The sequence below is a fragment of the Desulfovibrio desulfuricans DSM 642 genome (genome assembly GCF_000420465.1).
Classification (GTDB): domain Bacteria; phylum Desulfobacterota; class Desulfovibrionia; order Desulfovibrionales; family Desulfovibrionaceae; genus Desulfovibrio; species Desulfovibrio desulfuricans.
The window spans coordinates 340,454-398,124 of record NZ_ATUZ01000011.1 but is presented as its reverse complement, the minus strand read 5'-3'; the positions used below and the strand labels follow the sequence as shown (position 1 = coordinate 398,124).

The 57,671-nt window shown below is 59.4% G+C and carries 46 protein-coding genes (2 of these 46 running past the window's edge); 20 read left to right on the top strand and 26 right to left on the bottom strand.

Going from position 1 to position 57,671, the window contains the following annotated elements:
* The 8 genes from G449_RS0103445 to mobA all read right to left on the bottom strand — a co-directional run.
* Positions 1–25 carry the beginning of a cytochrome c3 family protein gene (locus tag G449_RS0103445; protein WP_022657913.1) on the bottom strand. Its footprint begins 407 nt before the window's first position, so 25 of the gene's 432 nt are visible here — the first part of the coding sequence; it begins with the start codon at positions 23–25; its stop codon lies off the left edge, out of view.
* Between the two features lie 269 nt (positions 26–294).
* Entirely contained in the window at positions 295–1,245 is a 951-nt protein-coding gene (locus G449_RS0103440; protein WP_022657912.1) for a formate dehydrogenase accessory protein FdhE, read from the bottom strand.
* Between the two features lie 405 nt (positions 1,246–1,650).
* Positions 1,651–2,310 (bottom strand): 4Fe-4S dicluster domain-containing protein, encoded by a 660-nt coding sequence (locus G449_RS0103430; protein ID WP_022657910.1) that lies wholly within the window; start codon positions 2,308–2,310, stop codon positions 1,651–1,653.
* 49 nt (positions 2,311–2,359) lie between these two features.
* Positions 2,360–5,398 carry a formate dehydrogenase-N subunit alpha gene (gene fdnG / locus G449_RS0103425; protein WP_159060422.1) on the bottom strand — a complete coding sequence of 1,013 codons (3,039 nt, stop codon included), beginning with the start codon at positions 5,396–5,398 and terminating at the stop codon, positions 2,360–2,362.
* 398 nt (positions 5,399–5,796) lie between these two features.
* Complete coding sequence (locus G449_RS15820; protein WP_281166532.1) at positions 5,797–6,480, bottom strand: nucleotidyltransferase domain-containing protein; 684 nt, start codon at positions 6,478–6,480, stop codon at positions 5,797–5,799.
* Between the two features lie 7 nt (positions 6,481–6,487).
* Complete coding sequence (locus tag G449_RS0103410; RefSeq protein ID WP_022657908.1) at positions 6,488–7,138, bottom strand: TetR/AcrR family transcriptional regulator; 651 nt, start codon at positions 7,136–7,138, stop codon at positions 6,488–6,490.
* A 190-nt stretch (positions 7,139–7,328) separates the two neighbouring features.
* Positions 7,329–9,023, bottom strand: coding sequence for an FmdE family protein (locus tag G449_RS0103405; RefSeq protein ID WP_022657907.1), 1,695 nt, complete (start codon positions 9,021–9,023; stop codon positions 7,329–7,331).
* A gap of 185 nt (positions 9,024–9,208) precedes the next feature.
* Positions 9,209–9,832, bottom strand: coding sequence for a molybdenum cofactor guanylyltransferase (gene mobA / locus G449_RS0103400; protein ID WP_022657906.1), 624 nt, complete (start codon positions 9,830–9,832; stop codon positions 9,209–9,211).
* Between the two features lie 171 nt (positions 9,833–10,003).
* Between mobA and G449_RS0103395 the strand changes: the two genes are divergently transcribed.
* From G449_RS0103395 to G449_RS15815, 5 genes are all read left to right on the top strand, one after another.
* On the top strand, positions 10,004–10,585 hold the full coding sequence (locus G449_RS0103395) for a transglutaminase domain-containing protein (RefSeq protein ID WP_022657905.1): 582 nt from the start codon (positions 10,004–10,006) through the stop codon (positions 10,583–10,585).
* A 224-nt stretch (positions 10,586–10,809) separates the two neighbouring features.
* A complete protein-coding gene (locus G449_RS0103390; protein ID WP_027180666.1) occupies positions 10,810–11,298 on the top strand; it encodes a CvpA family protein in 489 nt (162 codons plus the stop codon).
* Positions 11,299–11,328: 30 nt separating this feature from the next.
* Positions 11,329–12,129, top strand: coding sequence for a nucleoside triphosphate pyrophosphohydrolase (mazG, locus tag G449_RS0103385; protein ID WP_022657903.1), 801 nt, complete (start codon positions 11,329–11,331; stop codon positions 12,127–12,129).
* Positions 12,130–12,140: 11 nt separating this feature from the next.
* A complete protein-coding gene (locus G449_RS0103380; protein ID WP_022657902.1) occupies positions 12,141–14,300 on the top strand; it encodes a hypothetical protein in 2,160 nt (719 codons plus the stop codon).
* Positions 14,297–16,435 (top strand): ArnT family glycosyltransferase, encoded by a 2,139-nt coding sequence (locus tag G449_RS15815; protein WP_022657901.1) that lies wholly within the window; start codon positions 14,297–14,299, stop codon positions 16,433–16,435. The genes G449_RS0103380 and G449_RS15815 overlap by 4 nt, the downstream gene beginning before the upstream one ends.
* A 296-nt stretch (positions 16,436–16,731) precedes the next feature.
* On the opposite strand, the gene G449_RS15810 is transcribed toward G449_RS15815, so the two are convergent.
* From G449_RS15810 to G449_RS15805, 5 genes are all read right to left on the bottom strand, one after another.
* Positions 16,732–17,259, bottom strand: coding sequence for a hypothetical protein (locus G449_RS15810; RefSeq protein ID WP_022657900.1), 528 nt, complete (start codon positions 17,257–17,259; stop codon positions 16,732–16,734).
* Positions 17,260–18,243, bottom strand: coding sequence for a class II fructose-bisphosphatase (gene glpX / locus G449_RS0103365; protein ID WP_022657899.1), 984 nt, complete (start codon positions 18,241–18,243; stop codon positions 17,260–17,262).
* Positions 18,244–18,391: 148 nt separating this feature from the next.
* On the bottom strand, positions 18,392–20,071 hold the full coding sequence (locus G449_RS0103360; protein ID WP_022657898.1) for an NAD+ synthase: 1,680 nt from the start codon (positions 20,069–20,071) through the stop codon (positions 18,392–18,394).
* An 18-nt stretch (positions 20,072–20,089) separates the two neighbouring features.
* A complete protein-coding gene (locus G449_RS0103355) occupies positions 20,090–21,964 on the bottom strand; it encodes a UbiD family decarboxylase (RefSeq protein WP_022657897.1) in 1,875 nt (624 codons plus the stop codon).
* Entirely contained in the window at positions 21,961–22,491 is a 531-nt protein-coding gene (locus G449_RS15805; protein ID WP_022657896.1) for an NUDIX domain-containing protein, read from the bottom strand. Before G449_RS15805 ends, G449_RS0103355 begins: the two co-directional genes overlap by 4 nt.
* A gap of 155 nt (positions 22,492–22,646) precedes the next feature.
* Here G449_RS15805 and G449_RS15800 point away from each other — a divergent pair, with 155 nt between their 5' ends.
* Together G449_RS15800 and G449_RS0103340 are read left to right on the top strand one after the other, a co-directional pair.
* The gene (locus G449_RS15800) at positions 22,647–23,186 is read left to right on the top strand and encodes a MarR family winged helix-turn-helix transcriptional regulator (RefSeq protein WP_022657895.1); all 540 of its coding nucleotides are present in this window, start codon (positions 22,647–22,649) and stop codon (positions 23,184–23,186) included.
* A 74-nt stretch (positions 23,187–23,260) separates the two neighbouring features.
* The gene (locus tag G449_RS0103340) at positions 23,261–23,908 is read left to right on the top strand and encodes a class I SAM-dependent methyltransferase (RefSeq protein ID WP_022657894.1); all 648 of its coding nucleotides are present in this window, start codon (positions 23,261–23,263) and stop codon (positions 23,906–23,908) included.
* A 12-nt stretch (positions 23,909–23,920) separates the two neighbouring features.
* Here G449_RS0103340 and G449_RS0103335 read toward each other — a convergent pair whose 3' ends face one another.
* Positions 23,921–24,673, bottom strand: coding sequence for an L-threonylcarbamoyladenylate synthase (locus tag G449_RS0103335; RefSeq protein ID WP_245559810.1), 753 nt, complete (start codon positions 24,671–24,673; stop codon positions 23,921–23,923).
* Here G449_RS0103335 and G449_RS0103330 point away from each other — a divergent pair.
* Positions 24,672–25,145, top strand: coding sequence for a 23S rRNA (pseudouridine(1915)-N(3))-methyltransferase RlmH (locus tag G449_RS0103330; RefSeq protein WP_022657893.1), 474 nt, complete (start codon positions 24,672–24,674; stop codon positions 25,143–25,145). The genes G449_RS0103335 and G449_RS0103330 overlap by 2 nt on opposite strands.
* Positions 25,146–25,326: 181 nt before the next feature.
* Here the strand turns inward: G449_RS0103330 and G449_RS0103325 are convergent, their stop codons facing one another.
* Complete coding sequence (locus tag G449_RS0103325; RefSeq protein WP_245170826.1) at positions 25,327–27,816, bottom strand: STT3 domain-containing protein; 2,490 nt, start codon at positions 27,814–27,816, stop codon at positions 25,327–25,329.
* Between the two features lie 143 nt (positions 27,817–27,959).
* The gene (locus tag G449_RS15795; protein WP_425340166.1) at positions 27,960–28,655 is read right to left on the bottom strand and encodes a 16S rRNA (guanine(527)-N(7))-methyltransferase RsmG; all 696 of its coding nucleotides are present in this window, start codon (positions 28,653–28,655) and stop codon (positions 27,960–27,962) included.
* A gap of 205 nt (positions 28,656–28,860) precedes the next feature.
* On the opposite strand from G449_RS15795, the gene G449_RS0103315 reads away from it, so the two are divergent.
* From G449_RS0103315 to ruvC, 5 genes are all read left to right on the top strand, one after another.
* Positions 28,861–29,802 carry an ACP S-malonyltransferase gene (locus tag G449_RS0103315; protein ID WP_022657889.1) on the top strand — a complete coding sequence of 314 codons (942 nt, stop codon included), beginning with the start codon at positions 28,861–28,863 and terminating at the stop codon, positions 29,800–29,802.
* A 194-nt stretch (positions 29,803–29,996) separates the two neighbouring features.
* Entirely contained in the window at positions 29,997–31,652 is a 1,656-nt protein-coding gene (gene argS, locus G449_RS0103305; protein ID WP_022657887.1) for an arginine--tRNA ligase, read from the top strand.
* Between the two features lie 271 nt (positions 31,653–31,923).
* The gene (locus G449_RS0103300) at positions 31,924–32,787 is read left to right on the top strand and encodes an SPOR domain-containing protein (RefSeq protein ID WP_022657886.1); all 864 of its coding nucleotides are present in this window, start codon (positions 31,924–31,926) and stop codon (positions 32,785–32,787) included.
* 8 nt (positions 32,788–32,795) lie between these two features.
* A complete protein-coding gene (locus G449_RS0103295) occupies positions 32,796–33,599 on the top strand; it encodes an MlaE family ABC transporter permease (RefSeq protein WP_022657885.1) in 804 nt (267 codons plus the stop codon).
* Between the two features lie 6 nt (positions 33,600–33,605).
* Positions 33,606–34,109 (top strand): crossover junction endodeoxyribonuclease RuvC, encoded by a 504-nt coding sequence (gene ruvC, locus G449_RS0103290; RefSeq protein ID WP_022657884.1) that lies wholly within the window; start codon positions 33,606–33,608, stop codon positions 34,107–34,109.
* 76 nt (positions 34,110–34,185) lie between these two features.
* Here ruvC and G449_RS0103285 read toward each other — a convergent pair whose 3' ends face one another.
* On the bottom strand, positions 34,186–34,785 hold the full coding sequence (locus tag G449_RS0103285; protein WP_022657883.1) for a flavodoxin family protein: 600 nt from the start codon (positions 34,783–34,785) through the stop codon (positions 34,186–34,188).
* A 134-nt stretch (positions 34,786–34,919) separates the two neighbouring features.
* On the opposite strand from G449_RS0103285, the gene G449_RS0103280 reads away from it, so the two are divergent.
* Positions 34,920–35,315 (top strand): winged helix-turn-helix transcriptional regulator, encoded by a 396-nt coding sequence (locus G449_RS0103280; RefSeq protein WP_022657882.1) that lies wholly within the window; start codon positions 34,920–34,922, stop codon positions 35,313–35,315.
* A gap of 73 nt (positions 35,316–35,388) precedes the next feature.
* Here G449_RS0103280 and G449_RS0103275 read toward each other — a convergent pair whose 3' ends face one another.
* Positions 35,389–35,985, bottom strand: coding sequence for a peptidylprolyl isomerase (locus tag G449_RS0103275; protein WP_022657881.1), 597 nt, complete (start codon positions 35,983–35,985; stop codon positions 35,389–35,391).
* 305 nt (positions 35,986–36,290) lie between these two features.
* On the opposite strand from G449_RS0103275, the gene G449_RS0103270 reads away from it, so the two are divergent.
* The 3 genes from G449_RS0103270 to murJ all read left to right on the top strand — a co-directional run bounded on the left by G449_RS0103270 (position 36,291) and on the right by murJ (position 41,248).
* A complete protein-coding gene (locus tag G449_RS0103270; protein WP_022657880.1) occupies positions 36,291–36,995 on the top strand; it encodes a Bax inhibitor-1/YccA family protein in 705 nt (234 codons plus the stop codon).
* A 90-nt stretch (positions 36,996–37,085) separates the two neighbouring features.
* Entirely contained in the window at positions 37,086–39,632 is a 2,547-nt protein-coding gene (gene rnr / locus G449_RS15790; RefSeq protein ID WP_022657879.1) for a ribonuclease R, read from the top strand.
* On the top strand, positions 39,632–41,248 hold the full coding sequence (murJ, locus tag G449_RS0103260; RefSeq protein ID WP_022657878.1) for a murein biosynthesis integral membrane protein MurJ: 1,617 nt from the start codon (positions 39,632–39,634) through the stop codon (positions 41,246–41,248). Before rnr ends, murJ begins: the two co-directional genes overlap by 1 nt.
* 143 nt (positions 41,249–41,391) lie before the next feature.
* Here murJ and G449_RS0103255 read toward each other — a convergent pair whose 3' ends face one another.
* The 5 genes from G449_RS0103255 to G449_RS0103235 form a co-directional block, all read right to left on the bottom strand.
* The gene (locus tag G449_RS0103255) at positions 41,392–42,189 is read right to left on the bottom strand and encodes a hypothetical protein (protein ID WP_022657877.1); all 798 of its coding nucleotides are present in this window, start codon (positions 42,187–42,189) and stop codon (positions 41,392–41,394) included.
* 50 nt (positions 42,190–42,239) lie between these two features.
* Complete coding sequence (locus G449_RS0103250) at positions 42,240–42,746, bottom strand: metal-dependent hydrolase (RefSeq protein ID WP_022657876.1); 507 nt, start codon at positions 42,744–42,746, stop codon at positions 42,240–42,242.
* Positions 42,747–42,948: 202 nt separating this feature from the next.
* On the bottom strand, positions 42,949–45,234 hold the full coding sequence (locus G449_RS0103245; protein WP_022657875.1) for a vitamin B12-dependent ribonucleotide reductase: 2,286 nt from the start codon (positions 45,232–45,234) through the stop codon (positions 42,949–42,951).
* Positions 45,235–45,739: 505 nt separating this feature from the next.
* On the bottom strand, positions 45,740–48,199 hold the full coding sequence (locus G449_RS17670; RefSeq protein ID WP_022657874.1) for a small ribosomal subunit Rsm22 family protein: 2,460 nt from the start codon (positions 48,197–48,199) through the stop codon (positions 45,740–45,742).
* Entirely contained in the window at positions 48,200–50,140 is a 1,941-nt protein-coding gene (locus tag G449_RS0103235; protein WP_022657873.1) for an ASKHA domain-containing protein, read from the bottom strand. It abuts the gene before it with no gap.
* A gap of 71 nt (positions 50,141–50,211) precedes the next feature.
* Between G449_RS0103235 and fliM the strand changes: the two genes are divergently transcribed.
* Entirely contained in the window at positions 50,212–51,192 is a 981-nt protein-coding gene (gene fliM, locus G449_RS0103230) for a flagellar motor switch protein FliM (protein ID WP_022657872.1), read from the top strand.
* Between the two features lie 188 nt (positions 51,193–51,380).
* On the opposite strand, the gene gmhB is transcribed toward fliM, so the two are convergent.
* Together gmhB and G449_RS0103220 are read right to left on the bottom strand one after the other, a co-directional pair.
* Positions 51,381–52,070, bottom strand: a complete 690-nt coding sequence (gene gmhB / locus G449_RS15775) for a D-glycero-beta-D-manno-heptose 1,7-bisphosphate 7-phosphatase (RefSeq protein WP_022657871.1) — start codon at positions 52,068–52,070, stop codon at positions 51,381–51,383.
* A gap of 210 nt (positions 52,071–52,280) precedes the next feature.
* Positions 52,281–52,682 carry a Ros/MucR family transcriptional regulator gene (locus G449_RS0103220; protein WP_022657869.1) on the bottom strand — a complete coding sequence of 134 codons (402 nt, stop codon included), beginning with the start codon at positions 52,680–52,682 and terminating at the stop codon, positions 52,281–52,283.
* A 994-nt stretch (positions 52,683–53,676) separates the two neighbouring features.
* Here G449_RS0103220 and G449_RS0103210 point away from each other — a divergent pair.
* Complete coding sequence (locus G449_RS0103210; RefSeq protein WP_022657867.1) at positions 53,677–54,708, top strand: potassium channel family protein; 1,032 nt, start codon at positions 53,677–53,679, stop codon at positions 54,706–54,708.
* Positions 54,709–54,774: 66 nt separating this feature from the next.
* Here the strand turns inward: G449_RS0103210 and G449_RS0103205 are convergent, their stop codons facing one another.
* Complete coding sequence (locus G449_RS0103205; RefSeq protein WP_022657866.1) at positions 54,775–56,526, bottom strand: methyl-accepting chemotaxis protein; 1,752 nt, start codon at positions 56,524–56,526, stop codon at positions 54,775–54,777.
* 726 nt (positions 56,527–57,252) lie between these two features.
* Between G449_RS0103205 and G449_RS0103200 the strand changes: the two genes are divergently transcribed.
* A protein-coding gene (locus G449_RS0103200) for an RICIN domain-containing protein (protein WP_022657865.1) crosses the window boundary here: on the top strand, positions 57,253–57,671 show its 5' portion. The gene runs 196 nt beyond the window's last position; 419 of the gene's 615 nt are visible here — the first part of the coding sequence; the start codon lies at positions 57,253–57,255; the stop codon falls past the right edge of the window.

Below are 57,671 nucleotides of genomic sequence, written 5' to 3'. Positions count from 1 at the left end.
GCAGCAACAAGGTCACATATTTCATCAGCTATTCCTCCTAGGGTTCGTAAAGCGCAGGAGCAGGCCCCGGCGCACCACTGGCGGCTGAAAAGCCGCCATCAACACCACTCTCCGCAGCGGTTGTTCTACCCTAATAATGCCTGCTTGTGCAATAATTAAAGACTGCTACATCAGGAGCATTTAAACGGTTCAACAAACCGACTCAGCAATCCGCTGCCAGCCAGACTGCCAGCAATAAATTTTGCAGTAAAGGCAGCTTCAAAAAACGCCTTTGGCGCTTGCCGCAAGCTGCCGCTAAAACATATTCCAGAATGACGGCCTGACTGGTTTCAGCTTTTTACGTGCAGCCACCATATCCAGATGCATCATGCCAAGCGCCAGGGCATCCAGATTGGGAACAAACTCGCGTTCGCGCAGATCCACCGCCGGGCAGTAAGACTTGCACTTGGTGCACCAGTCCAGCCGCTCACCGTGCGCAGTGCCGCTTTCGCGCAGCAGTTCCATAACTCCGCTGCCTTCCTCGCCGCATGCCGGGCATGCGCCACGCCGGAATTTCCAGTCTGCCCCGCACACGCCGCAGTGCAGATGTTTTTTACCGCCGCCACCCGCAAGAAAAGCATTTTTTTCATCAATGCTGGGTTTGTCCATCCAGCCAATGGTGGGCAGTGCGCCGCACACAGGGCAATAGCCCTGCCGCCATACATCGCCGGCTTCCCAGGGGGTGTCGCCCTCAGCGGCCACGGCCTGCGCGGTCATGCCACGCAATATCGGCGCAACGATGAACCCCGTCACAAAGTCCAGCACCAGGGGGTCAATGCCAATTTTTTCTGCCAGAGCCGCCAGGGCATCCCTGTCGCCCGAGGCAGCGGCGCAAACCAACTCTTCCGCTCGCCGGGCTTCAGCTCCGTCAGATTTCAGAAAAAAATCCGTAAGCTTGGCCTTGTGGGGAACCACGGCGTCCATGCGGCACAACATGGGCAGCAGCTTTTCTGCGCAAATGCGCACTGCTGGGGCCACGCCTGAAAAGGAAGCCCCGGCAAGCATTGAAACACCCTGCTCCATCCGCTGCGGCTGGGCCTGCGGCAGTAACACTCCCTCTTTTTTCAAGCTTTCGGCCACAGCATCGCCGAGCTCTTCCTGGGCGGTGAGCAGCGGTTCAAACGACCGAAGCACAGGGGCCAGCACCGGACGCCAAGTGATAACTTCTTCAAGGGTTTGGGCAACGGTTTGCCTTTTATCAGCCATTGATACTCCGTATGCCGGGGGATACCCCGGCTGCTTTCCCAAACTATACAACACTGAGGATGTCTGCTCTCAATGTTATCAGAATGCTCATTCCGGCATTTTGCAACGCAGATACAAGCGGTGCTGCATTTCCGCATGCCGATCAGGCACCGGGCTGGCAGACCATTACGCAGCCTTGGCAAACACCTGCTCTTGGAGCCGCCCGCGCATTTCAAAGCGAGCCTGCGTCAACCGGTTGAGGCAAAAAACCAGGGGCCGCTCCAGCAAAGTTCGCGCCGCAACACGGCAAACGTGCTTGCTGGTATTGTACCCTGATGGTGAACCAAAGCGAAGGATTTGCCAAGCCCCCGCAGTGCTTTTCTACCCCCGCAGCCGAGCGACTGCGGGGGTAGAGGGGATAAGGCCTTACATGAAGGCCGCGTATTCGTAGTAGTGTTCTTTTTCTTCTGCCAGCAGGTAGATGACGCTCACATCCTCTACATCTGCCAGAAAAGCCTTGGGGAAGGTCTTTTTGACAATCTCAAGCCGCTTTTTGGCCATGGGCAGGATTTCTTCCCTTTCGCCAAAAGCCATGGTGCCAGTGGGGCACGTCTTGACGCAGATGGGCAGCATGCCCGCGGTGACGCGGTCAATGCACATGTCGCACTTGGTCAGACACTTGGTCTTGGGATCCAGCCGGGGGATGTTGTAGGGGCAGGCATCAATAACAGCCTGCGCATCCTCGGGACTCAGCTTGGCGCTTTTGTCCGTGGCTATCACCATACCCGTTTTGGGATCCTTGATGATGGCCCCGGGCACAGCCATGTCGGCCACTTCCTTGCAAATGGGAGTGATGCAGTGGCGGCACTGGTCGGGAAAGAAGTTCCACACAACGGTGCCGTCAGGCTTCATACGCTCGCGAAAACGAACAATCTTGAGGTTGTTGGGGTTCAGATCCGGCGGATTCTGATGAGTGCCGCGCTGCTTGGTCTCATTGGCAGGCAGGTCATGCCATTCCTTACAGGCCAACTGGCAGCCCCGGCATGCCGTGCACCGAGTGGTGTCGATCAAAAAAGTCTTCGGCATAACAATGCTCCTTGGCGGGCGCGCTCCATCAAGGAGCGCGCCCGGCTCGTTAGCCTATTTCGGTCAGCTTGTCGGCCTTACGCAGATTGACGCAGCAGGCCTTGGATTCAGGAATAGTGGTGTTGGGGTCAAACGCACTAACAGTCAGCCTGTTGGTGGAATCGCCGCACTTGGGCGTTGTCCAGCCAAAGGCAAAGGGCATACCCACAAGGTGGATCGTTCTGCCCATAACCGTGAAGGGACGAATGCGCACCGTCACCATGGCGATGGCCTCGCAGGTACCGCGAATGCTTTCAAGAAGGACGCCGTCGCCATTCTTGATGCCCTTTTCCTTGGCCAGCTCTGGGCTCATTTCCACATAGAGCTGTGGCTCGGTTTCGAGCAGGTTGGGCACATTGCGCGTTTCGCCGCCGCCGCACCAGTGTTCGGTGAGGCTGTAGGTGGTCAGCACATAGGGGTAGTTGGGGTCAGCGGGAGCGGCGATCTTGTCCATATCGGAGGTATGGAACTTGTACACCGGGCTGCTCAACTGCCTTGAGAACGGATGGCTGGCCAGAGGCGTTTCCGCGGGTTCGTAGTGTTCGGGGAAGGGGCCGTCGGCGGGGCCGGGGCCAAAGAACTGGGAATGCCCGTCCTTCACCATGATGAAGGGCAGCTTGCCGCCCTCATTGGCCATGGGCGGCCAGGGGCCGTCGGGCACGTCGCCCACCCACTTGGTGCCGTCCCATTCAATAACAGCGCGCTTGGGATTGAACGGCTTGCCGTTCACATCCACAGAAGCTCGGTTGTAGAGAATGCGGCGGTTCACCGGCCAGCACCACGACCAGTTGGGGAACAGGCCAATGTTGGCCTGCATGGGCGTCTGGCTGGTATTGCGGCGTTTGGACTTGTTGCCTTCTTCTTCTGTCCAGCTGCCGGTGTATATCCAGTTGAGCGATGAGGTGGAACCGTCGTCTTTCAGCGCGCCAAATGTCGGAACAAGTTGACCGCGCTTGTACTGCTTGTCGCCTACCTTGGCATCAGCCCAGAAGAAGCCGTTGATGCGCCGCGCCCACTCGGCGGCGTCATACTTGTCTGTCCAGTGCATCTTGAGGATGGGCTCGGGCAGCACACCGCCTTCGGTCTTGTAGAGATCGCGGATCTGGTTGAACAGGGGCACAACGATGTCCGCAAAGTTGCGTGCTTCGCCGCCGGGCTTTACGCCCTGATCGAACCACTGCAACCAGCGGCCGCTGTTGCTGATGGTGCCTTCCTTTTCAATGCGGTGAGCCGAGGGCAAAAGGAACACTTCGGTCTTGCAGGCCTTGGGGTCCACACCGGGGCGCTTCCAGTTGTCCGTGGTTTCCGAATTGTGCAGTTCAGAGCACACGAGCCAGTCCAGCTTGTCCAGAGCTGCCCGCATCTTGTTGGTATTGGGGAAGCTGTTCATGGGGTTCACGCCAAAGATGAAACCACCGCGCATCTTGCCCTGATAGAGTTTATCCATGGCAAACATGTACGAGCAGTCTTCATTCGGCTCCAGCTTGGCCAGCAGGTCATAGCAGAAGTCGTTTTCAGGCGTGGCTTCATCGCCAAACCAGCCCTTGAGCAGGCTGGCAATATACTTGGGCCTGTTGCTCCACCAGTTGGCGCTGTTGGGCAGCTTGGTGACAGGGGTGTTGGCCTTGTTGTAGTCGGCCAGGGTCTGCCACGGGGCGCGAGGGGTTCCGTGGTAGCCGGGCAGGTTGTTGTACAGCAGGGCGTGGTCCGTGGAGCCCTGCACATTGGGCTCGCCGCGCAGGGCGTTGATGCCGCCGCCAGCCACGCCGATATTGCCCAGCAGGAGCTGGATCAGCGAGGAAAGACGGATGTTCTGCACGCCCACGGTGTGCTGTGTCCAGCCCAGAGCGTACATGATGGTGCCAGCCTTGTCGGGGCCGCCAGTGGCGCAGAAGGCCTTGTATACCTTGAGCAGATTTTCCTGCGAAACGCCCGTAACGTCAGAAACATTTTTAAGCGTGTAGCGGGAATAGTGCTGGCGCATCATGTTGATGACGCAGCGTTCGTTCTGGAAGGTGGGATCGACCACAGGCTTGCCGTCAGGCCCCATTTCCAGCGCCCACGTCTTTTTGTCATATGTGCGCGTGGCAGGATCATAGCCGCTGAAAAGGCCGTCGTTGAAAGCGTAATCCTTGCCCACCACAAAGGCGGCGTTGGTGTACTTTTCAACGTAGTCCTTGAAGTACAGCTTGTTTTCCAGAATGTAGTTGAGCATACCGCCCAGGAAGGGAATATCCGTACCCGAGCGCAGAGGCACGTGGAAGTCGCAACGGGCGGACGTGCGCGAGAACTTGGGGTCAACGTGCATAAGCACGGCCCCGTTGTCCTTGGCCCGCATGACCCACTTAAAGGCGACAGGATGATGTTCAGCGGCATTGCTGCCGATAATAAGCACTGCATCGCTATTCTTGATATCGATCCAGTGGTTCGTCATTGCACCGCGTCCGAACGACTCTGCCAGAGCCGCAACAGTGGGGCTGTGTCAGACCCGTGCCTGGTGGTCCATATGGACAACACCCAGGCCGCGTATTGCTTGGTGAATGACAGCGCATTCTTCGTTGGAGGCGTGCGATGTTCCCATCCAGAAGATGGAATCAAGCCGGTTAACCGTCTGCCCCTTGGCATTCTTGAGAATAAAGTCTTTGTCGCGGGTGTCTTTAACCCGGCGGGCGATCTGGGCCAGAGTCCAGTCCCAGTCTTTTTCCACCCAGTGATCACTGTTGGGCGCGCGGTAAAGCGGCTTTTTCAGGCGGTGGTCATTGGTGTACATGCTGAAGAGCGCCGCGCCCTTGGCGCAGAGCGCACCTTCGTTAACGGGAAAGTCCGGGTCGCCCTCTGTGGAAACGAGCTTGCCGTCACGCACATAGGCTATGACCTGACAGCAGACCGAACAGAAGGGGCAGACGCTGATGACTTCCTTTGCGCCTTCTATCTTGAGTTTTACGGCGTAAGCCTGGGCCTCGCCCAGGTCGAAGCCCAGCTGCCCCAATGTGAGGCAGAGAACTCCTGCACCGACGCCCTTGAGGAAACTCCTCCGGGTGCTTTTCATGATGACACTCCTTTTTTAGGCCAATCACGCAACGCAAGGTCAGAACTCCTGCGTTGAACAAGACGCCTCTGAACTGCGTCAACTAACAAGATGGAGATTTGTTTTCACCATAGTTGAAAAAACGTGATATCGCAAGATACTTACAATTTTTTAAAGGGAACCGACCCTATTTGTGAGCATTTTCCCAATGATAGAATTTTGCATGCCATTTCGCAGTGATGGAACACTATAATTGATAGGATTGTACACACAAACAGCATAAATTGGTTGATATTTTCTGCCAAACTATCGCTGAAATAATTATACTTTTTTCTTGAAAAATTACGCTTTCTCCAGTCACCAGATAGCCTATTGCATAAAAAACCACCTGCATCAGTCAGGTGGTTTACAAAAAGCCGTCATAAAAAAGCGTGCCAATTCAGGCCGAAGCTCAAAGGCTGGCCTTGTAAAACTTCTTTGCACCAGCGCAGCAGCAGGTCGTAACCTTGCCTTTCGCTGTGTGCGGCAAGCCAGAGGGGGAGGTCAAGCCCAGCCGCAATGATCTCTCTCTCCGAGCCTTCAAGGCTCGTCAGCAATTCTTTTTTGCTGCGGCAGAACAGGCCCGTGGCCAGGTAGCGCCGCACCAGCATGACAAAAAAGGATGCTTTATAGGCATCTTGCAAGACAAGGGGTCTGGTCTGCTCATCCGCATACAGATACGTGTGCGTAAGAAGATGAACAAGCCCGGCTGCGCCGATTTTTGCGCCGTCTGCAGCGTCTTTATCCGTGATGGCGGGGAGGAAATCCTCCAGCTTGCCAAACCAGTCTTCTGTGTCCTTCTGGAATGCAAAAAGCTCATGTCTCGGCCAATGGAATAAATCCCCAGTACCGCCGATAAAGCCGCAGGCTTTTTGCCCCTCCGGCATGGCGCGGACAATGGCCCGGTAAGCATCAAGATCATCCAGAGCAACAACATCCAGCAGCACAACCACATCAATATCGCTTGATTCAGTGGCCTCGCCCCGGCGGTAGCTGCCTTGCAGCCCAAGATATCGCAGGCGCGCGCCAAAGGCTTGCTGCAATTGCGGCAAGAGGTCAGCCATCCAGATTTCAGCATTGATCACAGCAGGCTCCATCCTCTTCATACCGTTTATAAAGATAGCTGAACCGGCCTTCTTCCACGCCAAGGGCTTTTTCCGCCATCCAGGCAAGAGCCCTGGCCTTTTGCAGGCGCTCGGCGCTACTCCACGCAAATGCCGACCCGTGCAGAATAAATTCTGACGCGGCAAGCAAAATCTCCATGCATTCCTTAGGGTATGCAGTTTTGAACGTGCCCTCGCGCATTCCCTGCCGGACAACAACCTCCAAAATTGGCGAAAGCCGCAGGACAATGGATGCCATGGTGCGCTGGTGCATATCCGCATTGCCCACGGCACTAGCTTCTTTTTCCAGGCGGTCACCGCGCTCGTTGTCCCGCTCCGCATCTCTGAGAATGCGAAACATTTTTTCGTGAGCCGACATCTGCGGCTCGTCCGCAACAGCCTGCGCCACAGCCATTTCCGCATCAATGTACCGCTCGATAACAGCGTCCATAAGCGCTTCTTTTGAGGCAAAGTAATGATAAAACGTGCCCTTGGCGATATTCAGGGCTTCAAGAATATCGCTGATGGCAGTGCTGGCGTAGCCCTTCGCTGCAAACAGGTTTTCGGCAGCGTCAATGATTTCAGTTCTACGCTCGCCATGTTCTTTAATGATGCGCATATGCTCCCTCTCTTCATCAATAGACCGACGGTCGGTCTATTAAGTATCCGCCATTTTCAGCTACGTCAACAAACTTGGTCATCGCTCCACTCTCTGCATGTGCAGCCGATGGCGACAAAAAAAGGAGGCCCCGAAAAAAAATTCGGAACCTCCGCAAAAAGGCGTGTCCGCCTTTGCACAAGATGCAGAATTATTTACCGAACCAGCACTTGGGATAGGTGCAGGTGTGGCATGCCAGGCAGTAGCCGCCCTCGCCCATGCGGGCCGCCTCGGCGCGGGTCAGGCCACGGCCTGCCAGCATGCGCGGCAGCACCAGATCAAGGAAGGTTGTTTTAAAATACAGGGCGCAGGCGGGCACGCCCAGCACCTGCATATCCCCCTGCGGGCCGGGTATGCGGCCCATGAGGCTCATGGTGCCGGGCAGGATGGGCACGCCGTGCAGCACATCTGTCAGACCTGCTTCCACAAGGGCCTGGCGGGTCACATCGTCCGGGTCAACCGAAAGGCCGCCCGTGGTGATCAGCAGGTCGGCCCCGGCCTCGCGCATGGCGGCCACGGAGGCCTGCATCATGGCTTTGTCGTCCGGTACTATGTCGGTACGCACCACCGTGCAATCCAGCATGCTGACCTTGGCGGTGATGACAGGGATGAACTTGTCTTCAATAATCCCCTGAAAAACTTCGGTTCCGGTCACAAGAATACCCACGCGGGCCTTGCGCAGGGGCAACACGCGGAACAGTGGCCCGCCTTCCAGCGCTTCCAGCGCCTGACCAAGCCGCTCGCGCGTTATATGGAGCGGGATGGCGCGGGTGCCGCAAAGCGGGCCACCCTGCTTGACCAGGGTTCCATCCTGACGCGAGGCCACCATAACCTCGGGCACCAGATTGAACCGCGTCATGCGCTCCACATCCACGCAGAAGAGCCCGTTACAGGCAGCCTTGAAATCTATCTTGCCCTCATGGGGCGGCAGTTCGTAGGTAATGCCTTCGCCAGCCATGCGGCGCGCAAAGATTTCCGCCACTTCATTTTCGTGCACAAGAGCACGGGGATCATCAGGGGATAGCTGCGCGCTGGCCGGGGCATCATCTGTAATGGCCACATGGAAGCGGCCCATCTGCTGCAACCGGCAGATATCGCCCACAGAAATGCGCTGCCCGGCCTTGAATTCCGGCCCCTTGAACTGGCCGGGATCAATGCGGGTCATGTCGTGCGCCACGGTTTTGCCCACGGCTTCTTCCACAGGCACAACACGAACGCCCGTTGCGGCCTTGTGGCGCTCTGCCGCAAGGGCCTGACAATCTTCCTTGAGTTCGCGCCGCGCCAGCACATAGGGGGCCTCGCCCTGACAGCCACGACACACGGGGCCGTCTTCCACCGGGTAGGCCTCGCCGCACACGGGGCAGCATAAAATGCGCGTCATGTGCTTGTGGCCCATAAACCGCCGCTTGACCGTGATGGGTTCCACCTTGCAGATGCTGTCGCCCGCGGCTTCAATTTCTGATTCCAGCAGGTCGATATCCTGATCTTTTTTTGCCTTTTCCTTAAAAAACCAGGCCTTGAGTTCGGGATAGGCAGCCATTTTTACCGGATCCAGGCTCACGCGCACGCCCTCGCCAGTGTGCTTGTCAAACAGCGACACCGCGTAGCGGCCAAGATTGTGAATCTTCATCCAGTTGTTGCCGATACTGCACAAGGTGAGCAGTTGCACCGCGTCAGGCAGGCACTTGCCCGATTCGACCACGGCCTCAAACAGTGTGCCCTCTGGCAGATGACGCTTCGCAAGCTCCACCATATAGCCGCCCACAAGCAGGCCCGGTGCGGCATAGCCGTGAAAATTCTCGGCAAGGCGATGAAATTCCTTAAAAGTGTAAGCCCCAATATCCATGTTTGCTCCAAATCACCGCAACGGGCTGAACGAAGTCATTGGTGCGGCTGTGTTTTCACGCGCGTTTTCTCCGCTCGCCCGGGCAGACGCGCAGACGCGCCGGGTAGCAAATATTGGTTGGCGGCAACTCAGATTCCGCCGGATAATCACGATTACTTAGATGACCGTGAACTGGCAAAAAGAGACTAATGGGAAGCGCCCAGAATATCCAGCGCCCTTTGCAGGTCATCGGGACGGTTCAGATTGAAAAACGGGCGGGCTTCTTCCGGGCCATAGGGCAAACGGCACTGCCGCTCAAGCGGCACGACCCTGTTGAGCCTGCCGCCGTGAAAGGCAAGCGAATCTTCAAACCAGGGCAGCGCCGCTGTTTCGTATACGGCGGAAAGAGCCTCGGGTCTGCCGCTAACCGCATCTATATAGAGCGTGGCAAGGGTATCTGCCGGGGCTGCATCGCGGGCGGCAAGCAGTTTGCGCAAGGTGGGCGGATCCATAAAGGGCATGTCGCAGGAAAGTACCAGCACGGCAGAAAATCCCTGCGCCTGCGCCGTGCGCAGGGCCGCGACCACCCCCGCTACGGGGCCGCAATCATTTTTTTCATCAAAAATGCACTGATACCCGGCTCGGGGAAGGCCCGGCCTGCACGACACCCAGCACTGCGGCAGCAAGGCGGCAAGCAGCGTGTGCGTACGGGCCAGCAGATCAGGATTGTCCGAGCCGTAGACCCGCAGCAGCGCCTTGTCGCGCCCCATGCGCGAGGAAAGCCCCCCCGCCAGCACCACGCCCGCCACACGGCCCCGCAATGTATCCATCATGCCTCCTGCCCGGCCTGTTATTCCGCCCTGTGATGCTGCACGGTTGTGTTCTGCGCACAAAGGACAATGCGCTGCGGGGCTGAACGCTTTGGTCCTTTTGCACCCCGCACTCCCCTGTGATAGGGTTTGGCGATGATGCACCAACAGTCCCCCGCACCGCAAGCCTGCATGAGCGAGTCGGAAATCATTGATTTCCGCTCTGCACCAGTGCAGCGCAAGGCCGCCAGCCTTGCCGCAGACTGCGCAACTGAAATGGAACTCGTTGAAAAAACTTTTGTATTTGTGCGCGATAGCGTTGCGCACTCGGTGGATTGCGGCGGCACTGCTGTTACATGCAGCGCATCGGAAGTTCTGCATGTGGGGCAGGGCCTGTGTTATGCCAAGGCGCATCTTCTGGCCGCATTGCTGCGCGCCAACAGCATCGCCGCAGGATTCTGCTACCAGTTGCTGGGATTTGAAGACGGGCACGATCCCCACCGGGTGCTGCACGGCCTCAATGCCGTATGGATCAGCGAACGGCAGGTCTGGCGGAGGTTGGACGCGCGGGGAAACAAGCCCGGCGTTGACGCGCAGTTCTTGCCAAACGGCCCGGAGCAACTGGCCTTTACCGTGCATCCGCAGTGCGGCGAGGTGGACTACCCCCATATTTTTGCAGAGCCGGACCCCGGCGTGATTCTGGCGCTCCGCAGCCACAGCAGTATTGCCCAACTGCTGCCCCGTCTGCCGCAACAGCTTGCCTGCCCTGTTTGACGCTCCGCCCCGCATATGCTGCGTCCCCTGCTTGCAGCCTCCCAGTCATCCATATTCCATACCGCAACTAGACCAACAGCTTGCGGGCAATCAGCCCCCGAGGCACGTTGTGCCGCAGGTCAGCATCTGCTATGCTCTGCCCCGCCGCAGGTCAAAGGCCTCGGCGCGAAAGCCTTCCCGGCAACGGCCCGCCATGCGGGCAATACAGCCGCAACGGAGAACGCATGGGTCAGGATATTTTCGACCTCATTATAGTGCTTGTACTGGTATTTTTTGGCACACGGGGCTTTATCCACGGTTTCGTGGGCGAAGTTGCCGGGCTTATTTCGTTGCTGGGCGGCTTCTGGGCCGCGCACCATTACCATCCGCTGCTTGCGCCGCGCCTTACGCTCATCACTGATCCCTCATGGCGCATCATTGCGGCATACGTGCTCATTTTTCTGGGGGTCATCATTTCGGTGGCCATCATTGCGCGCATCCTGCAAAAAATACTTTCCTTCTCCTTTGTGTCATGGGCAGACAAACTGGCTGGCGGCATGCTCGGTCTTGCCAAGGGCGTCCTGCTCTGCTCGCTGGCCCTGCTGTTTCTGCAAAAATTTTTCGCAGGCGCGCCCTTTATGCAGCATTCGCGCGCACTGCCCTACTTCAACGCGCTCATGACCCAGGTACACGGCTGGCTGCCGCCTGACCTCACCGCCCGCCTGGGCATTTAACTGCCAGAATTACCAAGGAAATACGCCATCATGGAAAAGACCGCCCTCGAAGAATTGCAGCTCCTCATAGACAAACTCACCGCCCCTGACGGCTGCCCCTGGGACAAGGAACAGACCCCAGAAAGCCTTGCCGAATACGTTATTGAAGAAAGCCATGAGCTTGTGAGCGCCATCCGCTCCGGCAACGTGGCCGACATCCGCGAAGAACTGGGCGATGTGGCCTTTTTGCTGCTTTTTGTGGCGCGCCTGTATGAAAAACAGGGGCAGTTCAACCTTGACGATGCCCTCAATAACAACAGGGCCAAGATGATCCGCCGCCACCCCCACGTGTTCAGCAACACGGTTTTTGACAGCCTTGAAGAACAGCTCAAAGCCTGGGAAAAAATCAAGCGTGCCGAGCATACTGATGACGAAGGCAAGCCCAAGGGCCTGTTTGACAGCCTGCCCGAGAGCCTGCCCCCGCTTGCCAAGGCCTACCGCATCAATTCCAAGGCGGCCCGCGTGGGCTTTACCTGGCAGGAAGATGAAGAGGTGGAGCAACAGGTGGAAGCCGAATGGCTGGAATGGCTGGACGCCTCCGCTGGCGGCGATCAGGATGCCCAGAAGCACGAACTGGGCGATTTGCTGTTCAGCATTGCAGAGCTTGGCCGCCGCAAGGGCATCAAGGCCAGCGAAGCGCTGGACTACGCCAACCGCCGCTTCCTCAAACGCTTTGCCCGCATGGAAGAAATCGCCCGCGAGCAGAACCTTGATTTTTCGGCCCTGACCCTTGATGAAAAGGACGAGCTGTGGAACACAGCCAAGGCCGAGGAAACCGCGGCAAAGGCCTGACGGTCGCAACCATGCGTGCCCAGCCATTGCGAAAGAAACTGCGGCGGCCCGTACCGCTGACCGCCGGGCTTGCGGCTCGATTGCCCCTGCTGGCCGTGCTCGTGGCGGCCCTGGTGGTCGGCCTGTGCCTTTCGGCCTGCACAAAACACAGCAGCACGGCAACGTCCCTGCGCCGCAAGCAGCCGGCGGGGAACGCATCCCTGCTGCCGCGCGCCGATCCGGGGTATCTGCAATGGCTTGAGCGCCAGTCCATGCTTGGCTCCACCCAGGAGCTGACAGGGCAGGTTTCCGGCACGGATCTTATCTGGCGCAACAGCGCCTCCGCGCGGCGTGTGCCCCTGCTGCTTACCGCCGCGCCCAACTGGTTTGACGTGAACCCGCACAGCCTTGGAGCCGGGCAGCCAGCCCTGCGGGCGCTGGCCCAACCCGGCGTGGACACCTTTTGGGCGCAGGCGGGCTTTGGCGGGCTTTTTCTGGCACCTTTGGGTGAAAAGGGCGACATCTGGAGCGCCCACGCTGCTTCCGCACTGCCTGATGCAGCCTCCGAGGCGGGCGATAACGTCACCGCCCTGCGGCCAGACCCTTCGCTGGGCACTGGCGAGGATTTTTCGCGGCTGACCGCAAAACTTGATCAGGCGCAGATGCAGGTGGGCGGCGAACTCCCCCCCTCGGCAACGGGGCTGGGGCCGGATTTTATTCTTCAGGCGCGCCGGGCCTCGCGCTTTGACGGCCTGTATGCCATGATGTCTGTGCCGCAGAAAGACTGGGATGTTTTGCCAGCCACCGCTGGCGAATGGGACTGCCTGCCCCTGCGCCAGACCGCTGTGGCGGAATTGCGCAAAAGGGGCGTTGTTCCTGATCAGTTGCGGCGCGACACCCTTGACTGGGCGACCCCTGGCGGATGGGCCGTCACCGGCGAAGTGCGCGGCGCGGATGGCCAGGTGCGGCGATGGGTCTACCGCTACAGCGGTAACGCCCTGCGGCCCGTGCTCCTGTGGCAGGATCCTTCCGGTCAGGCCCGACGGGTATTTTCCGCAGCTGTTATCCAGCACACGGGCTTGCAGCAGCAAACGCTTGCGGGCATCAGGCTGGAGGCCCTCATGGGGCTTGACGTTCAGGTGGAAGGCCAGAGCGGGGGCAGAACAGACCCTTCGGCTCTGGTTCCGGGGCTTGAAGCTTTGGAATCCCTGGCGGGCGAGGTGCACCGCTACGGTGGATGGGCCGTGCAGGACGATGTGCTGCCACCTTCGCTGACCAAAGCGGTGCTTGCCACAGCCGTGGATTTCAGCCGCGACAGCATCACCCCGGCAGCAGCCGCATATGCCCTGCTGAGCGGCGATGCCGCGCCCCTGGGCGCACTGCTCAAGGACTCGCTCGCGGCGGGCGTTGACCACAGCCGCCTTGCGCGTGGACTGCGGGACAGGCAATATGTTGACTGGCGTCCCCTGCTGGATCTGCCGGACGGTCAGGCTCTTGTGCGCCGCGCGCAATCCCTTGCCAAGGGCGCGCCAGAGGCCTCGGGTCTGCCCGTCACCCAGGCGGAACTTGCCGCTCGTGCCCTTGGGCTTGACGCTGCAGGCGCCGTGCACCCCGACCACGCGCAGGCCATGGAATCCGCCTGCCTGCTCCTGCTGGGCTGGCGCATTGGTTTGCCGGGTCTGACATTTTTAAGCCCACAGGATCTTACGGGCGCGCTGGGACTGCCGCAGGGTTCGGGCAAGGGCGCGTCCAGCGCTGGCAGCGTTCCCCTTTGGGGAGCCGCAACCCAGCCCGGCGGGCAAAGCCCCGCTCCATTGGCCTTTGGCCCGCTGGACATGCAGTGGAGCCGGGAAACAAGTTTTGCCAGACAGATTGCCCGCCTGTTGCAGGCCAGGCGCGCCACAGGGCTTGCTTCTGGCCGTCTTGTGCAGGTGATAAACGGCCCCGCAGGCTGCGTGGCGACCCTGTGTTCCCTGCCAGGCGGCGGCTACTGGCTGCTGGCGACCAATTTTTCTGACCGGAAACAACACCTTGCCTGCCCTCTGCCCGCTGGTGCGCAAGGCCCCGCGCGTGATGTGCTGAGCGGCCAGAGCCTGCCCACGGGGCGCGCCGTAGAAATTGACCTCGATGCCCGCCATGCGCGACATATCCTGCTTGGCGAGCCGAAAACGCATGAAGGAGCGATGCCATGACCCAGAACAGCGCCCAGAATCCCGAAGACCAGGCTGCCTGTCAGTCTGGGGGCCAGCAGACCAGCGCGGAAGGGGCACACGCCCAGTCCGGGCAGCAAGCTGCCAAGGCAGTTTCCCAGCCATCTGCACCGGCTCCCGAACCTGCGGGCGCGGCACAGGGCGCTGCGAGCGCCGCAGCCGCCGCACCTCAGGCCGAAGGCGCAGCCCCCAAGGCTTCCCGTCCGGTGACGATCTCGGCCAGGGGATTCAGGGGAATGTTCGGCAACTCAGGCAAAGAAGGCAAACCCGCGGCCTCAGCAAAGCCGGCAGAATCCGCTCCTCAGCCAGCCGCTCCCGGCTTTGCCGACAAAATTTTTGACACAGCCAGCATTGTTGGGCCGCTTGCGCTCTTGCTCATCATGCTGGCCCAGGCATGGCCCGCCCTTATGGGGCACAGCCTGTACTGCCCGCGTGAAGCCGCAGGCATTCTGGCCTTTACCCAAACCGCGCAAAGCGGCATGTGGCTTGCCCCGGCTGGCGACGGTCTTTCGCAATGGCCCGTATTCTTCTGGTTTTTGCGGGGCATTGAAGCCCTGCTCACCAAGGCCGCGCCGCAGTTTGCCCATCTGCTCTTTCCCCTGGCCGCGATGGCCGGAACCCTGCTCTGTCTTGTGGCGGTGTGGGTTCTGGGCCGCGTTGCCGGGCTGGACCGCCGGGCCGCGCTGGCTGGCGGCATGCTGCTGCTCTGCGCGCCCATCTTTGCGCCGCTCTCCACCTTTACCGGGCCGGAAGCTTTAGCCGCAGCCGTGACCCTGCTTTCCCTCGCCTGCCTTTGCCACGGCTGGCAACAGCCAGACACGACCATCACTCTGCCTCTGGGTTTTGCATTGGCGGCTTTGGCTGGCCTGACGGGCGGCCTTTTCAATCTGTTGCTGCCAGTGCTTGCCAGCCTGACCTTTCTGCTCTGGCGTTGCGGATTCCGTCGCGCCCAAAAGGCGGACGGCCTCGTGGGTTTTGTGCTTATGCTGGGCATGGTCGGTTGCTGGCTTGCTGTTGTCATGCTCTGGCATCAGCCGGAAGGATACCTCAAGAACCTTGGCACCCAGCTTGTGACCTGGCCCATCACCAAAGCCACATGGTGGAAGCCTCTAGCCTTTGCGGCTCTGGGCCTGCTGCCCTGGCTGGCTGTCATTTGCGGTGTTTCCTGGGCGCGTGTGCTGCGCACAGCCCCGGCTGATCTGGCCGCCTCCCGCAACGAAAAAGCCGGAATGGCCCTTTTGTGGATAGCCCTTGTGTTCGCCTGCCTGCTGAGTATTTTTGCTGCCGACATGGTGGGCGCTGCCGTATGCACGGCCTGTCTTGCGGCCCTCCTGCTGGGCAAGGCGCTGCTGCGCCTGCCCGTAGCCGGAGCCAAGCTGTTCTACATCATCGCGGCCCTGTGCCTGCTGCACGCCAGCATGGCGCTGGTGGCAGCCGGTTTTGGCTACACGCTTGACTGGCTTGGCAAGTTTTTCCACTTCACACTCACCGAAAGCCAGCGCACCGCCGTGCTTGGACTCAAGGCCCTGCCCGTGCTTGGCGGCATTGGCATTGTGGCGGCGGTACTGCTTGCCCGTCTGGTGCGCCGTGGCGCGCATGGCGGCACCAGCGGCTCGCTCGTAATGTGCGCGGTCATTGCGGTTATTCTGGCCCAGCCCGCATCGCTCATGCTCATGCCGCAGCTGGAAAAAACTCCCGAGGCTCAGGTAAAGAGCCTGAGCGCCATCCTGACGCCCGCTCCTGCTGCCCCGGCTGTCCTGGCTCCTGCGGCGACTCCGGCCCCCGCGCCAGAAGCTCCCGCAGCAGCACCTGCGGAGGCCCCCAAACTTGAACCCGCCGCCCCGGCAACCGCGCCTGAATCCGCGCCCGCTGCTCCGGCTGAAAAGCCCGCTCCTGTGCAGGAACCTGCCGCTACCCCCGCCACTACGCAGCCTGCGGGAGTGTCTGCTCCCCAAACTGCGGCCCCGACAACTCCGGCTGAAACTCCCGCAGCAGCGCCTGCGCCGACTCCCGCCGACGCAGCCAAGGAACTCGCCAGAGAAGTGGTCAAGGAAGCCGCCCCCGCGGCGCAACCAGAACAGCCCAAGGGCGCAGCGCCTCAGGCTCCTGCAAACTAGCTTCAAATACATCAGCCCGGCGCAAATCAGCCCGGCGCAGACCGCGCTCACAATACCAAGGCCCCTCTCGCGAGGGGCCTTTTTTCTTTGCATGATGGTTCAAAACGCTCCCAGTGGGGAGGTACACCAGCGGCTGTCTCATGGTGCAGGACATTTGGGCATCGCCTTTGCCTTTGTTTGCTGACAATAAGCGCTGCTGACCGCCAGCCGCAAATAAAAAAGGCCCCGGAATCAACCGGAGCCTTTCATCAATCTTTTGTTTAGGCCCGTACTGCGGGCATGGCGCTGAATATGCCCTATTTGTTTATGGGCGGCACATCGCCACCAGCTTTAAGCATGGTGCCAAGGTGACGCCGCGCAAGGGCAAGCTCGCCTTCTGAAACTTCGGGCATATCCTTGGAGCGAGCGCCGCTCATGTCGTTGCCTTCTTCCACGATGGAAAGAGCGGCTGCCATGCGGCCCATGACGCAGAAAAAGCGCACCGCGTTCCAGTTATGCGCCTGCACCCAGGCAGCGGCATTGGGCGAATAGAGAAAATCCGCCTTGTTGTTGCGCATGATGGGGTGGGCTTCTTCATTATTGCCCTTGGCCCAGGCCCGGAACTGCGGCAGGAGTTCAAGAAAGTCCAGCAGTTCCTTGTCCGTCACCGGGGGCTGTTTTTCATACACATTAACGTTTGCGCTGGAACTTGGGGCAGGCTGTTCCGCCTTTTTCCTGGCAGCAGGAGCCTGCGCGGCCTCGGCCATGCCGGGGGCAACAACCACCAGCGGCAGGGCCAGCAACAATGCCGCAAAAATACCGCAGAGAGATGAAATTTTATTCATTCAATACCGAACCGCGCTGAATTTCGAGAGTCTGTCCATATTATGGTAAGACTCCACATACCGCAGGGTGCCGGTTTTGCCGCGCAAAACCAGCGAGTGGGTAACGGCGTACTTGGCACTGTAGCGCACACCCCTCAAAAAATCACCGCCGGAAATACCCGTGGCGGCAAAGAAACAGTCATCGCTACGCACCAGATCATGCACCGTGAGCACCTCGCGTACGTCAATGCCCGCTTCGGTGATAGCTTCTTTTTCCACATACGACTGGGGATCCAGACGGGCCAGAATCTGCCCGCCCATGCCCTTGATGGCGCAGGCAGACAACACGCCCTCGGGGGTGCCGCCCGTACCCATCATGATATCAACCTCGGAACGGGGATCAACAGCCATGAGCGCACCGGCCACGTCGCCATCGGTCTGCAGCTGAATGCGCGCGCCTGCCTGGCGGATTTCCGTAATAAGCTTTTCGTGCCGGGGCTTGTCGAGCACAAAGACCACAAGGTCCTGCACGCTCTTGCCCATGGCCTTGGCCACGTTGGCCAGATTGACCTTTACCGGCGCATCGAGGTCAACCACATCGCGGGCCTCGCGGGGCACCACCAGCTTCTGCATGTAATAACTGGGGCCGGGGTTGAACATGCTGCCGCTCTGCGCAACACCCACAACCGAGATGGCGTTGGGGCGGCCATAAGCCAGCAGATTGGTGCCTTCCACAGGGTCAACGGCCACGTCAAGGCTGGGGCCGCAGCCCTTGCCGACCTTTTCGCCGTTAAAGAGCATGGGGGCATTGTCTTTTTCGCCCTCGCCGATAATGACCTTGCCATCAATGCTGAGGGTGGCGAAGCTGACGCGCATGGCGTCAACGGCGGCGCCGTCACCGGCTTCCTTGTCTCCCCGACCGAGCCAGCGGGCCGATGCAAGGGCCGCAGCCTCGGTAATGCGAACAATATCCAGAGCCAGATTTTTCTCCGGTGCTTCCGCCATGATATCCTCCACTCAGGTCAGCGTTGTGCAACACATTGCTCTTACCCCAGTGCGTTGCGGGCTTCAAGAAAAAACCCCCGCCCTTCGGGGCGGGCCATACGGCAACTCTTGTGCCGCAAGGCCCTTTTCCATACTTTTTTTATACAGCCTACTTATTGGGCAGGCTGAAACGCCCGGCAACGGGCGTCTGCCAGCCGCCGCCAAAGGGCATGCGGCTCATGTAAAGCGACAACGGCTCCTGACGGCGCTTGAATTCAGCCCTGAACAGCTTGTCGCGCACTTCCATGCGCGCCGCCGAAAGCGGGCCGGATTCCGCCTCCGCAGGCTGCAACAGGTCTTCAAGAATCGGATCCAGATCCTCATAGGGCAACAGGCTGTCCGAATCTTTCTGGCCGGGGCGCAGCTCCGCAGAAGGAGCCTTGGTAAAAATTTCATCAGGGATGATCTCTGCCCCGCGATGGGTGTTGTACCAGCGGCCAACAGCATACACCTGGGTCTTGGTCAGGTCTCCGATAATGGCCAGCGCGCCCACGGAATCGCCGTACAGGGTGCAGTAGCCCATGGCCCCCTCGCTCTTGTTGCCCGTGTTGAGCACAAGGGCATTGGCCCTGTTGGCCAGCGAAGTGATGAGCGTGCCGCGTATGCGGGCCTGCACGTTTTCAAAGGTCACGTCGCCGGGCTTTTCTTCAAAGAGGTCAAGGCCGGGCTTGAGCGCGGTGGCAAAAGCATCCATAAGCGGGCCAATGGGCAGGGTCACTGTGGCGATGCCCAGATTCTCCGCCAGTTTGGCGGCGTCCGTCAGGGAGCCATCACTGCTGTGGGGCGAGGGCAGGAGCACACCGGTGACATTTTGCGCGCCAAGGGCCTCCACCGCCACGCTGCACACCAGGGCGGAATCCATGCCGCCGGAAATGGCTACGATGCCTTTCTCCACCCCGCACTTGCGCACAAAGTCCCGTGTGCCGAGAACAAGGGCGCGCCAGTAATCTTCCTCAACGCAGGCGGCCAGCGGTTCCGGGGCTTTAACAGCACCCTGCCCGCGCGCGGTGTCCACCACGAGCACGTCTTCCTCAAAGGCCTTGCCCCGGGCAAGCAGCTGCCCTGTGGGATCAAAAACCAGGCTCTGCCCGTTGTACACGCGGCTGTCGTTGCCGCCCACCATGTTCACCGAAAACATATGCACATGATGCCGCGCCGCCACATGCGAAAGCAGGTGTTCGTCCGTTTCCTGCGCGCCCACGCTGAAGGGCGCCGCCGCCATATGCACAAGAGCGTCCACGCCGCGCTGCACCAGTTCCATCAAGGGATTATGACCGCTGGCGTAGCGGGTTTTCCAGAACGAAGCGTCTTCACTCTGGGCATCCTCGCAGAGCACAACGCCGATGCGCCAGCCGCCCATGGTGACGATGCCGCACGAAATGCCGCGGTCAAAATAGCGTGCGTCCTCATCTGTGGATTCGGCCACGCTGTTCTGACCCTGATTCTGATACACCTTGCGCGAAACAACCTGCCAGCCGCCCTTTTCAACCAGCACTGCCGCGTTGGAAAGCAGGCCAGAGGCATACACGCTGGGCACAGGCGCGCCCACCAGCACGGAAGGGCCGTCCTTGAGTTCGGCGGCCATGATATCCAGAGCCTTGAGACAACCCGCCGCAAAACCCTGAGCGCACAGATAGTGGCCGGGGGCCACGCCGCAAAGCGCCAGCTCCGGCGTAACGCACAGGTTTGCTCCTGCTGCGCCAGCCTGACGGGCGGTGCTGATGATACGTTCCAGATTTCCGGCCACGTCGCCGGTAACGGTATTGCACTGCAATAGGGCGATTTTCATGCCGATGCCTCCCCCAGGTTACAAGTAGTTATGTAAGGGGCCGCCCGGCGCTGCCAGGGCTTCCACCTTGCGTATGACCGCCGGTTCCTCTTCCAGTGGGGGGGCATGGAAGGGCTTCAGGCGTGCGTCGATGAGCAGCGGCGCTTCGCACGACCAGTGCCTGGCCCGTGTGGCGGCTTGAGCGCCATACACGTCTGTGGCCGGGTCTGACCGGGTAAAGGCCACCCACAAAAAATTATCCAGATTGGCGGCGCAAAAGTCCGCATCGTCCGCCACTATTACAAGCGGGAAGGCCTCGCGGCCCGGCCACTGGGCCAGTGCCTGCGCAAGCGCTTCCATCTGCGGGTCGGGCTGGCTGCGATCAAGGGCATGCCTCGGCCCGCCAATGGCAACAAGGCCGGGGCCGCACACGCGCACCGGGCCAAAGCCATCCGGCAGAGGCGGCAGATCAGCGGCAAGGCCGGAAAGTTCGCACCCAAGCTCGCGCCGCTTTTTGCCAGCTGAGGCCCACACAAGTTTGGAGCCTTCGTTAAGCGCGCTGCCTGTGTAGTCCAGCGTATCATTGGTGCTGCGGGTGATGAAGTGCAGATCACGCGAAAAATCAACCCGCTCCAGCAAATGCCGCAAAAATGCGGGCACATCGCGGGCGGTGAGGCCCGGCGCGTCTTCGTGCGCCACAAGAAAAACATACTTTGCCAGGGCCGTCTGGGTGGTTCCAAGCAGATGCAGGCCCGCAGTGATCAGTTCGCGCGGGCGGCGCTCGTCTTCATAGGGCGTATAGCGTTCGCTGCCCACGGCCAGCAGCAGCGGATGCACCCCGGCTGCGTCCACGGCATGCACGTCGCACACGCCCTGAAAAACCTGGGGCACCAGCGGCCCTGTGAGTTCATGGATAAAGTCGCCAAAGACCGTATCTTCCTGCGGCGGGCGGCCCACGGCGGTAAAGGGCCAGATGGCTCCTTTGCGGTGATAGACGGCGTCCACCTTGAGCACGGGGAAGTCATGCGCAAGGCTGTAATAACCCACATGGTCGCCAAAAGGCCCTTCAGGCTTGCACTGGGGCAGCACATGCCCGCTGATGCAAAAATCCGCCTGCGCAAGCACTGGCAGGGGCAAGCCCGGCACAGCGGCCATCTCTGTGCGCCTGCCGCCGAGCAAACCGGCAAACCGCAGTTCAGAAAGCCCTTCGGGCAGGGGCATGACCGCAGCCACGGTGAGGCTGGGCGGCCCGCCCACATAAATATGCACGGGCAGAGGTTTGCCCATTTCCAGCGCACGGGCGTGGTGCGCCCCTATGCCCCGGTGAATCTGATAATGTAGCCCCACCTCGTCCGCCGCGTACTCGTTGCCGCCAAGCTGCACACGGTACATGCCGAGGTTGGAGGCGTCCGCACCGGGATTGGCGGGGTCTTCACTGTACACCAGAGGCAGTGTAATGAAAGGGCCGCCGTCCATGGGCCAGCAGACTAGCTGAGGCAGGTCGGCCAGTTTGCACTGACATTCCAGCACAGGGGCCACTGCCGCCGCCTGTTCCGCGCGCACCCGGCTCACACTCGGCAGCATGTTCAGCAGACCGGGCAGAGCCTTGAGCGACTGCAGCGGGCGCTTCATGGCTGCTGCCGGGTCGGCCTTGGCGGTCAGCACAGCCTCCACCGCAGGCAGGCTGCGGCGAAAAATAAAATGCAGCCGTTCACGGGTGCCAAAAAGATTGGAGAGCATGGGAAAGGGCGTGCCCTTGACCCGCGTAAACAGCAGAGCCGGAGCCTTGGCGCGAAAGGCGCGCCGCTGGATGGCGGCCAGCTCCAGATGCGGCTCAACCTCGGCGTCAACGCGCACCAGATGGCCATGGGCCTCAAGATCGGCAACGCATTCCTGAAGATTGCGATAACTCATGAATGCGTCCCTTCCCCGCAGGTTCCGGCTGCTCCGGCAACCGCGTCAAATGATGGCTGTATGCCGGCAAGCGTTCGCTTGCCAGCCAGCATGGCCCTGAAATCTGCCAGAATCTGCGCATGGTCAAACACCAGCGGCTGCGGCAGGGCATCCAGAGGATAATACGCCGCGTGGGCCGCATCGTCCCCGGCGCACAAGGCTTCGGGATTGTGCGGCCTGCCTGTAAAAGCAACGGTCAGCGTGTGCTGGCGGGGGTCACGGTCAGGCCTGGAATACACGCCCAAAAGCCCGGTCAGCTCCACATCCAGCCCTGTTTCTTCACGCATTTCGCGCACTGCGGCGGCTTCCGCGCATTCGCCCTCTTCAATAAAACCGCCGGGCAGGGCAAAGCCCACTGGTTCGTTGGCGCGTCTGATGATGACCACCCCGCGATCAGGCGAATAGATAACCACATCCGCCGTGGGCGTGGGATTTTTGTAGCTGGAATAAGGCTCGCCGCAATGCGGGCAGATAACCTTGCGTTTCATGCGTTCTCCGTATGGTTCGCGCCATCGCGCGCAACTGCCGCATACTAAGCCAGCATGCCCCGCGCCGCAAGCGCCGGGAGCAAATGCCGCTAATCTGTCAATTACTGCCCCGCGCGGCAATTGACAAAAAAGTATGGATGCCATACTAAAACGCCATGAAAAATGACTGCCATAAAAAAACCGCCGTTGAACTGCGCATCCAGAAATCCATGATCAAAACTATGGGGCATGCTGCCGCCCACTCTACGCGCAGCGCGCCGATCAGCATCTCGCTGCTGGGCATAGTGACCCGGTTTTATGAGCTTGAGCGCCAGTGCAGCAAATTCGGCACCGATGTGGACATCCATCTGGCGGAAATCCACACAATCATGGCTATCCACAACAATGAGGGCATCCATGTGGGTGGACTGGCCGAGCAACTGGGCGTCACCAAGGGCAGCGTTTCTGAGCTGTTGCGCAGGCTTGAGCGCAAGGGCCTGGCCTACAAGGCCAAAGACCCGCTGAAAATGACCCGTCTCAATGTGTTTTTGACGGAAAAGGGCAAGGCCGCACATAAACAGCACATGGATTTTCATTCCCAGCTTGACTGCATGGTAGACAATGCCATGGGAGCACGCCAACAGCATGAAATCGCTGACATTGCTGATTTTCTTGAAAAACTCTTTGCGAAGCTTAACGCGGTGGAGGTCAAATAGGCTTTTCTGGCTGCTAATGTTTGGTATCCATACATTATCCAGATCGACCGAACTTCGGTCACATGCGAGGTATTATGAACACTGACAAGGGTACTGCTTTTAATGGTCTTGTTTCTGGACAGAGCTACGATATTTTTGCCCGATTGTTCGGGCTGAATGCGTCTTTTTATGAGGCGGCGGTCAAAGGTTTGGCGCTTGGCCCGGAAATGTCGGCTCTGGATCTTGGCTGCGGCACAGGTTCCCTGACTTTTGCGCTTGCCGCGCAATCCTCGCCCCAATGCCGCATCCATGGCCTTGACCTTGCCGAAAACCAGATCGCCCGCGCACAATACCGCCAGAAAGAATATCCCAACAACCTTCATTTCAGCGTAGCGTCCATGGACGAAGCATGCTTTCCTGACGGCACGTTCAATATCATCATGACCGCCATGGCGCTGCATGAGGCAAATCCCCAAACACGACGCACCGCCATTGCCAATGCCGCGCGAATGCTTGCCCCTGATGGCATTTTTCTGCTGGTGGATATTGCCCGCCCACGGCTGCTGGGCCTGGGCCTCTTGCTCTATCCCTTTGTCATGACTTCGGCAAAACATAAGGACGGCCTGACTGAAGCTTATGCTGAAATCTGCGCCGCGCACGGCCTGTCCCGGCGTGAAGACGGATATTTAAATTCTCTTGTGCGCAGGCAGGTTTTTGTAAAAAACGCGGCCTCCGCCGCGTAGCCCGTCAGGAGGTCACTCCAGCGTGAAACCCGCAGCCTCAAGGGCTGCGGTATTCACAGCACCGGCCCGCACTATCCGCAGCCGCCCTGCCCCGCCATCCCCGCCGCTCAAAGGTTCCACCACGGTTGACGGCAAGCCGCCAGCGGGCAGCGGCCCGCCAAGAGCCAATGGCAGGGGAACTGCTGTTTTTGCTGCCTGCGCCGCGCATCCGGCAGGGCACGTCATGCCCTGAGCCATGCGGCGCAAGGCCTCCAGCAGGGCCGGATCAAGCGTGTCCGGAGAGCATACAGGCGCACCGCCGCTGAGGTTGGCGCTGCTTGCCGTAAGCGCGCCACCAGCCTGCTCCGCCAGTTGCGCAGCCAGTGGGTGCGGCGTCACGCGCACCGCCGCAAGCCCCTGTCCGTTGACCAGCGCCGGGGGTAGACAGGGACGGGCAGGCAGTAAAACCGTGAGCGGGCCGGGCCAGAAGGTCAAAAGCCCCTTGGGCATGGCGGCAAGTTCCGCCACGGCGTCCACCTGCGCCGGCTGCGCCGCCAGCAGGGGCAAGGGTTTGTGGACGGGCCGCTGCTTCAACTGATACACCCTTGCCACGGCTTCCGCGTTGGCGGCAAGGCAGCCCAGCCCGTAGAACGTCTCCGTTGGAAACACGAGCACGCCGCCGTTACGCAAAAAACGCGCCGCAGCTGCAAGCTCCATCCCGGCATCCGGGCTGGAGCAGCGTTCAGGCCCGTCATCCGCCATATTTAACGAAACATGAGAAGACATGACTGGCAAACCCTTGAAATACATAAGTGTAGGCAAACTGAAAACGCCGTTCTGGAAGGACGCCGCAGCCCACTATGCCACACGCATCACCCGTTGGCGCAAGCTGGACATAACCGAAGTACGCGACGGCGATTCCGCCCTGCCGCCGGATCAGCGCAACGCCCTTGAAGGACGCCGCATCATTGAGGCCCTCGACCCGCAGGACATAGCGCTCGTCCTTGACGAACGCGGCCAGCACCTCACCTCGCCCCAGCTGGCTGACCTGCTGCGCCAGATGGATCATGATGCCAGGGGCAGAGCCTGCTTTATCGTGGGCGGCGCATGGGGGCTGGATGAAGCCGTGCGCCAGCGCGCCAGCCGCTGCATCAGCCTTTCGCACATGACCCTGCCGCACGAGCTGGCCCGCGTGGTGCTGCTTGAGCAGCTTTACCGGGCGGAATGCATCTTGCGCAAGGTTCCGTACCACCACTAGAGGTCTGTCTCTAACTGCTTCTTTTTTCCAACTGGCTGCGTCAAAAGGTTATTTTTACTCCAGTCATGTACCGTAAGAGTACACTTCTTTCGCAAAAAAACCTTTTTCCTTGCCCTTGGCGCAAAATCATCCAGTTAGACTGCCCTTGATTGCACATGCGGCGGCCCGCAAGCGCGACCGCCTACAACACTTCGTAAATCCTGGCGAACACGTTGTCGTACACCAGCTTGAAATAGGGCGAAACTCGCGGATCCTGCGGGTCGCCCACCAAAAGCTGCACCATCAGCGAATTGTACAGGCCCGCATCCATGGCAAGCTTTTCGTCCGTTACGCGGTTGAAAAGAAAGTTGATGTTGCGGCGCTTGGAAAGAAATTCGTGCTGTTCTTCGGGCGTTGCCGAGGGGTGCGCGTCAAACCAGTCCTGAATATAGTTGCGGCGCGTCACGCCGGTTTCTTCAAACACGCTGATGGACGAGGCATAAATGGCGCTGCTGTTGCCCTCAAGCCGTACCTCGCCCGAATCAAGCTTGTAGGCAAGGGCCTGCGGCACGATGGAAAGCGCCCCGCCTTCGCCCGCACGGGTAAGAAAATTCCAGTTGCCGAAATTGCTTATCCAGAAGCCAAGCCGCAGCATTTCAAAACTCACCACCACATAGAGCCGCCCCTTGTTTTCAATGAGCGGGGTTTCGGGCGAGCGCAGATTGTCCATAAGCGCCTGTGCACCTTCACCATCCAGACCTTCAAACACCTTGCCCGGCTCGTTGCCGCACTGGGCCGTATAGCGGATGATCTGGCGCGCAAAGCGCGGATTGTCGGTGGCAAAAACCGCTGCGGGCAGATAGAGGGACGGCCCTGCATGCTGCGCCCCATCAGCAATGGTCTGCCGCTGGGCAAAGTGGTTGGCGGCATAGCCCCAATCCCACCACAGCCAGAGCATGGCGTCGGGCGGGGTCATGGCCTTGGCGCGCGATAGCGCTTCTGCATGGCGGCGGTTGATGATTGGCCCCTGCGACATGGCGGGGATCATATCGGCAAAGGGCGCTACCAGCAGGGCCAGCAACACGCCGCTGGTCAGAATGCCCGCCACTGCGCCGCGCAGATCCACACGCAACAGCCTTTGCAACAGCCAGTAAAAGGGCAAGGTCAGGCCAATGGCCATGATGGGCGCGCCAAACATGACCATGCGGCCTCCCATCTTGACGCTCAGGATGCCCAGCCCTGCCAGCGGCAGCAAAAAGAGCGCGCCCGGACGGCGTATGACCACCAGGGCAAAACCCAGCAGGCCAAGCACCGCAGCTTCCATCCAGGGATGAAAGTAGGGGAAAATCTCGATGATGCCCAGATCCTGCACTTCAATGATGGACTGCGCCACCGAGGGATATTCCAGCGAAAGCCCGCCGCCTGTGCTTTTCACATCGCCTGTGTGTTTCACATAGGCATTGATATGGTTCACAATGGACGTAAGAATTTCGCCCTGAAGCATCAAAAAGCCAACGCCCGCAAGCAGAAGGGCCAGCAGCCAGGGGCGGCACAGCAGGCGGCGCAGGCGATAGCCTGTCCTCGTGCCCGCAGCCAGCAGCAACAAGCTGAAACTGAAGCCCCACGGCCCCGCCAGCGTAGGCAGAGCGTAGGCCATGCTGCCCAGAAGCAGCAGGGCGCGCCGCCCGCGAGGGGCCATCACCAAGCTCATAAAGGCCAGCAAGGCCACATTGTAACGGATCAGATACGGAAAAACAGAATGCCATTCCTGCGTCCACCACGAAATGACGCCGGAACAGCCAAGCAGCACAACCCATTGCCAGCGCAGGGGATTGCCCATGTGCTCAGCCTGTTTGAGGCGCGGCGTCCAGTGCCCCGCGGGCTGATTGCGGGAAAAAAGGCGGCGCAGGCTCATCACGCCGGAAGTCATGGAAAGACGGCGCAGCACCATGCCCGGCAGCAGCATGTAGCGCATGGCCCAACTGGCCGGGGCAAGGGTCATGAGCAGGGGAAAGAACAGGGTTACGAGGTCGGTATCGTAAAATCCCAGCAGGGTGCGGGCCAGAAAGCCCGGCGCAATGGACGTGAGTATGCCTGCGGCAACGCCAGCTTCAATGCTGCCCAGCGCCCATACCCAGGCAAATGCGATAACAGCCACAAAGCTCGCCAGCAAAGCAGGAAACCAGAAGGCCACGGCAGCGGGGGAAGTGCCCACGAGGTCGGACATGGCCTTGAGCATCACAGCCATGGGGTGCCCCACGGCAAGGCCGAAATCTTCCGCGCCGGCCACCCATGTGTAGGCATCGTGCGTGGCCAGCAGCCACTCGTTGCCAAGGCGGTATTCCGGATTTTGCCAGCAGGGCCATTCCAGCATGCGCAGGGCAAAGGCAAGGGCAAGCGTCACCAGCCCCCAGAACAGCCCCCGAGCCCAATAACGCGCAGAAGGCAGCGAACGTTTGCCGTTGTGCAGCCCTGCGCCGCCAGTGGGCAACAGCGCTCCCCCAAGTGCAGGATGGGAGGCGGCGTGCTGCTCCGCACAGGCTGGTTCAGCGGCAGGCAGCATTTCCGATTCGGGTTGCGACTGCCCGGTGCGCCGGGTTTCGTCTGCATCGTTTCCGGCAGGCGCGGCGCTGGCAGAGGCATGGACTGCGGGGTGCATGGCGTTCTCCGTAAGGATCATGGTCCTGTTCATGCTGGCATGCAGATGGCGGCAAAAAACTGTGCGGCGGTTCCTGGGCCATTAACGCGCAGATCCCCCCCCCCCGCGCGGTTCGCCACAGAGCTTTCGGCGGGATTTGCGGGCAAATCCTTGTCAGAACATTCAGGTATACGTGTCTAGCCAGCCCGATGCGTTGTGGCATCATAGGTCAGCCGCTCGGCACCGGCGCTGGGGGCAAGAGCCCAGAACCATCGCGCGTGCCCGCCTACAACATAAGAGAGCTGCTCCACCAGACGCCAGGGCGCTGGCAACTCGCTGGGGGCTGGCTCAAGTGCCAGCACGACCAGCACTCCGTTATCGTGCAGCCTGGGGCTGGCGAGGTCAAGCAGTTGCCGCCAGGGCATGAAGGCGCGGCTCAGAATGCAGTCCGCCTTATAATACTGGCCCTGAAAAAAATGTTCCACCGGCCCTCTGAAAATATGGGTGGAGGGCAACTGAAGGCGGGAAAGTACACTGGAGATGAACAGGGCGCGCTTTTCGCGCACTTCTATCATATAGTATGCGCCGCGAGTCCAGGCCATGCGCAGGGGAATGCCCGGCAGGCCTGCGCCCGCGCCAAGATCCCAGCACAGGGGAGCTTCGGGCAGATCAAGCTTGTCCAGAAAACCGGCCAGATGAAAACTGTCCACCGCCAGCCGGGTAAGCATATCCTGCCAGGTGTGTGGGCCGACCAGATTCATGGCCTTGTTCCACTGGCAGAGCATTTCAAGATATTCCGCCAGCGGCTCCAGGGCCGATTCCGGCACTTCCGCGCCCGAGGCCGCCGCCAGACGCGCCAATTCCTTTCTGTCAACCGATTGTCGCTGCATGATCCTTTCCTGCGCTTGTTCGCCCGTTGCGGGCCTTTCCGGCGTTTCTGCCGGGTTCACTGTCATATCCCCGCAGACCGGGACTTGCAAGCCCTGCGCCGATAACGTAAAAAAGAGGGCTTGCGCGCAATGCGCACCCTAAACGAACCCAAGGCCGCAAGGCCACGCCAATGCGCGCATGTGCGCGCCACTGGAGGATAAACCCCGCATGACACAAGCTGTTTTGCTCTTTCCCGGTCAGGGCTCGCAAGAGTCGGGCATGGGCCGCGATCTGGCCGAGGATTCTTCTGACGCCATGAACCTCTGGAAGCAGGCCGAGCGCATCAGTGGTCTGCCCCTGCGCGAAATTTACTGGGAAGGCGATGATGCCGCCATGAGCGACACCCGCGCCCTTCAGCCCGCCCTCACCGTGGTGAATCTGAACCTCTGGAGCGCAGTTGCCGCGCGCGCCAACGTGTGCGGCGCAGCCGGGCACAGCCTTGGCGAGTTCAGCGCCATGGCCGCCTCTGGCGTGCTTTCTGCCGAGAGCGCTCTTGAGCTTACGGCCCTGCGTGGCCGCCTCATGGCCGAGGCCGATCCCGACGGCAAGGGCGGCATGGCCGCTCTGCTCAAGCTGGATCAGCCCGCCATTGAAGAAATTGTGGCCGAAACCGTTGCCCAGTGCGGCGAGCTTTTGCTGGTGGCCAACTACAATACCCCCGCCCAGCTTGTTATCAGCGGGGCCAAGGCCGCCGTTGCCCTGGCCTGCCAGAAGGCCAAGGAACGCAAGGGCCGTGGCCTTGAACTCAAGGTCAGCGGCGCGTTCCACAGCCCCATGATGGCCGAGGCCAACAAGGAGCTTGCCCCCCTGCTGCGCAAGGCCGTATGGAGCAAGCCCAGGTTCCCCGTATACTGCAATGCCCACGGCAAGGCCGTGACAGACGGCGAAAGCGCCCGCGAAAGCCTGCTTGTGCAGATGACATCCTCCGTGCAGTGGATAGACACCGTGCGCAACCAGTATGCCGACGGCGCGCGCCGCTGGCTGGAGCTTGGCCCCAAGGCCGTGCTCGGCAAGATGGTGGCCCCCTGCCTCGCGGGAACCGCCACAGCGGAAGACCTCGCCATTGAGCTCGTTAACAACGCCGAAACAGCGGCGGCTTTTGCAGGATAGCTTTTTTTGCGGTGGCTGGCCTTTCATGCGGAAGGGCTCCTCCGCCTTGCCTGAAACTTTTTCTTCATGCGCCTCCGTGCGGAATTGCCGCAACCGGCCTGCGCATGAACCTGAAACGGGGTTCCCGGCGGCAGTGCCACGGGCCGCCCGAGGCGTAAAGCCACAACCGTTGCACAAGAAAGGACACCAGCACTATGCGCGCCATTGACACCCTGCGCACGGCCCTCAAGGCCATCATTGAAGAAGAAGGCCTTGCCTGGCCCGTCAAAACCGTTATTGAACCGCCCCGCGACCCCAAGCACGGCGATCTTTCCGTCAACTCCGCCATGCTGCTTGCCAAGGAAGCCAAGGCCAACCCCCGCGAGCTGGCGCAGAAATTCGCCCAAAAGCTCGTGGAGCGCTGCCCCGAGGTGTCCCATGCCGAAGCCGCTGGCCCCGGATTCTGCAACGTGACCTTCACGCAGGATTTCTGGCGCGCCACCGTGGCCGACATTGAAGCCGCGGGCAAGGAGTACGGCAAAAGCACGGGCGGCGCAGGCAAAAAGGTGCTGCTGGAATATGTTTCCGCCAACCCCACTGGCCCCCTGCATGTGGGGCACGGGCGGGGCGCTGCCGTGGGCGACAGCCTTGCCCGCCTGCTGCGCGTGGCTGGTTATGACGTGAACACCGAGTATTACATCAACGATGCCGGTCGCCAGATGCGCCTGCTGGGCCTTTCTGTATGGCTGCGCGCCAAGGAACTGGCCGGAAAGCCCGTCACCTGGCCCGAAGACTACTACAAGGGCGACTATATCATCGACATCGCCCGCGAAATGCTGGATGCCAACCCCGCCCTCGTGGAACTGCCCGACGCCGAAGGCCAGGACGTGTGCTACGACAAGGCCATGAACGACATCCTGAACGGCATCAAGGACGACCTCAACGAATTCCGCGTGGAGCACCAGCGCTGGTTCTCTGAAAAAACCCTTGTGGAAGGCGGGGCCGTTGCTGCGGCTTTTGACGCGCTTGATTCTGCCGGGTATACGTATGAGAAAGACAATGCCTACTGGTTTGCCACCGAAAATCTGGGCGACGACAAAAACCGCGTGCTGCGCAAGTCGGATGGCAGCCTGACCTACTTTGCCTCCGACATCGCCTACCATCACGACAAATTTCAGCGCGGCTACGACTGGCTCATTGATATCTGGGGCGCGGATCACCACGGCTACATCCCCCGCATGCGCGCGGCCATCACGGCCATGGGCAAAACGCAGGACAGCTTTGACGTGGTGCTTATCCAGCTGGTGAACCTGCTGCGCGAGGGCCAGCCCGTCAGCATGTCCACCCGCGCGGGCACCTTTGAAACCCTGGCCGATGTCATCAAGGAAGTGGGCGTTGACGCGGCGCGCTTCATGTTTCTTTCGCGCAAGAGCGACAGCCCGCTGGACTTTGACCTTGAGCTTGCCAAGCAGCGCAGCCTCGACAACCCGGTGTACTATGTGCAGTACGCCCACGCGCGCATCTGCGCCGTGCTGCGCCGGGCTGAGGAACGCGGCTTCGTGCTGCCCGCCAAGGCCGATGCGGACCTGCTGCACGGGCTGGATACGCCCGAAGGCATGGCCCTGCTGCGCAAGGCCGCCACGTTTGAAGACATGCTGGCCTCCGCCGCCAAATCGCTTGGCGTCCACCACGTGAGTACCTACCTCACGGAACTGGCCGGGCAGCTGCACAGCTACTATGCCAGGCATCAGGTGCTGCTGGCCGATGACGCGCCCCGCACCCTGGCCCGCCTTGCCCTCCTGCGTTCCATCGGTCAGGTGCTGCGCAACGGTCTGGACGTGCTTGGCGTGAGCGCCCCGGAAAGCATGTAACATTCGTATAAACTGGATTTTGAACTGTTCTCGAACGGAAACAGCGTCGGTTCGATCCTGCCAGATGGCTCCTGTGGGGCCACTCCCGCAGAACCATCCCCGCTGTTTGCATAAACGTCGAATATTCGGCGTGCGACAAATCTGCTCTGTGCCTGTTACCGTTAAGGCGCGTTTTGGACGAGGCCTTGCGTGTGCTCTGCCTCCCCGGACAGGATGCGCCTTAACGGTTAAACCAGGCCCCCGCAGCTTACCGCACGACGGAGGATAATGAATGGCCGCCCCCTTACGTAAACCCCGCAAATCCGCCGTTTCCCAACCTTCTGGCGAGAAGCGCCGCTTTGTCATCCGCCTTTCGGGGCCAATGCTTGCCCTGCTGGGCGTAATCCTTGCGGTTGCTGTGGGCTGGTCATTTTTTATGGGATTCATGGTCGGACGCGGGCAAAATCCTGAAACGCGCGTGGAGCAAATGACCAGCATGATCTCCAAGGACGCGCCCAAGGCCAAGCCTGCCCCGGACGCCCCCGCGCCTGACGCGGCAGCTCCGGCGGCACAGGCGGAAACCGCCGATGCCCAGAACCCGGCCCCCGCTACTGAGGAAAATCAGGCAATGTCCGCAGGCGCGCCCCAACCCGGCAAACCGGGGCAGGATCAAAAGGGACAAAAAGCAGCAGCCCAGCCGCCGCAGGGCAAACAGGGCCAGCAATCCCCGCAGGGCGCCTATCCCTTTGCGCAGCCTTCGGGCAACAGTCTGGCAGCCTGGGGCATCAAGCCCGGCGCCAACCAGAATGCGCAGGGACAGGGCGTGCAAGCCAGCGGACAGTCCAGCGCACAAAACGGGGCGCAGGCAGCAAAGCCCGCACCTGCCAAGACAGGCCCGCAGTTTGATTATGTATATCAGGTAGCTGCATTCAAATCTGACGAAGACGCGGACAAACTGCGCACCCGCCTTGAAGGCAAGGGCCTGCGTACCCGCACCCAGAAAAATGGCAAGCTCGTGCTGGTTATGGTCAGCATTCGCGGCACGGAAGACGATGCATTCAATCTGCGTGAAGACCTGCGCCACATGAAGCTGGGCGTACCCATTCAGATTTCGCAAAAACCTGTTTCAAGCAAACCGCAAAAATCAGGGCGGTGAGGCAAACCATGACCGCAACCGAAAATTTCGGCGATTTTCTGCGCAAAATAGGCCGCCCCTGCCTGAACGGCATAGACGCTCTTGGCAACACTGCACTGTTCATGTTTGGAGGGCTGGCCCAGATATTTGCCAGCCCCAAGATTTTTCCGCGCACCATGCAGCAGCTCTATGTCATTGGCTCCAAATCGCTCTTTCTCATCATGCTGATCGGTGTGTTCTGCGGCATGGTGCTTGGGCTTCAGGGCTACTACACTCTGGTGAAGTTCGGCTCGGTGGGCATGCTTGGCTCTGCCGTGTCGCTCACCCTGATCCGCGAGCTTGGGCCGGTGCTCACGGCCATCATGCTCACAGGCCGCGCCGGGTCTTCCATGACAGCGGAAATCGGCGTCATGCGCATCACCGACCAGATTGACGCTCTGGACGTCATGGACATCAATTCCATGGGCTATCTGGTCAGCCCGCGCCTCCTGGCCTCGCTCATCGCCTTTCCGCTGCTGACGGCGGTATTTGACGTTATCGGCATCATCGGCGGCTATCTCACGGGTGTGCTCATGCTGGGCATCAACGAGGGCGCGTATTTTTACCGCATCACCAGCTCAGTGACGGCAACGGACGTGAACGGCGGTTTCATCAAGGCCGTGCTCTTTGGCCTGCTTGTGACCACCATCTGCTGCCGTCAGGGCTATTACACCAACAAGAGGCGCGACAGCGTTGGCCCGGAGGCAGTGGGCAACGCCACCACCTCTGCCGTGGTTATTTCCTGCGTGCTGATTCTTGCGGCTGACTACATTGTTACCTCATTTTTGCTGTAACAGACCATGCAGTCTGTAACAGTCATCGGCATCGACCCCGGCTCCCAGCGCACGGGCTGGGGCGTGGTGCGCGAGGTTTCGGGCGTGCTGCAACTGGTGGACTGCGGCGTTGTACGCACGGCCTCGGCGGGAAAGGAATTTTCTGACCGCCTCGCCCGCATCTACCATGAACTTTCGGGGGTTCTGGCCCGCCTCAAGCCGGAAGAAGCGGCCATCGAGCAGGTATTTACCGCCAAGAACGCGGCTTCGGCCCTCAAGCTTGGTCAGGCGCGGGGCGTTGCCGTGGCCGCCTGCGCGGCGCACGGCCTCACCATCAGCGATTATGAACCGACCCTTGTCAAAAAATCCCTTGTGGGAACGGGCCGGGCAGAGAAGGAGCAGGTGGCCTTTATGGTGCAGCGCCTGCTCAACGTTAAAAACGCCAACTGGGCGCTGGATACCTCCGATGCGCTGGCAGTGGCCGTATGCCATCTGACCGTGCGCCGCTTTGCCGCCCTGGCAGGCAAGTAGAGTCCACCAAAGCCCGGATCTCAGCAGTTTTTCCTGCCCGCCTGATTTCCTCTCGCCCAGGCGCTGGGCCTGCCGTCTACGCGGCGGGGTATTCCGCCATATGCGGAACCACGGCCTTGCCCAGCCAGTCAATGGCTCTGCCCAGATGCCGCATATTTTCCAGGGCAAAGGCGTCCTTTGCCGCCTCCCGTTCCGCATGGCCGAAGCCCATGTTCCAGTAGGTCGAACCGGGAACCAGCATCTTGGACATCAGAAACATGTGGTTGATGCTGTCATAGGCATGAGTGGCCCCGGCGCGCCCCGCAGCCACTACTGCCGCGCCAATCTTGCCCTGAAAAAGACCGCCGTTCACATAGGCCACAAATCCGGCTCTATCCACCAGCGCCTTCAGTTCCGCAGACATATCCGTGAAATAACAGGGCGTACCCAGGATCATGGCGTCCGCTGCCAGCATTTTTTGCAGCAGTTCGTTGAGCATGTCGTTGTCAAAAACGCAGCGCCCGTTTTTGAATTCCGCACATTTTTCGCAACCACGGCAGCCCTGAATCTTCTTGCCGCCCAGCGGTACAGTTTCCACTTCCCAACCAGCCTCGCGCAGGGGCACAAGGGCCTCATGCAGCAAAAGAGCCGTATTGCCGTTTTTTCTGGGGCTTCCGTTTATGGCCAGTACCTTCATGATGTTTCTCCTGAGTGCTAGATTTGCCCCCATACTATGCCTAATCTGCAAAAGTTGAAGTACTAACAAAAAATTCATATAATGACGCCAATAACAGGTACTGACAAATAATATAGTTTTGAACAGGAAAGCCTATGGACACTCCCGACATTTGCCCGCCCGTACAGGGCAATTACCGTTGCCATTTTGAACTGACCTTGCAGCTCATTGGCGGCAAGTGGAAATTGCTGGTTATCTATTTTCTTTCATTGCAGGAAGTTATCCGTTTCAGCCAATTGCGGCGATCCCTGCCGGAAATCAGCGAACGCATGCTGGTGCGCCAGTTGCGCGAACTGGAAGAAGACGGTCTTGTGCACCGCAAGGTCTACGGCACGGTGCCGCCGCGTGTGGATTATTCGCTCACGCCGCTGGGCGTCTCGCTTGTGCCCATCATGGAATCGCTGAAAGCCTGGGGCAACATGTATGAAAAAAGCCGCAGCCAGACTGAACCTGACCACGGCGACACCAAGAAAGCTGGCTCCGGGCTGTAAAAAAACGGAGGGCTCAGCGAACCCTCCGTCTGCACACGGGCGGCAGCGCCGCCGCATGATCATTTTTTGCTCTTTATTCCACGATAACGGCCTTCTTGATAATCACGCTTTCCATGGGCACGTCGTCGTAGTAACCCTTTTTGCCGGTCTGCACGGCGGCAATCTTGTCTACCACTTCCTGCCCCTTGATGACCTTGCCAAACACGGCATAGCCCCAGCCCTGCGGCGTCTGGCTCTTGAAATCGAGGAAGTCGTTATCCTTGGTGTTGATAAAGAACTGCGAAGATGCCGAATGCGGCTCGCCGGTGCGGGCCATGGCAATGGTGTACTTTTTGTTCTTGAGGCCGTTGTCCGCTTCGTTGCGGATGGAGGCGCGGGCAGACTTCTGCTTCAGGTCGGGGGTAAAGCCGCCGCCCTGGATCATGAAGTTCTTGATAACGCGGTGAAACACCGTGCCGTCATAAAAACCGGATTTGACGTACTGCACAAAATTGGCCGTGCTGATGGGCGCTTTGCGGGCATCAAGGCGCACCACAATGTCACCAAGGCTGGTCTCAAGCTTCACAGCCGGATCAGGATCAGCAGCCTGCGCCTGCCCTGCCAGAGCAAGCATGCCACCGAGGCAAAGAGTCAGTGTAACTGCACGAAAAAAAACACGAATTGATTTCATGGATTACTCCTCTCAATATGATGTGCCGGGTCTGCCCCGGCAGGCCGCAAGGTAGCACGCTGCCGTACACGCAGCAAGGGCGGCTGACCGAACGACATCAGACCGGGCTACACCAGGCCGGAATGCGCCGGGCCAGACGCCCCCTTCCAGCGCCGAACTTTCCCCTTCCGGCCCTTGCTAAATGCCGCTGGCGTTATTATAGTTGTAGGCAGAAGACAATCTTCAAGCCCGCCCGACGGCACTGCGGCACGGAGCCGTAGCCGCCGAACGGACTGAGCGCCTTCAACTGCTTTTCGGAGGATATAATGTCATACAGCCGCAGTGTTGCTCAAAGCGCCGCTACCAGCGTTGCTTCCCTTTACATGCGTCAGGTCTATCAGTGGATGACGGCCGGTCTGGCAGTAACCACTGTCGTGGCCTACGCCGTTGCCAGTTCGCCTGCCGTGCAGGCGGCCATTTTTGGCAACACCATTGTGCTTATTCTCATGCTGGTGGCCCAGTTCGGTCTTGTCATCGCCCTTTCGGCGGCGGTTCACAAAATGTCCGGCGGCACGGCCACGGGTCTGTTTCTGCTGTATTCCGCTGTTACGGGCGCAACGCTTTCGTCCATCTTTGTGGTCTACCCCATTGCGTCCATCGCCAACGCGTTTCTGGTAACCACCGGCACCTTCCTTGCCATGTCGGTCTACGGCACAGTCACCAAGCGCGACCTCACGTCCATGGGCAGCTTTTTGTTCATGGGCCTCATCGGCATTGTCATTGCCTCGCTGGTGAACATCTTCCTCAAGAGCAGCATGATGGACTTCATCATCAGTTGCCTTGGCGTGCTTATCTTCACCGGCCTGACCGCCTATGACACGCAGAAGCTGCGCCGGTTCGGCGAAAACGCCCCCATGGAAGACGGCACCGCCGTGCGCCGTGGCGCCATCCTTGGTGCGCTGACGCTCTACCTCGACTTCATCAACCTTTTCCTCATGATGCTGCGCCTGTTCGGCGGCAACCGCGAGTGATGCGGCACTGCGCCAACGCAGCCTGAAATTTGAGCGATCGGGGGCGAAAGGCCAGACCTTTTGCCCCCTTCTTTCGCACTACGGAACCCTATGAAAAAGAAAAATTTCCAACGCGGAGCGCCCGGCGCTCCCTCCCATACCCCCGGCTTTCCCTCGCGAGAGGAACTGCTGGAGGTCTTTTCCGCCCAGACGCGCCCCATGCGCGTGGACGGTCTAATGCGTGTGCTGGGCCTTGCCCGCCGCGCCAAGGGCGACCTTGAAGCCGCACTGGCAACGCTGGCCGAGCAGGGCCGCCTGTTGCGGCTGCGCGGCGGCCTGTGGACGCGCCCCGAAGCCCTCAAGCACATCACAGGCCGCTTCAGTTCGCTGCGCGACGGCGGGGGCTTTGTTACGCCCATGCGTCCGGTTGCCGAGGGAGAAAACAATCGCGACAGCCAGCTGGAATTTACCGGCGCGCGCGATGTGTATATCCCCGCTGCGCTGACCGGCGAAGCCTGGCATCAGGACATCGTGCGCGTGGCGCTCTCCCCCGGTGCATCGCGCGGGCCATCCCCCGAAGGGCGCATTGTTGAAGTTATGGAACGCGGCCTCAAGGAAATCCCCGCCCATGCCGCCCACCGCACAGGGAATACACTTTTCTGCCGTCCGGCGGACGCGCGCCTCTCCGTCAATTTCAGCGTGGAGCTTGCTGCTGGCGAAACGCCCCCCGAGCCTGGCACTCTGGTATTGCTGGCCCCGGTGCAGCGCCTTGCCTCCGACCTTTGGACAGCCCGCATTGTGGGCGACTACGGGCGCGAGGACGATGTGGCCGTGCAGGAAGAACTGGTCAAGCTCAACCACGAGGTTCCGCGCGACTTTCCTGCCGGGGTGCTGGCTGAGGCCCAGCACCTGCCCAGTGGCCCCACGCCTGAAGACATGCACGACCGCGAAGACGTGCGCGGCCTGCCCCTTGTGACCATTGACGGCGCGGATGCCCGTGATTTTGACGATGCCGTGGAGGTCGAAGACCGCCCTGGCGGCGGCTGGCTGCTGCGCGTGGCCATTGCCGATGTGAGCCACTACGTGCGCCCCCGCGGCAACGGCAGCACCGGCGCGCTGGATGCGGAGGCCCTCTCGCGCGGCAACTCCTGGTATTTCCCCAAATCTGTGGAACCCATGTTGCCGGAGGCTCTTTCCAACGGTCTGTGCAGCCTGCGCCCGGACGAAGACCGCCTCGCCATGCTGGCGGAAATTCCCTTTTCTCCGCAGGGTAAACCCGGCACACCGCGCTTTGCTCAGGTGGTCATGCGCTCTGCGGCGCGGCTGACCTACGATCAGGTCAAGGCATGCATGCTCGACAACGATGCCGCAGCCCTTGCCGCCCTGCGCGAAAACCCGCGCGGTGAAGAAGTTATCACCATGCTGCAAAGGGCCTTTGCCCTGTATGCGGCCCTGCGTGATGCCCGCCGCCAGCGCGGCAGCCTTGATTTTGACCTGCCCGAGGCAGACAGTCGTCTGGACGAAGCCGGGCGCGTGGTCTGGATCGGGCACCGCCAGCGACACGATGCCCACCGCCTCATTGAGGAATTCATGATCGCGGCCAACGAGGCTGTGGCGCGCCATCTGCGCGATGCGGGCATGCCCTTTCTTTATCGTGTGCATCCCCTGCCCGACCCGGAACGACTGGAAAGCCTTTTTGACACCCTAGCGGGCGTGGGTATGGAAGACCTGCCGCCCCGGCCGGAAGCCGCAGCCATGCAGGGCATTCTTGCCCGCGTGCAGGGCACGGATCAGGAATTTCTGGTCAACCGCCTCTGCCTGCGGGCCATGCCGCAGGCGCGCTATCAGCCTTTCAACGAAGGGCATTTTGGCCTTGCTTCGCAGGCATACTGCCACTTTACCTCGCCCATCCGCCGCTATGCGGACCTGCTGACCCACCGGGCGCTCAAAACAGCCATGGGCATCGGCGTGGGCGCACTGGCCGCAGGGCAGAAGCTGCTGCGCATCAGCGACCAGATCAACAGGCGCGAACGGGCGGCCATGGCCTGCGAACGCGAGATGGATCGCCGCATGGGCTGCCTTGCTCTACTGCCCCGCGTGGGCGAACACTTCAAGGGCATGGTGGCCGGGGTCACGGACTTTGGCATTTTTGTGGAACTGGCCGACATGCCAGTGGAAGGCATGATCCGCATTGATGACCTCGGGGATGACTGGTACGACTTTGACCCCCGCACCATGAGCCTTGTGGGCCAGCGCTCCGGCGTCATGTGGCGCATGGGGCAGAGCCTTGAAGTCGCGCTGGCGGAAGTGAATATGGGGCGGCTTGAAATCCGGCTCATGCCGCTGGAACTGCCCAAGGCGGCGCAGGGCAACTGGCGCGGCAGGGGCAAAACATCCCGCAAACCTGCTCACAAGGGCGACGCAAAACCGGGACGTACAAGCCGTTCCGGCGGTTCGCGCTCCGGCTGGAAGATCACCTCGCCCGGCGACGAGTCCAGCAAGAGCGGGGGCAAGGGTGGAGCAAAGGGCAAGGCCCGCCGCAGCGAGGGGGGGCCAAAGCGAGGCCCCAAGACTGGAGGCAAGGGCAAGGGCGGTAGCACCGGTTCTGGCGCGCGCGGGCGCAGCGCGGGCAACGGCAGCAAAAAGCGGGACCGCTGATGGCACTGCTTTCCGCACAGCAGCGTATGGGCGCAGCCGCGCTCATACTGGCGGCCAGCACGGTTCTTTCGCGCCTTATGGGCCTTGCGCGCGACAAGATCATTTCGTGGCAGTTCGGTGCAGGCGGCGAATCCGATATGTATTTCGCCGCCTTTGTGGTGCCGGACATCATCAATTATCTGCTGGCGGGCGGTTTTATGTCCATCACCATCATCCCCCTGCTGACCCGCAGGTTTCAGGAGGATGAGGCGGACGCATGGCGCTTTTTTTCCTGTGTTTTCTGCTGGATGGCGGCTGCCTCCACACTGCTGACCCTCGGCGGCATGGCCCTTGCGCCCTGGCTGGCGCAGGCGGTGGCCCCCGGCTTTAGGCCGGAGCAGTGGGAGCGGCTGGCCTTTTTTATGCGCATCATCCTGCCCGCCCAGATTTTCTTTTTGTGCGGGGCATGCGTCACGGCCCTGCTGTTCATGCGGCGTCAGTTCCGCGTGCCCGCGCTGGCCCCGCTGATCTATAACGGGGCCATCATTGCCGTGGGCCTGCTGCTGCCCTGGCTGGCAAGCATGCAGGTTGCGCAGGCCGCTTTGCCCGCAGGCCTGCTGGCCCACATGGACGGCATGACCGGCTACTGCGTTGGCGTGACCCTTGGCGCGGCCCTTGGCACCTTTGTGCTGCCCCTGCGGGTGGCGTCCCAGCAGGGCCTGCGTCTGCACATGGAATGGCGGCACCCGCTCATGGGCAAATTTTTACTCACTGCCCTGCCCCTCATGCTGGGGCAGACCATCATGATGCTGGACGAGCAGTTTTTGCGGGTCTTCGGCAGTCTGGCGGGCGATGGCGCGGTGAGCCTGCTCAACTACGCCCGGCGCATCACCCAGGTTCCTGTGGGGCTGGTGGGTCAGGCCGCCGCCGTGGCGTCCTATCCCTTTTTGGTGGCGCTGCTGGCGCAGGGCGACACCGAGCGCTTCAACTCCACCCTGCGCACGGCCCTGCGGGCCAGCGTTGCCCTGATCATTCCTTGCGCGTTCTGCATGGCGGCCACAAGCTGGCCCATCCTTGGCGTTATTTTTCAGGGCGGGCGCTTCAGCCTCGCGGACACGCTGGCTACCTTGCCGCTCACGCGCATCATGCTGGCCTCCACGCCCTTCTGGATTATCTACATGGTGCTGGTGCGGGCCTACTACGCCCACGGCGATACCATTACTCCGGCTGTGACCGGCAGCATCATGACGGCGCTGTGCATACCCATGTACTACTGGTGGGCTGTTCCCAACGGGGCGTGGGCCATCGCGGCCCTCTCGGGCCTGAGCGTGAGCCTGTACGTACTCTGGCTGGTGGGCATATGGATTCGCCGCCACGGCAGCGGGGCCTTTACGGGCCTGACCGGGCTGGCAGCGCGGGTGATCTTTTGCAGTCTGCCCGCCACGGCTGCTGGCTGGTGGGTCTCTGAGGTCTGCATGCGCTCGTTTACGCTGTCCCCCATCCTCAAGGCCTGCGTGGTGCTGATGCTGGGCAGTTGCGCCTTTGCGGCCCTGTTTCTGCCCCTTGCATGGCAGACCGCGCCCGAAGCTCTGGAGCCAGTACTGCAAAGGCTGCGGCGCAGACGCGGTACCGCCTGACTCTGCGGGAAAAACTAAGCTTGAAATGTTCGGGGGAGGGCCATCCCCCCTGGCACATTTAACTGACAGAGCCCAGAGCGCGGCATCCTCCGCCGCAGTAAAAGTCTCTTCCATTATCACATCTGATCAGGCTGCCCTCAGGACTACGATCCTGCCTCTGTGCCAGCGGCATGCCTTTGCTGCGACCGCTGCTCCAGCAGGGAAACCAACGCGCTCGCCAGCAGGGCCGCGCCCGATGCAAGGCCGTAACACAGCCACAGGGACAGATGCTCAACCCCTGTCATCACCACCACCGCAAAGACTATGCAGCCAAACCACCCAGCCATAATGCCCCGAAAAATGCTTATCACGGCCCCAGCCCCCAGCGTGGCATGGGCAAAGGGCACAATAGAGCAGACCATGACCGGAAAAAACATGAGTACGCCGCTCCAGCCGGGGCCAAGCCAATGGGCGGCCTCCGTCACGGCAAAGACCAGCCCGGCCCCGCAGGCCATCTGCATGGGAACGCGCACACCTGCGGACAGCGCATGACCATGTTTGCATCGGGCCACAACCCTTGGCAGGCAGGTCAGTACCAGCACTGGAGAAAGTGAGGACAGCGCCACTGCCCACAAATGCGTGAACGGCAGGTGCAGCACTGCCCAGCCCCCGCCAAAAAATCCGCACAGAGCCGCAGGCAGGGCCACAAACCAGGGCAGGCCCCAGGCGGCAAGCCAGGGATAGACAAGCGCTGTTATCGTGCAGGCCAGCACCCCAAGCAGGGTGTTGAATGAGGCTGCGGCAGAAAAAGCCGCGCCCTGCTCCAGCGTGAGGAAAAAGGAAACCGGGCCGGAAATGAGCGGCAAGCCAGCAATAACGCCGCCCACAAATGAGCCCCAGCGGCGGGCCACCAGCAGGCACATGAGAATAAGCAGTGGCGTGAGAAAAATTTTGACCAGCATCTATGCCGCCCTGTGAGTGCAAAAAATCCGCGCCGGGTGTACCCGCCGGATCAGAACCAGCTTCCGTGACCCAGTTTGTGGGACAGGCGCAGCAGGTCTTCGTGAAAGAACAGCCACGTTGCGCCCGCCACACAGGCCAGAAAACAGTATTCACCAAGGCTGCCTGTGGAGCACAGCTTGAGCGACAGCTTGTTCTGGCGCGAAAAGGGCGTCAGCGGCACCCCTGAAGGGGTCAGCATATCCAGCAGCACATGGCTCAGCCCCCCAAAACCCAGGCCGAGCAGGGCATCGCGCCCCAGCGAACCAAGGCTGGCAGGCGGCAGGGCAAAAGCCGCCACGCAAACTGCCAGCCACCAGCCAAACCAGTGGGTTGTGCCCCGGTGGATGGCATTGAACACTTTTTGGCGGCCCCTGCGGGTGGGGGCGAGGCCCGCGATGCGCTGATCCAGCACATCGGGCAGCACCGCGCCAGCGCAAGCCGCCGCCACGCCCTCCCAGGGAAGATGCAGCGCCAGCGCCGCCGCCACAGCCGTGGCCTGATGCGTAATCCATTTCATGGTGTAAACCGCTTATGAAATAACAGTGCGGGGAAGTGCCTCTTGTACAAAAGAGCGCCCTCCCCCGCAAGGATATTACTGATCTGTTTGCTGATTGTCCTGAGCCGCCGGAAGCAGTGGGCGCGGATTTTTATAAAATCGCTCTGCCCCGCCTGGCCCAAGAGACCCAGCAAAATATCTTACCGTCAGTCAGGTCCAATCATTACCCGCAACGCGAAAAACCGCAGCCAGGGCAGATAAGGCAGCCTTCCTGAAATACCAGCGGTTCGCCGCATTCAGGGCAGTTCTGGGCTTGCAGGTCGTTGACGTCGCCGATGTGCTCATCCTTGAGATAGCGCCTTTCCAGCACCCAGGCGATGGCATCGGGGATGGAAAGCAACAGCCCCTTGCCGCGAAACACGGGGTGCTCGCCGCCGATGCCCTTGATCTGGGCCACAACATCGCGCACGTGCACGCCGGAGCGCAAGGCCAGCGACACCAGGCGGCCAATGGCCTCGGCCTTGGCCGTGATGGAGCGGCCAGACTTGCCTATGGTGGCAAAAACCTCAAAGGGCTGCCCGTCAACCTCGTTGACGGTGAGGTACATCACGCCAAGCCCGGTGGGCACCTTCTGCGTGAAGCCCCACACAATGTCGGGCCGCTTGCGCACACCCGCGCCGACCTGGGCAGCAGACAGGCCAGACTGCGCAGACTCAGCGCCGCTTTCGCCGTCCATTTTCTTTTGCCCTTCGCCCGTGGCCAGCACCTGGATGCTTTTGCAGCCGTCACGGTACACAGTCACGCCCTTGCAGCCTTCCTGATAGGCCAGCCAGTAAATATCAAAAATATCCTGTTCCGTTGCGCTGTTGGTCAGGTTCACGGTTTTGGAAACGGCATTGTCGGTATGGCGCTGAAAGGCCGCCTGCATGCGCAAATGCCACACAGGGGCGATATCCATAGCCGTAACAAAGACCTTGCGCAGCTTGGCGGGCAGGTAGTCCATTTCCTGAATGGACCCCTTGGCCACCACCGCATCCATAAGCTCATGGCTGAACAGCCCGGCATCGGCAAGGGCCGTCTCAAAATGGGGGTTCACCTCCACAAGGCGCTCGCCGTCAAGGATGTTGCGGGTAAAGCACAGGGCAAACAGCGGCTCCACGCCGGAGGAGCAGCCCGCGATGATGGAAAGCGTCCCCGTGGGCGCAATGGTGGTTACCGTGGCGTTGCGGTAGGGGCCAAGCTTCTTTTTGGCGTACACGGACGTGGCGTAGGCAGGGAAAGCGCCGCGTTCCACAGCCAGCTGGGCCGAGGCCTTGTGCCCCTCTTCCTGAATAAAGGCCATGATGCGCTCGCCAAGCTCAAGGCCCTGCTGCGAATCATAGGCCATTTCAAGCTGATAGAGCAGATCGGCAAAACCCATGACGCCAAGGCCGATCTTGCGGTTCCTGCGCACGGTTTCAGTGATGCTGTCCAGCGGAAAACGCGAGGCATCAATGACGTTGTCGAGAAAGCGCACGGACAGGTGCACCACGCGCTTGAGTTCGGCCCAGTCAATGCACTCGCGGGCCGGATCAGCCGCATCGTTGTGACCGGGAACATAAAAACACGAAAGGTTGATGGAACCCAGATTGCAAGCCTCGTAGGGCAGCAGGGGCTGTTCGCCGCAGGGGTTGGTAGATTCTATCTCGCCCTGGTCAGGCGTAGGATTGTCGCGGTTGATGCGGTCAAGAAACACAATGCCCGGATCGCCGGACTGCCAGGCCTTTTTGACCAGCAGCTCAAAAATCTCACGCGCGCGCAGGCGGTTGATAACTTCGCCGGAATTGGGAGCCACAAGGTCGTAATGCTCATCGTTTTCCACGGCGCGCATGAAGACTTCTGTCAAGCCCACGGAAAGATTGAAGTTATTAAACTCGCCCTCTTTTTCCTTGGCGCGAATAAATTCAAGGATGTCAGGGTGATCCACGCGCAGAATGCCCATATTGGCCCCGCGCCTCGTGCCGCCCTGCTTCACCTGCTCTGTGGCGGTGTTGAAGATGCGCAAAAAGGATACCGGGCCAGAGGCAACGCCCCCGGTGGAACCCACGCGGCTATCCTTGGGGCGCAGACGCGAAAAGGAAAATCCCGTGCCGCCGCCAGACTTGTGGATCATGGCCGCGTATTTGACCGCGTCAAAAATTTCTTCAATGGAGTCGCCCACCGGCAGCACAAAGCAGGCCGAAAGCTGCCCCAGATCAGTGCCCGCATTCATGAGCGTGGGCGAATTGGGCAAAAACTTCCAGCTGGTCATGAGGTCATAGAAATCGCGCGCCAGCACATCGCCCTTGCAGGTGGACTGGTTGTACTTGGCTTCCTCGGCGGCAATGCAAGATGCCACCCGCCAGAAAAGATCACGCGGGGTTTCCACCTGCTTGCCGCTCAGATCCTTGCGCAGATAGCGCTTTTGCAGAACAACTTCCGTATTGGGCTTCAACTGTGGCTGCGGCAAATTCTTGGGCATTGTGAGCATGAAAAAACAGCCTCGTATTTAAGGTATGCAGCCGCCGGAGCGGCTCCGAAGTTTCCGTATGACTAACCGCAAAACAGAAGCCGCAGCAGGGCGGCTCAGATACGGCGTTTGATAATAAGTGCTGAGTATACACGGAACCTATGCAAATAAAAGCCCCCGAAAACCCGCATAGCACCATTAACATACTTAATTATTTGCATAAATTAGTAATAAGAATAGCTAATATCGACAAAAAACTTTAGGCTTCCACCGCTCTTCGCCCGTTTTTTTAGCCAGTGGCGCGGATATGCGGGGCAAGTTCTTTTGAACAAAATATTGTGCGGGTGACCCAGCCGAAGGAGGTGGGAAATGCCCCAAGGCCTCACAGGGGGCTCATGAACATTCTGAACTGAAAATTCTGCAAGGGGAGCAGCTATGGTGCGTCATGCACTGGAAAGGGGGGCACAAGCCCCCCCCCTGAAGTTCGCTGCTAAAACGCAATCATCAGTACTGATGCCCTGCGTGCCTAGCGCTTGTTGCGTCGCGGGCCAGTGGGCTTGCCAGAGCGCTTGTCGCCTGGCCGCCTGTCGCCAGAACGGTTGTCAGAAGAGCCTCCACGGCCCTTTCTGTCCTGTCCGCCCGGTCTGTCCTGACGGTTGTTGCGGTCTTGACGGTCTTGACGATTAGGCCGATCAGGCCTGTCCGAGCGTTCAGACCGATCTGAACGGTTTGAACGCTCGGGCTGGCCCTGCCGATCCTGGCGGCCTTTCCAGTCCGGACGGTCGTCACGACCACGGCGGTCATCCCTGCCTGAACGATCATCACGCTGAGGGCGGTCAGTGCCTTGAGGCCGGGGCGGACGTCCACCCTGCCCTCTGCGGTCGTCTCCCTGACTGCGGTCGCCCTGCGGGGCGCGGGACGGACGTTCTGGATAGCCCTTTCCTGCGGGCCTATTGCCTTCGCGGGTGCTATCGCGGGTTCCATCCCTGCCGCCTTCTCTATTGTCCCTGTTGTATGGCGCGGGCCTGCGCCCTTGTTCATCAGCACCGGGGCGGCGCTCCGGCCGGGGGGCTCCTCCCTGCTGCGCCGGAGGGCTCACCTGCAGGGCGCCGCTTTTGCGGTCGCGTGGCCCGCCAGCGGCAATGGAAACAGTCAGTTCATCACCAGAGGCCAGACACTCGGCATTTTCCAGCAGCAGTATCCCCTTGCCAGAGCAGGCGTAGCGCGCCCTGCCCGCCAGACCCGGCACCAAAAAGGGGGCGGAAAGCACCCTGGCGGCCAGGGAACCGGACGTTTGCGCTTCTGCCTCGGGCATGGCGGCAAGCAACAGGGGAGAGAGGCTCAGGCCGCTTTTGCCAAGACCCGAAGCCTGCGACAGGTCTTCAAGCCACAAAGGCGCGCCTTCGCTGCCAAAGGTAAAGTGGCACCATGTGCGCCCGCCCTGACCGCGCAGCAATGGGCAATCAGCCTGATGTGTACAGGGCGCAAGGGCCGTCAGCCCGCCGTCAACGGCAAGCTGGCGCAAACGCATGATGGTGGAGCCGCCAAGGCGCGTACCGGGTTCCACAAACAGCAGGGAAGGCCCAACAGGGGATGGGCTGCCCGCAGTGGCACCGCCACGCAAGTCCGCATGGTCAAAGAGCGGCGACAGGGATTCAAGGAAGCTGTCGAGCCGATCCTCGCGGCAGCCTTCGGGCTTTTCACCATCGGCCTCGCCCGCAGCTGGATTGCCGTCAATATCCATGTCCTCGGCGTCCAGCGAATCAAATTCGTCCTCGTCTTCTATGGCGCTTGCGCCGCGTGAACGCTTTTTGCCAAAACGCAGTTCGTTGAGCACGTTGGCGGCGCTGACCAGCCACGGGCGCGCCCGCCCGCCAGAAAGCAGAGGGGCGGTCTGCCGCACAACCTGATCAAGAGGCGCGCGGGCCACGCGCACAGGCCATACGGGCTGGCCCGTCAGCTCGCCCAGAACTTCCATAAGGGTTTTGCCCAGTTCAAGCGGCTGCGACGAGGTATCCAGCGCCAGCACCCGCACTGGGGCACTGCGCCATTCAGGCCTTGCCATCCAGAGGGCCAGCGGCAGGGTCAGCGGGCCTGAGCCCACGTCCACCAGCAGGGCCTCGCCACCTTGCGGAGCCACCGTGCGGGGGTCGGCCAGGGGCAGGCTTGTCAGCAGGCGCGTGAGGCGCACGAGATTCCAGGGAAGAAAATAATACAGATAGGCGCTGATGGAGGCCGGGGAACTCCAGTACGGACGCGCCAGCCCTGCGCGTTCTGTGGTCAGAAGGCGCGAAAGTTGGGCCACATCATCGGGCAGCGAACGCTTGTGGGCCGTATTGAGCGGCCACACCTTGGTCAGGGCTTCGGGCAGCATATCCAGGATACGCTGGATTTCAGCCGAAAGCGGCGGAAACAGCGCTCTGGCGGCAGGCCATGCCCCCGATTCAAAAGAACGCGCTGTGGGGCGCTGATTCTGGCGCTCGAAGTTGCGCTGCCCGGAAGAAGCAACGTCCCTGTCGCCCTCGCGCTTCTCAGGCCGGAGTGCAGGCCTGCCGTAGCGGTCCCTGGGTGCGCTTGGCGAACGTCCATCCTGACGGCGGTCGTCACGCCGATCAGCGGGGCGGTCAGTGGGACGTCGGTCGTCACGGCGATTGTCGCGGTGGTCTTCTCGCCTCCCATCACGCCGTGCATCACGGCGTTCATCCTGCCCCCTTGAGGGACGGCTGCCAGGCCGGCTATTGGGACGGCTGCCGGGCCTGTCGTCACGGCGGTCAGAAGCACGCCCGTCCCGGCGGTTATCCCGGCGGTCGTCCTGACGGCCAGCGTTACGGTCATCGCGTCCAGCAAATCTGCCGTCCGCGCCATCGCGCCGCACGGGCCTGTCGTCAGGTCTGCGCGGGGACTGGCGGCGGGGCTGGCTGGTGCCCTCGCCAGAACGGCGGCTACGCCGATCGGAATCGTTAAAAGAATCGTCTTTCGCGGACATTTATACTCCAAAGCGCATACGGCGCAGATAATCGGTGTGAAAATTCGGTTCGTCTACAAGGGGAAGCACCACGGCCTCGCGGCACATGCGGGCCAAAGGCGGAATTTTTTTGCTGTGCAGCGCAAGCAGCGCGGCTCCGTCCAGCGCAGTATTGCCCACGGCGTGGATGCGCGGGGCCAGAACAGCGGGAACAAAGCCCAGAGTTTCAAGGTCGTCCGGCCTGACATATTCGCCCAGCGTACCAGCCAGACGTACTGCCGCAACATTGCTGGCAGGAATATCCGCCGCGCGCAGCAGCGCATCCAGAGCCAGAGCAAAGGCGGCCTTGACCTGCAACAGGGCCTCCACATCAGCGGCGGCAAGCCACAGGCCATGCGGCAGGCGCAGGCGCGCGCCTGACCGGGGCAGGCCGGATGCCGGGTGTTCCCCTGCCGGATTGGGTTGCTCCAGCCCGGCAGCCAGCTTGCGCGCCAATGGCATGACCGGATTTGCCACAAACTGCCCGTCATCGCGCAGAACGCCCGCGCGCAGCAGCAAGGCCAGCAGGGACAAATATCCTGTGGCGCTTATGCCGCGCGCTACAGCTCCCGAGGATCCAACTCCAGCACCAGCCGCAGGACCTGCCGCAAGCCCTTCTGGGTTCTGCCCCGCGTTTGCGCTCTGGCAGGCAGGACAGGGGCAAACAGCGCCCTGCGCAGCATGGTGACGCGCCGCATCCGCTGCATTTTCTGCATCCGGGGACGCGCTTTCATAAAACTGCGCAGCAAGCCCCAAGGGCGTGAGCGTAAAGCCCGTTACCACACCGGGGCCAGCCAGATGGCCGCATTCAGGCCCAATACCTTCCAGAGCCGGGCCAAGGGGTACGCTGGTCAGCCACAACTGTCCAGTCTCGGTTACCAGTGCAAGTTCGCCGTTGGTGCCAAGGTCGGCCAGCACAAAGGGCCGGGGAACATCCGCCTCCAGCAGGGCGGCCAGCCCCGCGCTCACGTCGCCGCCCACAAAGGGCGCGGGCAGCGGCGGTACATAGAGAGGTGGAAAACCCGGCAGGGCAACGGTTTCATCGCCGCTGTGCGCCAGCCTGTACGGAGCGGCGCACAGGCCCTCCACATCGCGATCAAGAAAAATATCCGTCATGGCCGTATTGGCAGCCAGACACAACCGCGTCACCCGCCCCGCGCCCGACTGCGCCAGCGAATCCATGATGCCCAGCAGTTGCCGCCGGGCAAGCCCGGCCAGCACGGCACGCCCTTCTGGCGCGCGCGCCACGGCAAGGCGCGACATGACATCCGCCCCGGCCCCGGCCTGAGGATTGAGCGTACGGCCCTCAGCCACTGCCCGGCCCTGCATATCAAGCGCCCGCCAGCACAGGGATGTGGTGCCAAGATCAACAGCCAGAGCCAAATCCGGCGGCGTTATGACGTGACCGGACGAATGCCCTGTTGCTTGCGCTCCCGCAGGCAGAACAAGATTCTCCGGCGGCAACTCAAGATCAAGCGCGGCAGCGCCCCCCGCCGCAGACGTGTCAGGGGCGGGCACCTGACGACGGCAGGCCAGACGCCAGCCAGCCTCCAGCTGCGGGGCGGAAAAAACGTCCTCCTCCGCAGGCAGGCAAGGCGGCGCATGGCGCACAAAACGCACGCGGCAGCGCCCGCAACGCCCAAGCCCGCCGCACAGGGGCAAAGGGCGCACCAGCCCCGAAAGCCAGATGGCCTGCGAAAGGCTTTGCCCCGGCCTTGCGGCAATAGTCACTGCTGGCGCGGCTGGAGCAGCGCCGCATGGGTCTGCATGGGCATGGTCACTGGCCGAAAAAAGACGTACAAACATGCGCCAAGAGTGCCTGACAGACCCGGTAAAGGCAAGCGTGGCGCACTCCTCTGGTTTTCGGCGGTTGCTCTGGCAAAAGGCGCTGTACGGCTTGTCAAACTGGCCTTTATCTTGCATATTCCATCTGCGTGGTCGTGTGCGGAAAAACACGCCGCAACACACATTTTCACGACTGTTCCGAGGCTGGTATGAACAAAGTTCTGGCGCAAGACGAAGTTGATGCCCTGCTGCGCGGGCTTTCCGGCGGGGAAATCGAAAACGAAACGGAAACGCAGGAAGACGATTCCGGCATTGTGTCTTTTGACCTTGCCAATCAGGATCGCATCATCCGCGGGCGCATGCCCGTGCTTGAAATCGTTAACGACCGTTTTTCGCGGCTTTGCACCAACGCCCTTTCAAACTCTGTGCGCAAGCGCGTGGAGCTGAACCCCATATCCATTGATATGACCAAGTTCGGCGAGTTCATGCGCTCGCTGCCGGTGCCAACCTCCATCAATATTTTCAAAATGGATCCCCTGCGCGGCAATGCCATCATGGTTGTTGATTCGCGTCTGGTATTTGCTTTGGTGGAAAACGTGTTTGGCGGCGCGGGCTCCCAGCCCAAGGTTGAGGGCCGCGAATTCACGCGCATTGAACAGGCCGTGGTAGACAAGATTGTCAAAATCGCGCTGGAAAACATGGAAGAATCCTGGCGGCCAGTACATGACGTAAAGCTTGAGCTGGTGCGCAGCGAAATCAATCCGCAGTTCGCCGCCATTGTGCCCCCAAGCGATGTTGTGGTGGTCATCACATTTGAAGTTGAGCTGGACACGGCGCTCGGCTCCATGATCATCTGCTTGCCCTACGCCACCATTGAACCCATTCGTTCCAAGCTGCATGCGAGCTTTCAGACCGAACGCCTCGAAGTTGACCACGCATGGGTGGCGCGCCTTAAAGAGCGCCTGCTGGAAACCCCAGTGGAAATGAAGGTGCATTTTGGCCGCACCACCATCACTGGCAACCAGTTGCTGCGCATGCAGGTGGGCGACATTATCGTGCTTGATACCGACCACGAAGACATGCTCAACTGCACGGTCGCCGGGGTGACCAAGTATCAGGGCCTGCCTGGCACCATCAAGGCCATGAAGGCCTTTCAGATTATCAAGGAAAACGAGCCGCAATACACCTGATGCGACCAGCCACGCGTCAAAGGCGGGCACCCGGTTGCCTGCAAAGCTGGCGCTGCTGCCCGTATTAAAATTTAATGCAAAGGCCCCTGCCTGAAAGAACTGCACCCAACGCAGATTCTGTCAGACAGGGGCCTTGTGCATCTACAGGCACGGCAGGGCTAAAATGCCAGCCTGCCTGTACATAATAATTATGCTTTGTCAGGCCCGCCCTCACAGCCAGAACCGCCACTGCCGGGGAGGCCGGAGCCATCGGAACTGCGCTTTCCCCCACAGTGCGCGCCACAGCCGCCAGGCAGGCGGGAGAGCCTGTGCGCCCGCATCTCAGGCGCAAGAATATGCACCCCGGCGGCAGGCAGATGCGGCACCACCTTTACGCCTTCCGGCACGGGTACGTTATCTTCGTACGCGCCCACCGGGGGGCGCAATAGCACGCAACTGCACCCGGCGGCCAGCCCGGCCTCCATATCGCGCACACGGTCGCCAATCATCCAGGAGCGCGCAAGATCAATATTCAAATCGGCGGCAGCTTGCAGGATGAGGCCCGGCTCTGGCTTGCGGCAGTTGCAAGGGCCAGTAACCTCCGGCAGATGGGGGCAATAGTACCACGCATCAATAACGGCGTTGTGCGCCGCCAGATCTTCATTAACCCATGCTTCCAGAGCGTGCAGATCGTCCTCGCTGAACATGCCGCGCGCCAGCCCCGACTGATTGCTCACTACCACAAGCAGATACCCTACAGCATGAAAGCGCCTGAGGGTTTCAACCACGCCCGGCAGCCACTGCCAGTCTTCCTTGCGGTGAATATAGCCAGTATCGTGATTCAGGGTGCCGTCGCGATCCAAAAAAATGGCGCGGCGCGGCGCTTCTGCTGTGCTCATGAAAGCCCTTGCCCTTTTCCGGGGTAACCCGGCAGTTTGGTGTGCTGCAATCCTTGGCAATTATGCGCCAAACCAAAAAAAATGCAAAAACTGCCCGCAAAAACCTAACCGGTGTCCCAAACAGAAGCGGCCCACAGGTGGGCCGCTTCTTTCCCCTGCCCTAAAGGCGGAGAATGCAAAAACAAGGCTGCTGACAGACAGACCGCAGAATTACTTCTTGGCGGTCATTCTCCGTTCCCACAGCCTCATGTCGTTCATTTTTTTGCGGCGTTCACGCTGCAAAGCCTTGCAGGCAAGCGGGGTACCCTTTTTAAAGCCCCACTTTTCAAGATATTCTTCTGTGGAGAGGCCGTGTGTAGCCAGGTGACGTTTAGTCAAAATCTTGAAGCTCTTACCACACTCAAGGCAGGTAACGCTCTTTTCCTTGATCGATTTTCTGGCTTCAAGAACAGCCCCATCAAAATCGGGCTCGCCAGTGGCTTCGCCCATGGCAACCGCCCTGATGCTGCCAGCAACCTTTTGGACAAAGGCCGTAATTTCTTCCGCGCTCATAACCCTGACGCCAGCCTGAGCCTTGGAAATTTCCAAAGCACCCTTCAAAAAATCGTCCATCTTCACTCCGCGATATATTAAGTTAAAAAACTTTTGAACTATAAGGATTCAGCACTAACACTATTTCGATAAAGCAATTTGTGTCAACCCAATAAACGAAAAAAGACACCACAATCAAACCGGGGCGCTTGAAGCGTAAGGAGGGCAATATAAATAGCTTTTAGAGAATATGCCCATCCATATTTAGGGGGTCCTTGCGCTTCAGCCACAAATTGTCGCACATTACTACTGTAAAAATAAAAAATAGCCCCAATTGGCTGCCATAATACAAATAAACTCCCAGCTTTTTACATTTCATGACAAGCAAAGAAAGAAATAAATTACACAAAATTACATCAATGTACATAGATATAATATAAAAACTAGAAATCATATCAAAAATTAGTCATTTAAGAGCTTGCTGCTCCCTACTGATATAATTCAATTTAATTTTTTTTAATAACATAATTATCGTAAATAAATATAAAACAATTCAAAACAAAAATGTAACATGCAAAAATCGTATTTAATTGTCTTTTTTATTCACAAACAAACAAGCATCAAAGCCTTTAGATATTAAATCAAACTACTTCGCTATCTAATTCTACAGAAAACCGATTTGTCAAAAAAAATCCCCCTCGGAAAAGTTTCAACAATCTCCTGGTTAACAGCCAAAAATATCAGCATATTAAATCTATTAGCCAAAAATCATCATTTGCTTTTGTGCGTTATTAATCACTACAAAAGAGTTCATTGCAATAAATTTTCCATCCGCAGACCAAGCGATCCACACAACTGCCCATAGACATGCTGCACAGGGCTTTTTCTGGGCTTTTCATGAAAAGACAAAAATATTTCAAATCTGCTCCATATTCTGTTGAATTCTGGAGGATTCACTCGTAAATCGCTTAGCACAACAAGCAAATCAAACATGCTTGCCGAAGGTGGCGTAAGCACACTTGCGACAGCAAGCTCACAGCAAGATGCGCTTGACTGCTCACCAATGGAGCAATGATTGAAAAAGAAGCTCTACATAAAATTATTGCGCATCAGACAGCGCATGGGCATATTCTGGCCGCTGATGATCAACGGCACAGTACTCTTTGTTATATTTATACTTGGCAGCCTTGGGTATAAATATGTTGAAGGCTGGTCGCTGTTTGACGGTTTTTACATGGTGCTTATCACCCTTTCAACAATCGGATTCGGCGAAATACACCCCTTGAGCGATCAGGGAAAACTGCTTACCAGCGCTGTTATTATTTCTGGCGTAGTATATTTTGCGCTTCTCATTGGTTATTTTGTGCAACTGGCTTCAGAAGGGCGCGTATTTCAAATGATGCGGAGGCGCAGAGTGGACAAGGCAATTGCGGCACTTACCGGCCATTGCGTTTTGTGCGGTTACGGTTTGGTGGGCCGGGTAGTGGCCGCTGAACTGGCCGCAGACGGCGTTGACGTGGTGGTGGTTGAAACCGATGACAAAAAAGCTGAAGAAATCGAGAGTGCTGGCTATTTTCTTGTGCTTGGCGATGCCACATCAGACAGCGTCATGCTGCGTGTTGGACTCGACAGGGCAAAGGCCCTTGTAGCTTCCATGTCCAACGATCCCGCCAACGTATACGTGGTGCTCTCTGCCCGGGCCATGAACCCCGATCTCTACATTGTTTCACGCGCCAGCGACAACCGCCACATCAGCAAACTCAAAACCGCAGGGGCCAACCGCGTTATACTGCCGCACATGATCGGCGGACAGTCCATCGCCCAGGCCATTCAGCGGCCCCTGGTTGAATCCTTCATGCACCGCAGCAACACCAACGATGAAGTACTGCTCGATGAATTTCTGGTTTCGGACACATCGCCCCTTGTGGGCAAAAGCCTGGCGGAAGCAGCCCTGACCAAATCGCACGATGTTATCATCCTCGCCATTAAAAGCCAGGATACCCCCATTTTGCAAAAAACCAGGGCTGACACGGTAGTTCAGGCGGGCGATGTGCTGCTTGTGGCTGGATCAAAAATCCATCTGCAAGGCCTCAATGAAATGATGTAGCACCACATATCCCTTGCCGAGGCAGAAGACCGCGCCAGATGAGCGGCCTTCTGCCAGCGCATCTGGCTAACCCTGATTTTTCATGTCGCGGATAAGCCCCTGAAGCACCTGAGATTGCTGCGCCAAATCCGCCACCGCCTTTGCCGCCTGCTCCATGGCCTGCGCTGTTTCTGACGAAATTGTGGCAACCTGCTCCACCGAATGATTGATCTCCTCGCTGGCTGCCGACTGCTGTTCGCTGGCCGTGGCTATGGACTGCACCTGATCGTTGACCATGTGCACGTTTTCCAGAATCTGCTTCAGCGATTCGCCGGAACGGATTGAAAGTTTTGTGGCTTCTTCAATGGATTCTGCAGAGTTATCCACATTATCAATATTCTTTTTTGTGCCTTCCTGAATACCTCTGATGGCCTGCCCCACCTCTTGCGTTGCAGTCATGGTTTTTTCAGCAAGCTTGCGCACTTCATCGGCAACCACGGCAAATCCGCGCCCGGCATCACCGGCCCGTGCAGCTTCAATGGCGGCATTGAGCGCCAGAAGGTTTGTCTGGTCGGCAATATCGGCGATAACACTCATGACCTGGCCGATACCTTCTGCCTGCTGGCCCAGAGCGTTCATATCTTCCATGATGGACAGCGACTGGTTATGCACAGATTCTATGCCCTTGACGGCATCACTGACTATTTTTGCGCCTTCAAGAGCCTGTTTCTGCGCCTGACTGGAAACGTCCGCCGCCTGTTGCGCATTTTTTGCCACTTCAAGCACGGTGGCATTCATTTCTTCCATAGCTGTAGCTGTTTCCCGCACACGGCTCGACTGTTCGTCCGCACCACGGCTGGACTGCTCAATCTGGGCAGACAGCTCCTCTGATGCAGAGGTGACTATTTCAACAACGCCCTCAAGCTGCCGGGCCGCCTGCAGCATGCCATCAGCCTTGGCCCGCTCCGCCTGCTTTCGTGCAGCTTCTGCCTCAAGGGTGGCCTGCTGGGCGCGTTCAGATTCTTCTCTGGCTTCCTGACTCTTTTGATCAGCCTCGGCTATTTTTCCCTTGAGGGCTGCAACCATCTGCTTCATGGCGCCAAAAACGCCAATTTCACTCCGCCCGGGGTTAAACTGCGCGTTCAGGTCGCCGCCAGCAATGCGCAGGGCAAGATCAGCAAGCGATGCAGGTTCATCGCCAAGCTGGCGGAGCATATTGCGGGCAAGCAGGTAGCCAAGGCCAAGGCCAAGCAGCAAGGACACCACAACCCCCGCCATGGTAATATTTCTGGCCAGTACAAAATCCGCCTTGCTTTGCTGGCTGACTTTCTGGGCATAAGCAATCTTTGTATCAACAACATCCTGAATCGTTGCTGCAAGATTACGCGTTTTTTCTCTGCCTGTAGTTAAGGATATCGCTTGCGCCTTGGCCTTCATGGCAGGGTCTGTGGTTTTTCCCAACTCTACTGTCTTATTGTGAACGTCCCGCCACTCCTTGACCACACCAGACATCTTTGAAAGGAGCGCTTGCCCCTCTGCTGAAACAAAATATTTCTTTATTTCCTTAAGATAGTTATCAAGAACAGCGTATTGATCCGCGAGCGATTTAAGCTGTTTTTTGTTTTCTTCGTCCGTTGTGCTTATGATGAGGTTTTTTTCGTCACGAACAATACGCAGTACGCTGATGTTTATGGATCGCGCTATATCAAGCCCTCGCATATGAACTGAATACAGCGCATCAACATCATTTGATATATTGCTTAACTCCCTTACGCCAAATACTCCTACGCCAACTGTAAATAATGAAAGCAACAAACTTAACCCAAACAATTTTTGCATAGTTGAAATTTTAGACATGTTCGTTCCTTCCTTGTTATGTGTGCACCATAAAGCGTGAACCATTCACTCGCCTTCACAAAATCGGCATTATTATATATTCGGCAATCGCAAATATACGCTTAGGGGTATTTTTTAAAAAAATATCTTATCTGAAAACATGTTTTAAGCAGTTTTTAAATTTAAAATAGAAAATGATAAAATTATAAAAAAGTTTTATTAATTATTTGTCTAAATTTTCAGCAACATAATCGATATGAAAGTATCGGCTATCCAAAAAAAAATTTTCCGATCAAGAGCTGCAGTCACTTTTGCAAATACAACACTTACGCATCTTCCACATTCAATTACACTTTACAACATGATATCATACCACACTCTCATGTTTACTATAAAAAATTTGACACGACATAGACTACCTAACGATAAAATTGACAAATATTTCTTCCACAACAGCGTACAATAAAGAATAAATTATTTTTTTAATCAGAACACAATTGTTAATGAAGTTTGACAATGGCATTACAAAAATGATTCATGCAAGTGTCGTCACAGACAGCACAACTTGGCGGACATCTGCAACAAATAGCTAGACCCGTTTATTAAAACTGAGCTAAATACCAAACAGATACCTGGAGCGCCCAATGCTGGATACGATCAGCTCCCTTGCCCTTCTTCCTGCCAGCAGGCAGCCATGTACAACGGCACCTTGCCCTGTGATGAGACCCCATGAAGAATATCCAGAGAGTCACGAAAAAAATTTCAGGCTTCGCCGCATGCTCCAGACTGGCGATACTGCTGATCGCCTGCCTTATTCATCCGCAGGTTGCCCTTGCCGCTGTAATTGCGGATGGCGACTACCTCATTCAGATGGCAGACAGCGATCTGGCAGTAGTTTCCAGCGGCATGACAGTGAGGGAGCGGGTTACACTCGGGCAGAACGAACAGGCGGGCATCTGGCGCTTTGAGCACCTCGGCAACGACAGCTACAAAGTTATTGCGCCCAAGCTGGCAATGGTTCTGGATTCATCTGAAAGCAAAAAATACAATGGCGTTCCCACCATCATATTCCCTTGGCATGGCGCCAAAAATCAGCGATGGAAGATCATTGAAAAAGGGGAATTCTACAAGCTTATCAATCAGGAAAC

What these genes read in the sequence shown, in the direction of transcription:
- G449_RS0103250 (WP_022657876.1), bottom strand. Translation starts at nt 42,746, where the DNA reads ATGAAATGGATTACGCATCAGGCCACGGCTGTGGCGGCGGCGCTGGCG.
- G449_RS0103235 (WP_022657873.1), bottom strand. Translation starts at nt 50,140, where the DNA reads ATGCAAGATAAAGGCCAGTTTGACAAGCCGTACAGCGCCTTTTGCCAG.
- G449_RS0103255 (WP_022657877.1), bottom strand. Translation starts at nt 42,189, where the DNA reads ATGCTGGTCAAAATTTTTCTCACGCCACTGCTTATTCTCATGTGCCTG.
- G449_RS0103325 (WP_245170826.1), bottom strand. Translation starts at nt 27,816, where the DNA reads ATGAACAGGACCATGATCCTTACGGAGAACGCCATGCACCCCGCAGTC.
- G449_RS0103220 (WP_022657869.1), bottom strand. Translation starts at nt 52,682, where the DNA reads ATGGACGATTTTTTGAAGGGTGCTTTGGAAATTTCCAAGGCTCAGGCT.
- G449_RS0103335 (WP_245559810.1), bottom strand. Translation starts at nt 24,673, where the DNA reads ATGTCTTCTCATGTTTCGTTAAATATGGCGGATGACGGGCCTGAACGC.
- G449_RS0103390 (WP_027180666.1), top strand. Translation starts at nt 10,810, where the DNA reads ATGGGTCAGGATATTTTCGACCTCATTATAGTGCTTGTACTGGTATTT.
- murJ (WP_022657878.1), top strand. Translation starts at nt 39,632, where the DNA reads ATGGCACTGCTTTCCGCACAGCAGCGTATGGGCGCAGCCGCGCTCATA.
- G449_RS0103355 (WP_022657897.1), bottom strand. Translation starts at nt 21,964, where the DNA reads ATGAGTTATCGCAATCTTCAGGAATGCGTTGCCGATCTTGAGGCCCAT.
- fliM (WP_022657872.1), top strand. Translation starts at nt 50,212, where the DNA reads ATGAACAAAGTTCTGGCGCAAGACGAAGTTGATGCCCTGCTGCGCGGG.
- rnr (WP_022657879.1), top strand. Translation starts at nt 37,086, where the DNA reads ATGAAAAAGAAAAATTTCCAACGCGGAGCGCCCGGCGCTCCCTCCCAT.
- G449_RS0103275 (WP_022657881.1), bottom strand. Translation starts at nt 35,985, where the DNA reads ATGAAATCAATTCGTGTTTTTTTTCGTGCAGTTACACTGACTCTTTGC.
- G449_RS0103270 (WP_022657880.1), top strand. Translation starts at nt 36,291, where the DNA reads ATGTCATACAGCCGCAGTGTTGCTCAAAGCGCCGCTACCAGCGTTGCT.
- G449_RS0103245 (WP_022657875.1), bottom strand. Translation starts at nt 45,234, where the DNA reads ATGCTCACAATGCCCAAGAATTTGCCGCAGCCACAGTTGAAGCCCAAT.
- ruvC (WP_022657884.1), top strand. Translation starts at nt 33,606, where the DNA reads ATGCAGTCTGTAACAGTCATCGGCATCGACCCCGGCTCCCAGCGCACG.
- G449_RS15810 (WP_022657900.1), bottom strand. Translation starts at nt 17,259, where the DNA reads ATGAATAAAATTTCATCTCTCTGCGGTATTTTTGCGGCATTGTTGCTG.
- G449_RS0103300 (WP_022657886.1), top strand. Translation starts at nt 31,924, where the DNA reads ATGGCCGCCCCCTTACGTAAACCCCGCAAATCCGCCGTTTCCCAACCT.
- G449_RS0103380 (WP_022657902.1), top strand. Translation starts at nt 12,141, where the DNA reads ATGCGTGCCCAGCCATTGCGAAAGAAACTGCGGCGGCCCGTACCGCTG.
- G449_RS0103340 (WP_022657894.1), top strand. Translation starts at nt 23,261, where the DNA reads ATGAACACTGACAAGGGTACTGCTTTTAATGGTCTTGTTTCTGGACAG.
- G449_RS0103410 (WP_022657908.1), bottom strand. Translation starts at nt 7,138, where the DNA reads ATGCGCATCATTAAAGAACATGGCGAGCGTAGAACTGAAATCATTGAC.
- G449_RS0103205 (WP_022657866.1), bottom strand. Translation starts at nt 56,526, where the DNA reads ATGCAAAAATTGTTTGGGTTAAGTTTGTTGCTTTCATTATTTACAGTT.
- G449_RS15815 (WP_022657901.1), top strand. Translation starts at nt 14,297, where the DNA reads ATGACCCAGAACAGCGCCCAGAATCCCGAAGACCAGGCTGCCTGTCAG.
- G449_RS0103295 (WP_022657885.1), top strand. Translation starts at nt 32,796, where the DNA reads ATGACCGCAACCGAAAATTTCGGCGATTTTCTGCGCAAAATAGGCCGC.
- G449_RS17670 (WP_022657874.1), bottom strand. Translation starts at nt 48,199, where the DNA reads ATGTCCGCGAAAGACGATTCTTTTAACGATTCCGATCGGCGTAGCCGC.
- argS (WP_022657887.1), top strand. Translation starts at nt 29,997, where the DNA reads ATGCGCGCCATTGACACCCTGCGCACGGCCCTCAAGGCCATCATTGAA.
- G449_RS0103360 (WP_022657898.1), bottom strand. Translation starts at nt 20,071, where the DNA reads ATGAAAATCGCCCTATTGCAGTGCAATACCGTTACCGGCGACGTGGCC.
- G449_RS15805 (WP_022657896.1), bottom strand. Translation starts at nt 22,491, where the DNA reads ATGAAACGCAAGGTTATCTGCCCGCATTGCGGCGAGCCTTATTCCAGC.
- G449_RS0103430 (WP_022657910.1), bottom strand. Translation starts at nt 2,310, where the DNA reads ATGCCGAAGACTTTTTTGATCGACACCACTCGGTGCACGGCATGCCGG.
- gmhB (WP_022657871.1), bottom strand. Translation starts at nt 52,070, where the DNA reads ATGAGCACAGCAGAAGCGCCGCGCCGCGCCATTTTTTTGGATCGCGAC.
- G449_RS0103280 (WP_022657882.1), top strand. Translation starts at nt 34,920, where the DNA reads ATGGACACTCCCGACATTTGCCCGCCCGTACAGGGCAATTACCGTTGC.
- G449_RS0103440 (WP_022657912.1), bottom strand. Translation starts at nt 1,245, where the DNA reads ATGGCTGATAAAAGGCAAACCGTTGCCCAAACCCTTGAAGAAGTTATC.
- G449_RS0103395 (WP_022657905.1), top strand. Translation starts at nt 10,004, where the DNA reads ATGAGCGAGTCGGAAATCATTGATTTCCGCTCTGCACCAGTGCAGCGC.
- G449_RS0103330 (WP_022657893.1), top strand. Translation starts at nt 24,672, where the DNA reads ATGACTGGCAAACCCTTGAAATACATAAGTGTAGGCAAACTGAAAACG.
- G449_RS0103405 (WP_022657907.1), bottom strand. Translation starts at nt 9,023, where the DNA reads ATGGATATTGGGGCTTACACTTTTAAGGAATTTCATCGCCTTGCCGAG.
- glpX (WP_022657899.1), bottom strand. Translation starts at nt 18,243, where the DNA reads ATGGCGGAAGCACCGGAGAAAAATCTGGCTCTGGATATTGTTCGCATT.
- G449_RS0103315 (WP_022657889.1), top strand. Translation starts at nt 28,861, where the DNA reads ATGACACAAGCTGTTTTGCTCTTTCCCGGTCAGGGCTCGCAAGAGTCG.
- G449_RS15820 (WP_281166532.1), bottom strand. Translation starts at nt 6,480, where the DNA reads ATGGCTGACCTCTTGCCGCAATTGCAGCAAGCCTTTGGCGCGCGCCTG.
- mazG (WP_022657903.1), top strand. Translation starts at nt 11,329, where the DNA reads ATGGAAAAGACCGCCCTCGAAGAATTGCAGCTCCTCATAGACAAACTC.
- G449_RS15800 (WP_022657895.1), top strand. Translation starts at nt 22,647, where the DNA reads ATGAAAAATGACTGCCATAAAAAAACCGCCGTTGAACTGCGCATCCAG.
- mobA (WP_022657906.1), bottom strand. Translation starts at nt 9,832, where the DNA reads ATGGATACATTGCGGGGCCGTGTGGCGGGCGTGGTGCTGGCGGGGGGG.
- G449_RS0103285 (WP_022657883.1), bottom strand. Translation starts at nt 34,785, where the DNA reads ATGAAGGTACTGGCCATAAACGGAAGCCCCAGAAAAAACGGCAATACG.